Genomic DNA, 49,621 nt, shown 5'->3' with positions numbered 1-49,621 from the left:
TACAGGAAGAAACTCCCGTTGGAACGGGCGCGTCTGTACCCTAAAGGTCGCGTTTGTTCGGAACGGCCGCTTCGGCCGCTTCGGCGGCGGGGGCGGCGGGGGGGGGGGCGGGACGGCGGGGCCCTAGCTAACGCCGAAGATCGCTGCCCCATTCCCCCAGAGCACAGCGGCGAGCCATTCGTCCCCCAAGTCCCAGCGCCGTAACACTTCGACCTGGTGGGCATATGGATACGGGATGTTCGGGTAGTCCGAACCGAACAGAACCCGGCCAGACAGGCCCAGATCGCGGATTCTCGGCAAGAGGCCGACATCAAACGGGTGAATGGACTCCATGAAGTCCGTGCCAACCATGGTCGTGTCGAGCATCAGCTCGGGAAACTCGTCCAGCAGCTCAAAGAAATCGCGCTCGTCGGGCATCCCCATGTGCGCGATGATCGCGCGCAAACCGGGGTGAGCCGTGAGAACCTCACCGAACCGAGCGGCGCCCGTGAACCGACCAGGCATCGGCCCCGATCCAGCGTGCACAACCACCGGAACGCCAGCGTCCGCGAGCTGGCCCCACACGGGCACCAGCGTCGAGTCCAGCGGGTCGAAGTCACCGACCTGAAGGTGGATCTTGAACACCCGACAGCCCCGGTCGAGAGCCGAGGCAACGTAGGCGTCCACGCCCGGCTCGGGAAAGAACGTCCCGCTAGCGATCGCCCCTGGGGGCACCTCTTCCCCGTGGGGGAGGGTCTCAGCGGCGAACTCAAGACCCCAGTCGGTCAGCCATTCGGCCATTCCGGGCCGATGAGCGTAGGACAAACACGTGAACCCGACGACGCCCATATCCCGCAGGTGAGCCACCCGGGCTTCCTGAGTCCACTTGTACCGGATCGGCCATTGGCGGCCCAGCAGCGGGCCAGCCTGATCGAAGTACGTCCAGATCCGCTTCAGCAAGGCGTCGGGCATGAAGTGCGCGTGGGCGTCTACTATCCCGGGTATCCCGAGCTGCTCGATGTAGCCGGGAACGTCCTGGTCACGCACGGGCGTTGAGGCGGCGGTAGGTGCCCTTCAGCGTGCCGTACAGGCGCCGGTACTCGCGGTACTTCTCAGCGTAGACGAGGCGGTCGTGCGGATCCGGCTCGAAGACTCCCTCCACCGGAACGAGGTCAGCCGCCTCCCGCAGTGTCAGTTCGCCCAGACAAACGCGGGCCCACAGCGCCACACCGCGAAGCTGAGCGTTCAAAGGATCCGCGACCTTCTCCACCCGACAGTCCAGGGTCGAGGAAATGATCGCGTTCCACAGATCTGACTGCGCCCCCCCGCCCATGATCCGCACGCTTGGAACCTCGCGGCCAATGAACTTCTGGTAGTACTCCATCAGCCACCGGACGTTCAGCGCAACGCCCTCCAGGACCGAACGGACCAGGATCGCTCTGCTGGTTCGCAGCGATAAGTTCAGCCAAGTGCCCCGCAGCGCCTTGTCCTCGATCGGGCTTCGTTCGCCAGCCAGCCACGGCGCGAAGATGACGCCCTCACTGCCCGCCGGAGCGGTTCCAGCCAGATCCATCAATGCTTCGTACGAGGGCTCAACGCGCGGAGGAGCGGCACCTTCAGCCCCAATTCCCGCGCCGCCGCCAATCAGACCGTCGTTGGGGGCGATGACTTGCTCGCGCAGCCAGGCCAGAGCGGCGCCGCCGGTCTCGATGTTGTTCGCCACCAGGGGCAATTCCGGGTCGAGCCCCGGCACCGTCGCGATCGAGTGAAACACGTCAGTCTTCTTGAACGGAACGCGGCTGGACAGCCACGCCGTCGTCGAAATCGCCAAGTGAGTAGCGAACGGGTCCACCGTCCCACTGCCAACGATGGCCGCGTGCACATCAGGGATCCCGCATACCACGGGTACGCCAGACCGCAGGCCCAGCCGCTCGGCGATCTCCGGCTGGAGCTCGCCCTGCACTGATCCAGTGGGCAGTAGCTCCGGCAACGCACGGGGGTCGCGCCGGGACCGCCGCACCAGATCGGGATCGTAGCCAAACTTCGCGCCCGGCCTGTTGTCGGTGAGCCAGGACAGAATCATCGACGCGGGCGTCGCGGCCGCGTGCCCGGTCAGCCGGAAGGCCAGGTAGTCCACCGGCTCCATCAACCAACGACTGCGGCGCCCCACGTCCGCCAGCTCGTTCTGCAGCAGCAGCGAGTGACCGGTCGGGTCGGCGCCGCTCGGAGTGGGAGCACCCCCTGTGACCCGGACCCACGGCAAGACCTTGTGCGGAGCGAAACCCGACACGGACAAGGGTCCGCCCACGAGGTCACGCATGAGCGGCTTCGCTCGGGTGTCGGCCCACAGCAGCACCGGTCCCACCGGCTCACCGTCAGCTCCAACTGGCACCGTCGAACCCCACTGTCCAGTAATGCCGATCGCGTGCAGCGAATCTCCTGACACCCCAGCCGAATCGAGGGCCTGCGCAACCGCGTCAGCCAGAGCCCGGGTCCACTCTTCAGCGTCCTGGGTCGCCGAGCCATCCAGCCCGAAGTGGACGCTTACTCCGGTGAAGCCGGTGCCCAGGATCGTGCCGTCCGGGGCTACGGCGGCGACCTTCGGCCCACCGTTACCAAGATCGATGCCAAGGATCCACGACGTGGCCTGGTTCATGTCAGGACTCCTCCACGGCCGGGGCCACCTCATGCATCGCATCGAGCACGCCCGACATCAGCTGCATCATCGTCTGACGGCCTTGCGGTGTCGCACCGAAGCCGTACATCGCCCCACTTTCCGCCGGCGTGCCGACATGCTCGCGGGCGTAGTCCACAGCCCGGCCCAGGCTCGCCACGAACTCCTGCGCGACCCCCGGCTTGGTGTTCGGTCTAGTCACGCAGAAGTGCAACGCCGCGGGTAACTGCAGCGAGTTCAGCCGCCAACCGTCGCGCTTCAAGGCGTCATTGACAAGGTAGATGTCCAACCCCTCCTCGTCAGCGCGGAAGGCCGCGACGAACAGCGAATCACCCATCAGCGCTACGCCGTCCGTGGCTTCGACCCCCGCCCGGATCGTCGCCGCCGTCTCAAGGATCGCCTTCGCCGCGCTCAAGTACCCTGTACGACCTGTCGTAACCATCGCCGCCCACGTCGCGGCGATCAAACCGCCGGACCGCGAACCAGCCAGTCCCGGCGACAGGTACAGCCCTCCGGGCCAGGTCGCGTGCGTGAAGTACTGATGCCGACGAAGGTCTTTCGTCCGATACATCAAAGTCGATGTGCCTTTCAGCCCATACCCGTACTTGTGCGTGTCCGCTGAGATCGACGTGACTCCAGGTACTCGGAAGTCCCACGGCGGCACTGGGTAGCCGAGTTCCTCGGCCCATGGCCACACGAATCCTCCAAGGCACCCATCCACGTGCATCCCGATGCCCTTGCTCGCGGCCAACTCGGCGATCTCGGGGATCGGGTCGATCACGCCATATGGGTAGTTCCCGGCGGACCCCACAACGGCGATTGTCTGGTCGTCGACCATGTCCGCCATGGCGGCGACGTCGGCCTTGCAATCGTCCCCCACGGGGGAGTGCCGCACCTCGATGTCCATCCAGTAGGCACCCTTGTCCAACGCCACATGAGCCGTGTTCGGCATGACCAGATTGGGCTTTGTGACTCCGCGTTCGCGAGCAGCCTCCCGGTAGCTGTACAGCGCGGTGATCAGGCTCTCCGAACCTCCACCGGTGACGACACCGCAGGCATCGCCACCAGCCGCCGAGCCATGCACCAGGTCGAGCGCCATCGCAACGATCTCAGCCTCGAACTTCGTGGCCGACGGGTACATGTCACGCTGCAGGACGTTGGCGTGGGAGAACAGCGTGAACACTTCCCCCAAGTACTCGTAGTGCTCGTGGTCGCCGCTGTAGAGGCTTCCCGAAACGCGCCCGTCGTCTCCCATTGCGTCCTCGCGACCCGCCATGCCAGCGATCTCCGCAAGCACTTCCGCCCTGGGCCGCGGTTCCTCGGGGATCGACTTGTAGGACTGAGTCTCCCGGCGGTAGGGGTAGAAGCCGTCTATGAATTCGTCGAATCCTGCCATTGCTAGTTCGCCTCCCGGCCTTTCATCCTGCGCCCGATCGCGCGCTGGGTTTCGCGCTTGGACTCCCGTTCCGCTATCGCCTGACGCTTGTCGTACCGATGCCTCCCTCGCGCGAGGGCGAGTTCAACTTTCGCGTGGCCGTCGGAGAAGTACAACGAGAGCGGAATCAACGTCATACCCGACTCCTTCGTCTTGCCCATCAACCGGCTGATCTCGTGGCCATGCAGCAACAGCTTGCGCGGCCGACGCGGCTCGTGGTTCGTCCAGCTACCCATCGTGTACTCAGGGATGTGCACGCCGTAGAGCCACACTTCGCCATCCCTGATCGTGGCGTAGCCGTCAACGATCGTGGCGCGTCCTGCCCGCAGGGACTTCACTTCGGTGCCCACTAGCACGATGCCGGCCTCATACGTGGAATCCACGGCGTAGTCGTAACGTGCCTTGCGATTGGCCGCTATCAGCTTGCGGCCCGTCTCACGTGGCATCCGACAAGTGTGCCTCGCCGAGGCGTTAAACGCAGACTGGGATCTTGGGCCCCTGCCCGAACCAACCCTTGGGGCTGTACGGCTGCCCGTTTACCCGGGCCTCAAAGTGCAGGTGTGGTCCGGTCGAAAGGCCGGTCGTGCCAACGTATCCGATGACCTGCCCCCGCTTCACTCGCTGTCCGACGCCCACGCTGATCTGGCTCTGATGGGCATACCCGCTGGTCAAGCCCCCACCATGAGCGATGACCGTGAAGTTGCCATACCCGCCGCTGTAGCCCGCTGTGAGGACGACACCGTTGTCCGCAGCGCGAATGGCCACACCCGACGGCGCCCCGATATCAGCCCCCGCGTGACAGCGCATGTAATGCAGAATCGGGTGGAACCGCCAGCCGGCGTCAGATCCGATGGCGTACCCCGGCAGCGGGAAGTACCAGGCACCCGAACCGGTTCCGGTTCCTGGCTTGATGCCGGTGGAGTTCTCCAGCCGTGCGGCGGCCGCCGCGATCTCCTGGCGTATCCGCTCCTGCTCTGCGGCGAGACGCTGGTACTCGGCCTTGATGGCAGCGCCTTTGGCCCGGACGGAACGCAAGGCTGACTGCTTCTGTCTGACAAGGGCGTCGACGAGGCTCTTGGCGGCAGCCGCCCCTTCCGCAGCGGCCTTAGCCTCGGCGACCCGGGCCGCGGCCTCAGCCTTCTTGTCCTGAGCGGCCTTTCGAAGCGCCTCCAGCCGTAGCTCGGTGTAGGCCATGTCGGCGCGATCGGCGCTCATCTGGGCGAGCGTGTTGTTCTTCGATCTCCCCACAGATTGGATAGCGGCCAGCCGGTCTGTGAACTCGGCCGGATCCTCCGCATCCAACAGCATCTCGACTTCGGCGAAGGGACCCATCTGGTAGGCGCGCCGGGCGAAGTCGCCCACACTGGCCCGCAACTCCTCGAGCCGCTTCTCCAGTCTCGCGAGCTTGGCTTCAGCCGCGATCATTTCCTTCGTAGCCTGATCTAGGGCCGCAGCTGCCTTGGCGTTCGCCGCCTCTGCCGCCGCCTTGGCGTCGAGTGCCCGCTTCAGGTTGGCCTGCGCGGCTGGCAACTGGGCCTGTACGTCCACGACACGGCGCGTCGCGCGAGCGATCTTCTTGTTGACCGAGCTCACACCGTCCTGCGCGTCGTCAAGGCGCGATTCGACGCGGCGCTTGCGGTCAGTGAGGTTGTCCGCCTGGGCGCCCGGCCCAGTCACGAGCCCCAGCGACAAGGCGAAAGCCACCGCAGCCCCGACCGAGGCCTTGGCAAGACCCCGGCCCGTTGAGGACCGCGCGCCTGCTCGCCTCGAAGTATGTGCTGTCACGCCCGCCACGCTACATCGCCAATTGGCGCCAGATCGGTAACTCCGCAGCTGTATTTCCGTTTCGTAATGTGGCGTCCCCTGTTCCGAACCTCAGACGCGCAGCCACCTGCGCAACGTGAATACGGCCGACACCGCCGATAGGCCAACGCCGAGCACGAGCATCAACAGCGCCGTCTGCCACACCGTTTCCCAGCCCACGAACGGAGTGAACCGGAATTCCGGCTCAAGGAACCTGTCGACCAGAAGGAGCTTCACCCCCGCCATCGCCCCAATCGCAAGGAACGCACCCACCGCCGCGGCAATGACGGACTCCAATACGAAGGGAAGTTGAATGTAGAACTTAGACGCCCCGACCAGGCGCATGATCCCGGTCTCTCGCCGTCGGCTGAACGCAGCCAGTCTCATCGTGTTGCCGACCAGCAGCACGGTCACCAGCAGCATGGCGGCCGCGATCCCGAGCGAGATCGCCTGGAGGCCGTCGAGCAGCCTGAACAGCTTGTCGAGCACCTGCTTCTGATCATCCACGCGTTCGACGCCGGGCCTTCCGGTGAACGCTTTGGTGATCACCGCGTATCTGTCAGGGTCGGTCAGCTTGACCCGGTACGACTCCCCGAGGTCATCAGGCGTGGCGTCATCGACGATGGGCGATCCCTTGAACTGCTCCTTGAACCTGTCGTAGGCCTCCTGCGACGTCTCGTAGTAAATCTCCGAAACCAGCGGACTCAGGGCTTCGAGGTCAGCCTTGATCTGATCGCGCTGAGCGGTCGTGACCGCTCCGGTACATGAAGGCTCCTGCGAGTTCTTCGTGCACATGAAGACAGAAACCTCGACCTTGTCGAACCAGAATCCCTTCATCTGGCCAACCTGCTGGCGCACGAGCACACCGGCCCCGAACAGCGCCAGCGAAACCCCGATGGTGACGATCAGGGCGATCGTCATCGTCAGATTCCGGCGAAGCCCAGTCCAGACCTCACCCATGACGAAGCGGAATCCCATCGCGATCCTCCTGGCTAGTGGGTGTGCCCGTAGACGCCGCGAGCCTGGTCACGGATAACCGCGCCGTCTTCCAGCTCGATGACGCGCTTGCGAACCTGGTCCACGATCTGGGAGTCATGCGTGGCCATGACAACTGTGGTGCCCGTTCGGTTGATGCGGTCGAGCAGCTTCATGATTCCGATGGAAGTCGTTGGGTCGAGGTTCCCGGTTGGCTCGTCGGCGATAACAATCGCGGGTCGGTTGACGAAAGCCCTCGCGATCGCAACGCGCTGCTGCTCGCCACCGGAAAGTTCGTGCGGGAAGCGGCGTTCCTTGCCGTCCAAGCCCACGAGTTCGAGAACTTCCGGCACCACCTGACGGATGGCAGTGCGGGGCTTGCCTATGACCTCCAGGGCGAAGGCGACATTTTCCTCGACGGTCTTGTTGGGGAGTAGGCGGAAGTCCTGAAACACCGTGCCGATCTGCCGCCTCAGGTGTGGAACGCGCCAGGAAGGAAGCTTGCCCACATCCTTGCCCGCCACCCAGACGGTTCCCGAAGTCGGATCGTCTTCCTTCAAGCACAATCGCAGAAACGTCGACTTGCCCGAGCCAGACGGTCCGACGAGAAAGACGAACTCACCCTTCTCAATGTCGACGCTGACTCCCCGCAGCGCGGGGGTCTGCTGGGACTTGTACAGCTTGGTGACGTTCTCGAAGCGGATCAACGCCCTGCCTCACGCATCTGCAGCCTTCTTCCGATCCCACATGGCCCCCCGGCCCGCGCAGTCTATGTACAAGCGCGGGCATCCAGGAAGGATTACCCGCGAATGTTCCCAAACTTGAATCCGCGGCGGTCTGGCTCGGCGGTCTGGCTCGGCGGTCTGAAGCGCATCGCCACCCACCGGCCGGTCCGGGCACTGAGGGGGCCGCGGACTAGATCCGAACCGCGCCCTGTGGATAACCCGCAGCCTTTCGTTACCAAATCGTTATGACCGGGTGATGCGCGTCACGTTGCTAAACGTCATTATGGACTCACAGAAAAGGCTCATCGGATATCCCCCCAACTTCCGACAGAGCCAGCACCGTACCCCCACGGTGCAACACCCTCCAGGTGGAAGGCCCCGGGATTCCCCCCATCCCGGGGCCTTCGCAATTCTTACGATCAGGCCTGCTGCCCCGTGATGCGCCACCGGATCCCGGCCTCGATGAACATGTCCAGGTCGCCATCGAGAACCGCGGACGTATTGCCCGTCTCGGCGCCCGTGCGCAGATCCTTGACCATCTGGTACGGGTGGAGCACGTATGAACGCATCTGGTCGCCCCAAGAACCACTCGCGTCCCCCTTCAGGGCGTCCATCGCAGCCTTCTCCTGCTGGCGCTGAAGCTCCAGCAACCGAGACTGCAAGACCCGCATCGCGGCCGCGCGGTTCTGGATCTGCGACTTCTCGTTCTGGCATGACACGACGATCCCGCTCGGGACGTGGGTCAAGCGCACCGCCGAATCGGTGGTGTTCACACTCTGCCCACCCGGCCCGGATGACCGGAACACGTCCACCCTGACCTCGCTGTCCGGGATCTCAATGTGGTCGGTCTGATCCGTCACGGGGAGCACTTCCACCCGCGCGAATGACGTCTGCCTTCGTCCTTGGTTGTCGAACGGCGAAATCCGCACCAGCCGGTGAGTTCCCTGCTCCACACTCAACGTCCCGTACGCGAAAGGCGCGTCGACCTGGAAGGTCGCCGACTTGATCCCAGCCTCCTCGGCGTAGGAGATGTCGTATACCTCGTATGCCCATCCGTGCCGCTCGCAATACCTGGTGAACATCCGCAGCAGCATCGCGGCCCAATCAGCGGCATCCACTCCCCCGGCTCCGGAATGTATGTGGACCAGCGCCCCGCGCTTGTCGTACTCGCCCGACAGTAGAGTCCGCACTTCCAGCGCGGCGATCTCCGCGCGCGCTTCTTCGAGCTCCCGCTGCGCCTCGTGCCCGGCATCCAAATCCGACTCCGCCTCGGCGAGTTCGAACAGAACGGCAGCGTCATCCAGCTTGGCGCGAACGGACTCGACCCGCCGCACATCCTGCTTCACCGCCGCGAGCCGGGAGGTCACCCGCTGAGCGTTGGCCTGGTCGCTCCACAGGCCCGGATCAGCCGCCTGACGCTCAAGACGCGCGATCTCGACTCGCGCCGCCTCAATATCGATGACCGCTTCGATGCTGGCCAGGGTCGAGTCCAGGTCAGCCAGAACCTGCACCTGATCACTATCCGCCACAACGAATCAGCGTACGCCAAGTCAGGACTTGGCCTGGACGACCAGAGTCCGTACCGCCCGCAGCGCGACCGACAAGGTAGCCAAGCTCTGCGGATCAACCTGGGAGATCTCCGCCAGAGTCTCGCGAACGCGAGCTACCTCCGCCCTGTTCTCAGACTCCCACTGGTCCAGGCGGTCCATCTCAGAGCCGCTCGTGGCGCGGACTATCTGCGTCGTGACCGCCGCGATGGCCTGGTACAGATCACTGCGCAAAGCCAGCCGGGCCAGAGCCTGCCAGCGCCCCTCACGGGGCAAGTCCGAAATCCATGTCAGGAACTCATCCATGCCGTAACGCTCGCTGACGCAGAAGTACACGGTAGCGACGTCATCGGGCGTCTCGCCTGTGCGGGCCGCGATCTGAATCACGTCCAGCAGTGGGAAACGATCCAGCAGCCCGGCCACGTCCCTCGCCAGGTCCTCCGGGACACCCCGTTCCACCAGATCCGCCGCCTGCGAATCGAAGCGGTCCTTCTCCACCCCTCGCAACAGTTCGGGCAGCCGCTCGATCAGCCGCGCCATGGGCGATTCGCAGCGGCACAGCTCGCTATCAAGGTCCGCACTGGATCCCCTTGACTGCACCCACCACCTCGTCCCCCGATCCAGCAGCCGACGAGCTTCTAAGAACATTCCGTCCTGGATATCCGCCGGGACCTTGTCGTCCAGGGCCTGAATACGGCCCCAGACCTGCGGCAGGTCGAACACCGACCGCGAGAACGCGAACCCTCGGACGACCTCAAGCGGGGAGGCGGAAGTCTCCTCGGCGAGGCGCGTGGCGAACGAGATCCCGCCCCTGTTCACCATTTCGTTCACGATTTGCGCGTTCACGATCTGGGCAGCGAGTGGATGGGACTTGAGTTTGCTTCCGAACCGCTTCACCAACTCATGGGGGAAGTAGCGCTCAATGGCGAGCCCAAGGCGTGAGTCTGATGACATGTCACTGTCCGCCAACGCGGCTCGCAGCGACAGGCGCGCGTAGGCCAGCAGCACGCTCAGCTCGGGCGACAAGAGCCCTCTTCCGGTCGCCATCCGCTCCGCGAGTTCCTCGTCACTTGGCAGGAACTCCAGTTCACGGTCGAGCTCTCCGCTGGCAACCAGGTCCGACATCATTCGGGCGTGCACATTGACCATGGCACTGGCGTGGGCGCGAGCACTGCCAAGGACGCGGTTCTGCTCGTAGTTGGTCAACAGGACGCGCTCCGCGACATCCCCGGTCAGCTTCTTGAGCAGATGGTCGCGTTGCTTGTTCGTCAGATCGCCATCTCTGACGACTCCGTCCAACAGGATCTTGATGTTGACCTCGTGGTCTGAGGTATCCACACCAGCGGAGTTGTCGACGGCGTCGGTGTTCAGGTGAACTCCTGCCCGGGCGGCCTCGATCCTTCCCCTCTGTGTCAACCCCAGGTTTCCCCCTTCTCCGATCACACGGCAACGAAGGTCCCGCCCGTCGATGCGCACTAGGTCATTGGCCTTGTCCCCCACATCCGCATTGGATTCCTGAGAAGACTTCACGTAGGTGCCTATGCCGCCGTTCCAGAGCAGATCAACGTTCGCACTCAGGATCGCGCGGACGGCCTGACTCGGCGTGAGCTTGGTGACGTCATCGGCAAGTCCCAGGGCCGCGCGCACCTCCGGGCCGACCTTCACGGACTTGGCCGACCGCGAACACACTCCGCCGCCTTCGGAGAGCAACGACTTGTCGTAGTCAGCCCACGACGAGCGAGGCAGGTCGAAAAGCCTCCGGCGTTCAGCCAGCGACGTCAGCGGATCGGGGTCAGGGTCCAAGAACACGTGGCGGTGATCGAACGCCGCCACCAGCCTGATGTGGTCACTGAGCAGCATTCCGTTGCCGAAGACGTCGCCGCTCATGTCACCGATGCCGGCGCATGTGAAGTCCTTCGACAAGGTATCGAGGCCAATCTCACGGAAGTGGCGCTTGACTGACTCCCAGGCGCCCTTGGCGGTGATCCCCATGGCCTTGTGGTCGAAGCCCGCCGATCCTCCCGACGCGAACGCGTCGCCGAGCCAGAAGTCGTACTGCGCGGATACTTCGTTGGCCAGATCGGAGAACTTCGCGGTCCCCTTGTCGGCGGCCACCACTAGGTACGGATCATCTCCGTCGTACCGCACGACGTTGTCAGGTGGGATGGTCACTCCGCGCTCGCGGTTGTCGGTCAGATCCAGCAGTCCGCAGATGAACCTTCTGTAGGCGTCGCGACCTCCTGCCTGCCACGCTTCTCTATCGGTGGCGGCGTCCGGAAGCCCCTTAGCGTAGAAGCCGCCCTTGGCTCCGCACGGCACGATAACGGCGTTCTTGACTTCTTGGGCCTTTACTAGCCCCAGGATCTCGGTGCGGAAATCCTCCGGACGGTCGCTCCAGCGGATCCCCCCGCGAGCGACCGCACCGAACCGCAGGTGGACCCCCTCGACGTCTGGCGCATAGACCCAAATCTCGCGGTCCGGCCTGGGCTCCGGCAGCTCACGTATCAGCTTGGGCTGGAACTTGAATGAGATGCGCAGCGGAACGCCCTCCTCGGCGACTTGGTAGTAGCTGGTCCGCACGCAGGACGTGATCAACGTCAACAAGAACCTGAGAATCCGGTCGACGTCCAGGCTCGCGATAGCGTCCAGCGCGGCGTTGAGCTCCGCTCGCATGTGCCCTTCGCGGGCGTCCCGAACCACCGGATCTTGATCTCCTGGGCGGAACCTGGCGTGGAACAACTTCACAAGTTTGCGAACGATGTCGATGTGTCCCAGCAGCACCCGCTCGACGTACTCGCGGCTGAATGGCAGTGGAGCCTGCCTGGCGTACCTAGTGAGCGCCCGCACAAGCGCGACTTCGCGCCAGGTCAGCCCGGCGGCCACGACCAGAGCGTTCAGACCATCCACTTCCGCGCGGCCTCGCCAGGTCTGCACGAACGCTTCCTCAAAGCGCTCCTTGATCGAATCCGACTTGGGAACGTCGTCGGTGTCGAAGACCAGCCCAAGGTCATAGATCCGAAACGCCCGTCCCTGGTCATCCACTAGCCGGAAAGGCCGCTCATCTGTGACGTCAACGCCCATGTCTCTGAGAACCGGCAGTATCCGGGACAGCGACACGGCCTCTCCCGAGCGGTAGATCTTGAGCCGCCGCTGGCGGATCGGACTTCCGTAGGGCCTGTAGAGGTTGAGCTCCGTGGCACCCTCTTCGAGCGTGTCCAAGTGACGGATATCGGCTGCCGCAGTCCGTGCCGGGAAAGCTTCCTTGTATGCCTCAGGGATCGCGGGCAAGAACTTGCGGGCGAGGCGTGTGGACTCCTCCTCGCCGACACCCTCCAACACCGCGTCCGCGAACTCGTCATCCCAAAGCCGCGCGGCCGCCGCGAGATCCTGCTGGAGCTCCTCAACGTCAGGATCGGGCAGCGTGTCGCCGGGTCGGACCCGGGCAACGAAGTGCAGCCTGGCCAGGACACTCTCGCTGAGGCGGGTCCGGTAGTCCACTGACTCGGCGTTGAACGCTGTCCGAAGAATCGACTCCATGCGCAGACGCACCGTCGTGGTGTACCTGTCGCGGGGCAAGTACACCAGGCATGACGCGAACCGGCCGTAAGGATCGCGCCGCACGAAGACTCTGGTCTGATGGCGTTCCTGCATGCGGAGAACAGCCATCGCGGTCCTCAGCAACTCGTCCGCGTCAGCCTGGAACAACTCGTCCCTTGGGTATGTCTCAAGGAACTGCATCAAGTCCTTGCCGGTGTGGGACTCCCTGGTGAAACCGCTGTTAGCCAGGACTTGGCGCAGTTTCTCCCGAAGCACCGGGATACGCCGGATCGACTGGTTGTAGGCCGCGGCTGTGTAGAGGCCAAGGAACCTGTGCTCGCCGATCACCTCGCCGGCTTCGTCATAACGCATCACACCCACGTAGTCCAGATACGCGGACCGGTGGACGGTCGAGCGGCTGTTGGCCTTGGTCAGGATCAGGGGTCCCAGGCCAAGTGCCCGTCGCTGAAGCTCCTCTGGCAGCAACCTGAACGCGCCCTTGCCCCGCTCGCTGTCGCGCAAGATGCCCAGTCCAGTGCCGGGATGGGCGCGGATGCCTAGACCCTCGCGGCTGGCAACCAAGTCATACTCGCGGTACCCCAGGAAAGTGAAGTGCTCACGCATGAGCCAGCGCAAGAACTCCACGTTCTCGGACTGGAGCCCAGCGTCCAACCCCGGGACTGGCCGCGTGGTGAGATTCTCGGTGATCGTCTCAGCGACCATCTTCATGTCAGGCCAGTCCTCCACAGCCACGCGGACATCTCGCAGCACGCTCAGCAAGTGGGCCCTGAGCTGCTCGAGTTCCTTGGGGTCGGACTCACGATCGATGTCGAAATGGATCCACGACTCGATCCCAGCGTCTGGCTGATCCAGCACTGGCCTGCCGTTGGACGCCTCGACCCGCAGCAACAGTCCGTCGCTGTCCCGGGTCGCGGTCACTACCGGGTGGATCACCATGTGGATCAGGCACTGCGCGCGCGACAATCCAGCGGACACCGAATCAACCAGGAACGGCATGTCATCGGTGACGACTTCGACGACTGTGTGGCCGTTCGACCAGCCGTGCTCCTCAACCGTCGGGGTGAACACCGAGACGATCGTCTCCCCTGGATGCCTGCGCTCCGCGGCACGGCGATGTGACAGCGCCATCCCTAGCAGGTCCAGGGTGTCAACGCGCGCTAGATCCTCTACCGCCACGCCCCGGAAGTAGACGCGCAGGAAGTCGGCCAGGTCGGGGACGGTTTCCAGGTGAACCGCGTCAGCGGCGGCAAGCGCCTCATCCATCACGTCGTCGCGAGCTCGGGCCTCGGCCACGTCCCAGTCCGCAACCATATTCGGCACCTTACGCGCACCGATCCCCCGAAGCTCGTCGTTCGCGCACGGCAAGCCTGCTCCATCGCGTCCGCGACCTGCGGCATGGTGTTGCCTAGCAGCTCATGGAGGTCAAGTGTCGACTCAAATCAACGACGTCCGACGGTATGACGCCCCCGCCCCAGACGTCTTCTTGATGCTCTGCGACGTGAAGTTCATCGAACTGAAGTGCCGCAGGAGCGGGTCGATCGAAGTATCCGCCCATGTCGAAACCGACGGCGACGGAATGATCATCGTGAGCCGCCGCGTATTGCCAGCCAAGATCCCGGCGTTCGCGCGGAGCATGGTCGGGGAAACGATCACACTGATCGAGACCCAGAAGTGGGGACCGCCCGACGCTGAAGGTTCAAGAGCGGCGACATTCCATGCCGACTTCGGCAAGGCACCAATCGCCTTCAACGGCGGCTTGTCATTGACAGCGGAAGACGCTTCGACCTCGCTGACGACTACCGGAATGATCAAGGCGTCGGTGCCGCTGTTGTCCAGGAAGATCGAGTCGATCGCGCTTGATTGGACGCAGCGGTACCTGCGCAAGGAATCCGAAGTCGGTTCCGAGTGGCTGAAGGCGGGCGGTCCGCCTCCCCAAGACGACTGAGAGCCAGACGCGCGACTAGCCCATGTGGGGGTATCGATAATCCACGGGCGGCACGAACGTCTCCTTGATGGATCGAGCGCTAACCCACCGGAGCAGGTTCAGTGGGGCCCCGGCTTTGTCGTTCGTACCGGAAGCGCGCGCGCCGCCGAACGGCTGCTGCCCAACTACAGCGCCGGTGGGCTTGTCGTTGATGTAGAAGTTTCCGGCAGCGAACCTGAGTCGACTGGCGGCATCAGCGATCGCCCGCCGGTCCGACGCGATGATCGAGCCGGTCAGCGCGTAACTGGACACAGACTCCATCTGCGTCACGACGCGGTCGTAGTCACTGTCGTCGAACACGTGAACGGTCAGGATCGGGCCGAAGTACTCGTTCTTGAAGTACTCGCGTTCCGGGTCGGAGCACAACAGGACGGTGGGGCGAACGAAGTAACCAGTCGAATCGTCTGACCCACCTCCTGACACGATCCGCACCTTGTCGTCCCTGCGAACCTGGCCCTGCAAACGGCTCAGCGACTCGAACGACTTCGCGTCGATGACCGCCGATAGGAAGTTCCCGAAGTCCAGCGGCGAGCCCATCGGCAGCGAGTCGACCAGATCTGCGAACTCCGATCCCATGCGGTCCCACACGCTGCGGGGGATGTACGCGCGCGACGCCGCCGAGCACTTCTGTCCCTGGTACTCGAACGCGCCCCGGATCAAAGCGGTGGTCAGCACGCCAGGATCTGCCGAAGGATGCGCCAGTACGAAGTCCTTGCCGCCTGTTTCCCCCACGATCCGCGGGTAGGCGTGGTAGTTGGAGATGTTCTCCCCCACGGTCTGCCAAAGCGACTGGAACACTGCCGTAGAGCCGGTGAAATGAATGCCCGCCAGGCCGGGATCGGCAAGCACGGCATCCGAAACCGGGGCCCCCGCCCCAGTCACCATGTTGATCACACCAGGCGGCAATCCGGCCTCGGCCAGGACCTCCATCAGGAAGTGAGCCGCGTACAGCTGCGTGGAAGCGGGTTTCCACACCACCGTGTTTCCCATCAGCGCTGGGGCCGTGGGCAGATTGCCGGCGATCGCGGTGAAGTTGAACGGCGTGATCGCGTAGACGAATCCCTCCAGCGGGCGGTAGTCCGAGCGGTTCCAGACGCCGGGCGAGGACGTCGGCTGTTCGGCCATGATCTGCCGCGCGAAATGCACGTTGAAACGCCAGAAGTCGATCAACTCGCATGCGGCGTCGATCTCAGCCTGATAACAGGTCTTGGACTGGCCGAGCATGGTGGCGGCGTTGAGAGTGGCCCGCCGCGGACCCGCGAGCAGATCGGCTGCCTTCAAGATCACCGCAGCGCGGTCATCGAACGACATGTCCCGCCAGCCAGGCGCCGCGTCGTGGGCGCTCGAGATCGCCTTGTCGACATCAACCCGGAGAGCGGCACGAGCGACCCCAAGCACATCCGCGTGATCGTGAGGCTGGACTACGTCGAACGGCTCTCCGGAGGCCTCGGTCCATTCGCCGTTGATGAACGAAGGCAGATCGATCGGAGTTTGACTGGCTAGCTCGTCAAGGCGGGACCGCAGTGTGTCTCGCTGCGCCGAGCCGGGCTCGTAGTCCCCGATAGGCTCATTGACCGGCTTCGGTGTGTTGGTGACAGCGTCCACTTCACTCCTCGCAATTCGCAACTACGGGCTACCCAAGTTCGGAAACGTGATCAGGACCGACATTCTCCGGATCCCGAAGCGTCTGGATGCTGGAGTGCAGCGAAGTCTCCAGAACCTCTGTACGCCTCGGCATGTCCATGACGTTGCCGCCCATTACCTTCAGGTCATCCGGGCCCGGCCCCAAGATCGTGACCGACGCACCGTTGGCCCTAACCTCCTCAGCTTCCCTCAGGCATCTCTTGGTGACCTGTCGGCGCCACCGACGTTCGAGCCTTGTGAGTAGCGCCTTGGGATGATCAAGATGGAACGACACAAGCGGGGCGACCACATAAACCTCGTCCAGCGCCTGGCCGGCGACCAGGTCCAAGTTGGTCGATGACCACGTCCCACCATCAACGTATTGCCGTCCCCCGATGTCCACGGGCGCGAACCACCCCGGAATCGCGCAGGACGCCATCACGGCTTGCGCCAGGGGTGCGGCGACTTCCCCGGGCTTGCCGAAGGCGACGCGGCGGCCGTCCTGGTAATCCATGGTGATCACCCACAAGTTGGGATGAGGTGACCACTCGTCCATGGGCGTGATGGCGTCAATCAAGTGGCCCACGCGCACCAACGACCCAGTACCGGCAGGCATGAAGCCGCTGAGGATAGCGGTTGGTGGCATGTGCCAGGCGTTCCGCAGGCTAGCTCCGAGCAAGGCCGCCGAGCCCAGCCGTGTCATCTTGGGACGCTGGGGGCGACCACCGCCCGCGGCCTTCTCGTAGTCAAATGAGTAGCCAGCCAAGGGCCCCGTCGTGATTGGCAGCCCACGCTGGTGATCGATCATCTGATCCACGGAGATTCCCGCGCCAAGCAAGGACCCGATTACTGACCCAACAGACGTCCCGGTTATCACCTCGGAGTCGCGCGGGTCGAATCCGTGAACCTTCTGCAGAGCCGCTAGAGCGCCGACCATCCACGCGGCGCCCAGGACGCCTCCTCCCCCGAGTACCAGACCGCGTCTTGCATCGCGCGCGGGACTCATGCCACCTCCAAGGCACTCAGGCCCGCGGCAGGGCGCGAGCCACTATGCCTTTACGGTACGCCGCCGACCGCTCGGTGTGGTGGTGTCGAGCAACTCCGCGACAGCCTGCACGATGCACTGGCAGAGCACGTCCACGTCGGGCATGGCATCGCGGTCGGCATTCAGCCCGTAGTAGACGCCGCCGTCATATGACGTCAGGCCGATGCTCACGGCTTGGTTCTTCGCCAGCGGCACGACGGGATACGCGGCCAGCATCCGGCATCCACCCGCGTAGAGGGGGAACTGAGGCCCGGGGACGTTCGTAACGACGAGATTCCAAACCCTGCTCGTCAGGTCGTTGGCCGCTCGGGCGCCAATGGCATGCAGCGTTGGCGCCGCGAAACCTGCCAGGCCGACAATGGCCTGCGCCCCGAGCATCTGCCCACTGGCCTTGTACTGCCCCATCTCGAAAGCGACTCTCTGGAGCCTGACGACCGGGTCGGGCTCGCCGACCGGAAGGTCGCACAGGAACGCCGCGACCTGGTTTCCCGATGCGGTGTTGCCCTCAGGACGGAGGCTCACCGGGACCAGCGCCCGGATCTCGCTGCGGTTCGACAGGCTCTCCCCTCTAGTCATGAGCCACTCGCGCAGGGCCCCAGCGACAACTGCCAGCACGACGTCGTTGATCGTGCCGCCGTGGGCCTTGCGGATGCGTTTGTAGTCCGCAAGCTGTGTGTCGGCGGTTCCGTAGCGGCGCTGTTCACCGATCTCGACATTCAAGGGACTGGCGATGGGCGGGCGCACGACAGTGGCTGCCGCGCTCAGCACTCCGGCGACGCTGCGCCCCACGCCCCCCGCCGTCTCGCGAAGGTCACCCATGGCTGACTTCAAGTTGTCGACGATGGCCGCGGGCGAACGGAAAGCGTCGGCGACGCCACCGGCGAACAACTCCATCGAGGTTGGCTCCCTGGCAGGGCGCCACACATCAGTACCCATCTGCCTGGGCTCAGGAGTCACGTCCAAGATCACCTGGCCGATGTCCACCGCTGCGAGCCCGTCCACCATGGCGTGATGAGTCTTGGTCAAGATGGCGAAGCGTCCTCCTTCAAGGCCCTCGATCAGGTACATCTCCCACAGCGGACGACTCCGGTCGAGCGGTCGGCTCATGATCCGCGCGACGAGTTCGTGAAGCTGGAACTCCGTTCCTGGCCGGGGAAGGGCGGAGCGACGAACATGGTAGGTCACGTCGAAGGACTCGTCATCGACCCAGACGGGGTTGGCTACGCGGCCCGGCACCCAGCGGATCCGGTGACGGTAGCGGGGGACGAACGCGATCCGCGTCTTGATCAGCTGGACCAGATGGTCATGATCGAAGCCTTCAGCCGGGGCCTCGAACACTCCCAAGCCCCCAACGTGCATCGGAGTAGTCGGCTCCTCCAGATACAGGAACGACACGTCCAACGGACTCAATCGATCCGCCACGCTGAGACCTCCTCGTCGGCCGACGAAGTCACGTACGCCGACATCGCTACCTGCGCAATATCGTGCCATGGCTCAGCCCTGTGTCGGCGAGCAGGCTGCCAGTCGTCGGAACGGGTGAATCCTGCGGATCAGGCCCTCTCCGCGTTGCATCGGCTACGTAGACAGCGAACAGTGAGAACGTCCCAACATAGTTCTGGGCGAGTGAGTCTGGAATCAGCTGGGATGAAAAGGTTCAAAGTGAAGTCACGCCCATAGCGGGAAGAACGAGTCGGCAGGACTCAATCTTGGTCCGGGGAGAATGCGGGGCAGCAGCCTTGGCGGTCATCGGAGATCAGTGTCCAGATCCCTGATTCGCAGGCGCATCCGAAGATCGGATTACCCGTCCCTTCTAGGAGATCGAGAAAGGCACAGTACCGCGCCGGCGGGGGCTGACCGGAGAACCGCACAGCCTGCGTTCGTGGTCGAGGCAGGTGACGTGCGCGGGGCTCTTCGACACGCTGTGCCGAAGGGCCCCGTTTTTCATGCGGAGCAGTATGACGATAACCACAACCGGCCAAATCGAGCTTGACATTAGCCGCCGCGTCGGATCGGATGCTTCCAGGCATTGAGCCTGATCAACGGGGGGTCGTTGTGCATCGATATCTGCTGACCGGATGTCAGTCCAATCTGAACTTGAGCCAGCGCGCTAGCGGACAGCGCGCGCAGGCAGGCGGTGACCAGTGACCGCCGCAACCCTTCCGACACGGCAGCAGGCGCTCCCCCTGTCGTGGCCGAGCGATCCTGACGTGCCACTGCCAGCGTCAACCAAGCGGTGTGGCACGACCCGGAGCCTTGAGAACTGGATCGGACGACTGTCCGGAATCGTCGCCGAGGTCGCCGCCGGAGATCGCCCGGCCGCCCAGCTGTTCCGGTGCGTAGAGCCGGGTGCCCTGGAGCGACTGCGGCTGCGCACTACGTACTCGCGCTCTGGCAACTCACCAATCAACAAGGTGCTAAGCGTCCGCGTAGTGCGGGTCAGCGACACGGTCTACGAAGGATGCTCGATCGTGCAAGGTTCGCGGCACTGCCAAGCCGTCGCGGTCAGGGTCAGGCGAAGCGGCAACCGTTGGATGGCCACCGCGGTTGAGATTCGCTAGCCGTCAGCCGCGACCACGCTTGCGGCGAGAACGCTGCGCGCGCCTGCGCTGAGCGCGCGTCGCACCGGACGGCAGCTCCTGCTCCGGCTCATCGTCAAACTCGTCTGAACTGCGCACCGAGACTCCGGGCCCATCCTCGGACGGAGCGAGATACTCCATGTGCTTGGGTCGCGACGGGCCTAGCCCGCGAGCCCTGACATGCGGGCCAGACGCAGCAGCGACGGCCCCAGCCGCGGCCTGAGCGGCGATCGCAGCCGACAGAGTCTCCGCGGTCACGCTCTCCTCGTCCACGAGCTCAGCCGGGCCCACGTCCTGATCGTCATCGGCGCCCTCAACCTGCACTTCGGCGTTGAACAGGTAGCCGACCGACTCTTCCTTGATCGACTCCATCATCCCCATGAACAGGTCGTAGCCCTCGCGCTGATACTCCACGAGCGGGTCGCGCTGGGCCATGGCACGAAGGCCAACGCCGTGGCGCAGATGATCCATCTCATGCAGATGCTCGCGCCACTTACGGTCCAACACCGATAGGACGACCCGACGCTCGAATTCCCTCATGGCCTCTTCGCCGAGACTGTCCTCGCGCTTGGAGTAGGCCTCTCGGATGTCGTCCAGCAGGGTCTCGATCAGGTACTCAACACTTAGCCCCGCGACGTCCCCCCCACTGTCTTCGATGACATCGTCTACTGAAACCCCTACCGGGTACAACTGGCGCAGAGCGGTCCACAGCTGGTCCAGATCCCAGTCCTCGGCGTAGCCATCACCAGTGGCCACTCTCACGTAGCCGCGAATCGTGTCCTCGGCGAAAGCCAGGATCTCCGCGGAGATGTCCTCGCCTTCAAGGACGCGGCGCCTCTCGTCGTAGATGACCATGCGCTGGCGATTCAGAACGTCGTCGTACTTCAGTACGTCCTTGCGTATCTCGAAGTTCTGGGCCTCGCGCTGAGTCTGTGCGCTGGCTATCGCCTTCGTGACCATCCCGGCCTCGATGGGCACGTCGTCGGGGACGTTGAACCGCCGCAGGAAGGAATCGACGATGTCAGCCTTGAACAGCCGCATCAGGTCGTCCTGCAGCGACAGGTAGAAGCGCGATCCACCGGGGTCACCTTGACGTCCGGAGCGACCACGCAACTGGTTGTCGATCCGGCGCGACTCGTGGCGCTCAGTCCCGAGCACGAACAAGCCGCCAGCTGCGGTGACCTCATCGTGCTCTGCCGCGACAGCGCCTTGCGCTTCAGCTAGAGCTTCCGGCCATGCTTTCTCGTATTCGTCGGGACTCTCAACCGCGTTCAGCCCGCCCTGTGACAGGGCCGTTGCCGCCAGGAACTCCGAGTTCCCTCCCAGCATGATGTCGGTTCCGCGTCCGGCCATGTTCGTTGCGACAGTGACCGCGCCCTTTCGCCCCGCCTGAGCGACGATCGTTGCCTCACGCTCATGCTGCTTGGCGTTCAGGACCTCATGGGGAACGCCGCGCTTTCGCAACAGGTCCGCCAGGTACTCGCTCTTCTCGACGCTCACGGTGCCGACGAGGACTGGCTGACCTTCGGCATTGCGCGCCGCGATGTCATCGACGACAGCCTCGAACTTGGCTTCCTCCGTGCGGTACACCAGATCGGCCATGTCGTCGCGGATCATCGGCTGATTTGTTGGGACCGCGACGACGCCCAGGTTGTAGATCTTGGAGAACTCGCTGGCCTCGGTCATCGCTGTGCCCGTCATTCCGGACAGCTTGTCGTAGAGGCGGAAGTAGTTCTGCAGAGTAATCGTGGCCAGGGTCTGGTTCTCAGCCATGATCTCGACGTTCTCTTTGGCCTCGAGGGCTTGATGTAGTCCCTCGCTGTACCGGCGTCCCGAGAGGATTCGCCCGGTGTGCTCGTCGACTATGAGGATCTCGCCCTTGATAACGACATAGTCGCGGTCCCGCTTGTAAAGCTCCTTCGCGCGCACCGCGTTGTTCAAGAACGACACCAACGGAGAGTTGACGGTATCGTAAAGATTGTCGATCCCGAGTTGGTCTTCCACCTTGTCGATGGCGGGTTCGCCGACCGCGACTGTCTTCTTCTTCTCATCGACTTCGTAGTCGTCCCCGCGCTTCATCACCAATACCAGCCGCGCGAACTCCGTGTACCACTGCGGAGCGTCATCCGAGGGACCGCTGATGATCAAAGGCGTGCGCGCTTCGTCGATCAGGATCGAGTCGACCTCGTCGACGATCGCGAACGCGTGCCCGCGTTGGACCATCTCGTCCTTGCTCCACGCCATGTTGTCGCGCAGATAGTCGAAACCGAACTCGTTGTTCGTGCCATAGGTAATGTCCGCCGCGTAAGCCGCTCTACGCTCGGTCGCAGACATGCTAGCCAGGATCGAACCGACTGTCAGTCCCAAGAAGCGGTGGATGCGGCCCATCCACTCCGAGTCACGTTCGGCCAAGTAGTCGTTGACCGTGACGATGTGTACGCCTCGTCCGGACAGCGCGTTCAGGTAGGCCGGCAGGGTGGCGACCAGCGTCTTGCCCTCACCGGTCTTCATCTCCGCGATGTTGCCCATGTGCAGCGCGGCGCCGCCGGTGATCTGGACGTCGAAGTGCCGCTGGCCCAATGTCCTCTTGGCGGCCTCCCGAACCGTGGCGAATGCCTCGACCATCACTTCGTCAAGCGACTCCCCCTGGGCCACACGCTCCTTGTATTGCGGCGTGAGCGCTCGCAGTTCCTTGTCCGACAGCGACACGAATTCGTCTTCGATCGCGTTCACCTGCCTGGTGATCGACTCCAGACTGCGCAGGATCCTCTTCTCACCCATGCGGAGGACCCGTTCCATCAGCGCCACGTCGTCGCCCTCCTCATCCCCAACCCTCGAGCGCATTCGGGCTCAACTGGGTTTGGGCCATCGTAATAGCCTCGACGATCCGACCGGCACGTCCGACCCCGGCCCCAGCCCGGCCCCAGCCCGGCCCCGGTTCCGGGGGATGGGGTAGGGCCTGCGGCTTCAAGCCTCACGCCGCATGTCCCTACCCCATCCCCCGGAACCGTTACCGCGCTACTTCGCCTGCGGCTTCAAGCCTCACGCCGCATGTCCCTACCCCATCCCCCGGAACCGTTACCGCGCTACTTCGCGTGCGGCTTCAAGCCTCACGCCGCATGTCCCTACCCCATCCCCCGGAACCGTTACCGCGCTACTTCAGCTGGATCAGTCCGCCTCTGGCGGCACGGACGACCGCCTCGGTCCTGGTGCTGGCCCGTAGCTTGTCCAGCACGTTTCGCACATGGTTGCGAACGGTGTTCTCGCTGATGAATAGCACTTCCGCGATCCCCCGGTTGCTCGCCCCACCCGCCATGAGTGCCAGAACTTCCATCTCACGCCGGGTCAACTGGTCCGCGGCCGTGCCGCGAAGAGCGTCGCTTGAGGCCGCCATCTGGTCCACCAGAGCTGCCCCAGCCGCCGCCGAGACCGCCGCCCGACCGTCCAGGGCTGATGCGAGGGTGCGCAGGAGATCCTCGGCCTCACCCTCCCGGTCCCAAAGTCCGATTGCCCCGTCGCTAACGGCCGCCGCCAAGTCCTGGGGAGAGTTCTTCGACAAAGTTAGTACTACTGATGCGCCCATTTCCCGCGCGCTACGGCACAGGCCCGCGTCCATGGTCAGCATCCGCGAGTCGAGCACGAGCAGATCTGGGGACTTGGCCAGCTCATCGCGAACTACGGCCACATGACTGGCCGCCGACACGCCCGCTGCCCGGGGCCAGCCATCCAACACCGCCACCAAACCCCGTAAGAACACCGGGGACAGGTCAGCGGCAACAACTGAAACGGTGGTCCTGGTGGAGGCCGACCGCCCTTCAGCCACGCGACTCAGCCGGCAGCCTGGGCACTAGCGAGCTCAAGACGCACCAGCCCGTAGTCAAAGCCCCGGCGCCGGTAGACCACGCTCGGCTGATCGGTCTCGGAGTCCAGGAAGAAGTAGAAGTCGTGTCCGATCATCTCCAGGGAATCAAGCGCTTCGGCAACCGACATCGGACTAGTGACGTGGACCTTCTCCCGAACCGTCACAGGCCCATCTGCGAAAACGACGTCTGAAGCCAGATCGACCTCTTCAGAAGCGGAAGGCTCATCCGCCCCGACGTGTACTTGCAGCGGCATCGCTTCATCTGCCGCGATCAGCCGCGTGCGCCTACGACGCACGGACCGCCGCTTGTCCGCCGCTCTGCGGAAGCGCTCGGTGATTGTGTCGCAAGCGTCGTTGAGCGCGGCGAACTTGTCCTCCGCGTGGGCCTCGGCCCGCAGAAGCTGACCCCTACCGATGCACGTCAGTTCGACTTCGACCGCGCGGTCCGCGTTGCGCGGGTTGCCGTCCTTCGACACCTCCACGTCGACGCGGGCGATGTCGAGCCCGAACCTGTCCAGGCGACCGAGCTTGTCTATGGCCAGTTCCCGGAACTTGTCCGAGATTTCCATGTGTCGGCCGCGCACGACAATGTCCACATCAGCCTCCCTCATTCACTTGGCCAGCTACCGCCAGCCGCCCAGTACCCAAACTATCCGTCCGCGGGCATCGTTGCCGACAAGAGGTAACACGTTCGGCTCATCCGCAAATTGCTGCGGCGCCTTCCACGTCCCAACCGGCCAGGCGCAGCGCCCTGGCGGCTTCGAGTACCGTCGCTCCAGTAGTGACCACATCGTCGGCCACGATCACGCGACCGGGGCCGGTCCATCCGGGCTTGACTGTGAGCTGACCACGAACATTCCTGCCGCGTGCGTCTTTGTCCAAGGTCTTCTGCGGCTGGACCCAGCCCGCCCAGCGCAGAGCGGGGGAAACATCGCCGACCCCAGCACAGGGAAAGGCCTGGCGGCACACCCGCAACCACGTGTCACCGCCTCGTCGCAACCGTGCTTGCCACGTCGCGGGTACTGGAACCACACAAGGTGGGTCACAGCCGAACTCCCCTCCGGAACCCCGCGCCGCCCGGACGGCCAGAGCCGCTAGCACGTCAGCGATGCTGCGCAACCCTCGCTCCTTGTAGGCCAATACCGCAGCGGCAGCGACACCCTCATACGGCGCGGCATAGGTCAGACGAATCCGCTCCCCGGCACCTCCCAGCCACCTGCTCTCGGGAGTTCGGTTCAGTGAATCCAGGCACGACCTGCACAGCCAGAGCTCACCGCCACCACACCCGACGCATTCGCGTGGAAGCAGCAGATCCCTCACATCTCGCACAACCAGGTGAAGCGACCGCATGGCACAACACTGGCTGCGTAGCGGACACCTGCGGCAGGAACATCGCCCCTGTGGGCATCTCGCCTGGCGCTCAACGCGGTGGATATCGCAGCGCGGCGTCGGTTCAGCGCCGCATCCACCCGGGTGGGCCGCCGACCAGGCCAGCCAGGGCTCCGCCCAGAGCAGCTCCAATACCAGTGGACAGGCCATTCACCCAGGGAAGCATCCACAGAAGTGAGCCAACTACGAACCCCGCTCCGCCACTTCCGACGGCGGCGATCAACGCCCACCTGACACGCGGGCTCCGGCTCTCCGCGGCCGGTTGGACGTCGCGGCTGCTCGCAGCGGGTTCCATGCCCTTGCTCGGACTCGACCCCTGCGCGTCCATGGCGGCGATCTCCCGCAACAACTTCTCGATGTCGTCGTCAGCCATTCCGCTATCGTGGCCGACCGCACGCTCGGTGTCCATGTACTTCCGCTGGCGCCCCCGCGCGGGGCCGATTCCACCCGCGAAGACAGCTGCTGGTCCGTCAGGCTCTAACCTGTCCGGAATGTCTGACTCGTCGCGCGAATAGGCCCCAGAATGTTGCGGAAGAGCCCGAACTTCTCTGTTTACCAGGCAAAGCCGTCCATGTCTCGCAACACTAGAGCGCGTGTCCACAAGGATTTCGACTCTGCGTATCGGCGCCGTTGCGGTAAGTATCGCGATCGCGCTACCTGTCGGTATTGAGACCGCAGGCCAGGCGTCCACCAACATCCCTAGCCCGCCAACTTCGTACCCACTCCCGGTGAAGTCACTGCCGAGCCACTTGAAGCCACGCGCTCAGCTCCGGCTGCCACGGGTGAAGCGTCAAGCCACAAAGATCATCGCTGACAAGATGGATCAGCCCGCTGGGTTGATGGACGTCCAGGTAGTCTCGGCCCTCCACATCAGGCGCGCGTTCAAGCGCCCACTCGGCGAGGCCGCGTGGCAGAAAGCTCTGCGCATCTCTTGGCGCGAGTCACGACTAATCCCCAACGCCGTCGGCGTGCCGAACAGCAACAAGACGCAAGACTGGGGGCTGTTCCAACTCAACGACGGCGGAACTCTTCAGTACGCGGGAGGCGCGCCAGGAGCATCCGCCCTCGTCCCGCGATGGAACGCCAAGGCAGCCGCACGGATCGTGGCGTCTGTCGGTTGGTGGCCGTGGAAGCTCAACCCCTAACGCTGAATCCACCGCGGACTGAGGTGGCTGGGTCGGCGAGCTCAGGTCAAGACAGACAGATGGTGCAAATCTTCTGCTGATCATGGAGGTCGACGATCACCCAGGAAGGGAAGATCGCTGACGAGCTTGATCAGCAGAGGATTTGCATCAGCGGGGCCTCCGCGGAGGCGAGTGACGGCGGTGGACTCAGGATGGAGCGCCGGAGCGATCCAGCGACTTGATCCGAAACGCGTTCACGATTTGGAACACGCCAAGAACAACGAGCCATATTCCCGAGATCCAGGCGAGCGCCAACAGCGACATCCCCGGCCAAACGAGAACAACGATCCCCGCCACGATGCTCAGGACCGCAAGGAGGATTGTCAGCCCGCGACCTGCTTGCTCGCGATCCTGAAGGCTGGAGATCAACTCGAAGATCCCGCGCATCAGCCAACCCAGTCCCACGAACAGCGCGAGGATCTCGATCGCCTGGAAGATCCCACGGAAGCACAGCACTCCGAGCAGAATCGATAGTGCGCCAACGACGCCCGCCAGCACGCGAGCCGACGGGACCTCACCCGTTGCCGCGAGGCTGGCCACCAGCGAGAAGACTCCGCTAACCAGCAGCCAGGCGCCAAGCAGGATCGCCACCACCTCAACGCTCACCGCTGGCCAGACGACGACGGCGACACCTACGCCCAGGCTGACTAGCCCGAACGCCAAGAACAGCCACCAGTGCTTCCCCACGCGCTCAAGGAGATCCTCCGCATCGCTGGGGGCCTGAGCTACTTCCGGCGGAACAAAGTCAGACATCTCATCGACTCCCAAGTCTCGCCGGGGCCTTCTTCGCCGGGGCCTTCTTCGCCGGGGCCTTCTTCGCCGGGGCCGGAGTAACCTCCGCCTGGTCGGCCTCTTCAAGCACCTGCGGTTCTTCTTCCAAGTCGCCCACACCCATGTCCACGCGGGTGATCACATCCCCGGTGTCAGCCGAGCCCAGCTCAACATTGTTGATAACAACGTTGACGATGATGAACGGTCCAGCTCGCCGGACTCGCACATGAGCGCCCCTCAACATTGAGTAGCCAGCGGTCACGTGTCTTGCAACGACATCGGAAACCCCGTCAAGTCCCAACATGGCCGGAGTCTAGGGCCTGAGGCGAGGGCGTGCAGGTCTTCGGCCACTTCGCGGACCTGGCGAACCACGCCTCCCCGTTTCCTGGGCGAAAGGCCCCCCACTAGCCGCTGGATTGAGGTTAGGCTGCGCCTGAGGATTCATGGGAACTAGCTACGCAGCGCTGCGCGCGGCGGCCTTCATCTTCGGCTGCCTGCTGCTCGCGAGTACCTTCGCCAGTTTGATCAGAACCTTCCTCATCCCAAGGGCACTGGCCTCAACCATCGCCCACCTGTCCACGCGCATAGTTCACGCGCCTTTCCGGCTCCTGGCTCGTCAAAGGCGCAGCTACTTTTCGCGGGACGCGATCCTCGCCTGGGTCGGCCCCCTGATCGTTCTCGCCGATCTGACCATTCTGATCACGTTCTTCATCATCGCTTTCGGGCTGATCATCTTCGGGATGAGCGACCTATCGCTGATGAACTCCATCTATCAGGCTGGGTCGAACCTTCTAACTCTCGGGATCGTGGAACCGACCGGGTACTCCCAGGATGTGATCGTCTTCCTCTCCGCCTTCACAGGCCTGACCGTGATCGCCCTGTTGATCGGCACGCTGACCACGATCTACTCGGTTTACTTACGGCGCGAAGCCCCAGTCTCGAGGCTCGCGCTCGAAGCTGGTGCCCCCGCCTGGGGCCCGGAGCTGCTGTGCAGGGCCGCCCTAGCCGACAACCTGCCATCTCTGGGCGACACCTACTCGGCATGGGCGGAATGGGCTGCGCAGGTCCGCCTAACCCAGACCGTGTATCCCCAGCTGAACCTCTTTCGCTCCCCGAGCGGACGCCAGCATTGGGTAGTGGCGCTAATCGCGGTCATGGATGCCGCGGCGCTTCACGTAGCCATATGCCGGGATGCTCCCCGGATGGAGGCGGTTTCCCTAGTGATGGAGGGCTCCCGGGCGCTGACCGTTCTACAGCCTCCGCACCTCGTGGATCCGTCACGCCGCAAGAGCCCGCGGGCCGCCGCGGAGCGAGTTCACGGCCAGGAGGACGGTCCGACCCGAGTGCTTCGGGCAATAGTGTCGGATGCCGCGCGAACGGAGGCGGACGTTCCCAAGAAGCTGGTCGCTGAACTGGACCGGCGACCTAGCACCATGCACCGGGATGAGTTCGACCATGCCTGGGACCTGATGGAGCGAGCGAGCTTCCCCATGGACGAGCACCCGAACCGCGCGTGGCTCACTTTTCAACGCATGCGTGAGTCGTATGAGCACCCAGCGTACGCTCTCGCGAACAACCTGCAAGCAGTTAGGGCGCCATGGACCGGTGACAGAACACCGCCAACCGACGTCGTGTGGCCGACCCTGTCAGCGGCCCTGCGGGTCGTACCCCCCGAGCACTGAGGCCCATTCGCGGGCAGACGACACTCAACCTCGCGCGGACAGCCTCCACAGTCCTGCGCAAGCGACATGGTAGACACCAGGCATGCGGCGCGCTGTGCGCTGATTAATCCTGAAAGGTCCAACCATGAACAACCGTTCGTCTCGCGGAAGACGAGTAGCGCTGTTAGCGGTCGCGGGCGCAGCAGCCCTTGTGATCGCGGGTTGCTCGTCCACCCCTTCGCCGAGTCCAACCCCGAGTCCGACCCCAAGTCCGTCCAACACGACAGTTGAGTTCAACAAAGCCATCCAGGGCGAGCTGGCGGATGTCGGCTGCTACCCCGGTGGCATCGACGGGGTCATAGGCCCCGAGACCGACAAGGCGATACGCGACTTCCAACAGGCAGCCGGGTTGCCCGTCACCGGTGAACTCGACGCGCAGACCGACAAGGCGCTGAAGAACGCCGCGACGAAGGGCGAGCGAGTCTGCAAGGCCAAGCCGAGCCCATCGCCAACGGCCTCTCCAGCGGCAGCTACCTGCACAGCGACTTCCATCAACACGGTGCTGAAGAAGAACGAGACTCTCGTCAGCTACTCGTGCGCCGAAGGCTGGGCCGGAATCAAGGCCGAGAAGGATGGCGCGGGCAAGGTCTTCTTCGCCCAGGTTGAGAACGACAAATGGGTGAGAGTCCCCAAGGGTGAGATCTGCGGAACGGCCAGCGCCGGATTGCCGCCGAGCATCCTGGACTACTGCGAGGCCTGACGCATGATGGGGGGAGTCCGTTACCGGCTCCCCCCATTCCCAGTCAAGCGATGAACGCCGGTCGCTCCGCGGCCCCGTCCGGTGCCCTGTGGCGCTGGGAAGGCACCCACTCCGCCGCCAAGGCCACAGCTTGGCTAGGCGGGAGTGGCCTGCCAAGCAAGAACCCCTGGGCCACATCGCAGCCCATATCCATCAGCTCGGCCATCTGCTCTTCTTCCTCGACTCCCTCCGCGACTACTTCGTAGCCCAACGAGTGGCCCAGGCCGATTATGGCCTCCACGATTGCGCGACTGCTGCGATCTGTCGTGACTCCCGCGACGAAACTGCGGTCGATCTTGATGCTGTCGAGCGGGAACTCATGGAGCAGGGACATCGATGACTGGCCCGTTCCGAAGTCATCGAGCGAGATCCGCACTCCAAGGCCCCTGATCTCCTCCAACTGCCTTCGCGCTTCTAGCTTGTTCTCCAGCAGCACCGATTCGGTCAGCTCAAGGCGCAGCTCCGACCCGCTAACGCCCGAGCGCGCCAAGGCTGACCGAATCAGGTCTGGCAGGTCTCCACCAGACAGCTGCATCCCTGACAGATTGACGGCGACATACAGACCTCGTTCATGCGAGGCGTGCAGCCGCCTCACCAAGCCCAAGGAGTCAAGCAGCACGCGCCGACCAAGTTCGCCAATCAATCCCGACTCCTCGGCGACGGGGATGAACCGCATGGGCTCCACGTAGCCGGACGAGTCGGGCCAACGCACTAGAGCCTCGAAGCCGACGAGCTGCGGTGTGGCTATCGAGAACAGCGGCTGATACGCGACCTGCAACTCGCCGCGTGCCATAGCTCCGCGCAGCCTGGTCTCCAGGGCGGCACGCTTGGAAGCGTCGACCCGCAACTGCTCATCAAACACCGCGAACCTGTCGCGGCCCGACCCCTTCGCGCTGTACATAGCCAAGTCGGCGTCACGCAGAATCGCGTTCGCGTCGCCGGTCGCGCGGCTGCTCACCACGCCGATACTCGCCGAGGAGTAGACCCGCTCACCACCCACTTCGTACGGGCGACGCAGCGCGGACAGTATCCGCTCGGCCATACGCTTCGCCTGGGGCTGCGTCAGACCTGGCAGGGCGACCACGAACTCGTCACCGCCAAGCCGCGCTATGACGTCACCCGGCCTGGTGACCTGTCTGAGCCTCGCCCCGGCCGCGACCAGGAGCTGGTCCCCGACTGAGTGGCCCAGCGTGTCATTGACCGTCTTGAAGTGGTCAAGATCAATGAACAGCAATGTGAATGGCCTGGGACGCTCGCCGGCTCGCGCGGACAAGTACTTCGTAATCGATGCCCTGTTCCGCAATCCCGTCAGCGAGTCGTGGCTGGCTTGCCAAGCCATTCGCTCCTGCTGCGTCATGTCACTTATCGCCAAGACCCCTCCAGCGAATCCACGCGCACAGGATCCGGACAACGGCGTGAAGGCCAAACTCGCGGGAAGTACACCGCCCTGGCCGGTTCGCAGCGAAACCATCGGCGCGCGCCATTCGCTGGACTCGGCGACGGCGGCGACGAGCTGGGAGCAGGATCTCGCGTCGGCTGGCGACCGCGCATCCGGACGGATCAGATCGGCCAGCGGCCCGCCCGTGGCCTCGTCAGCGTCGACTTCCAGCATCAGGGCCGCGGCGGCATTCATCTGCGAAACCCTCTGCTCCGCGTCAATAACGCACAGCCCGGTGGCTGTCGTGTTGAAGACGGCCTCCAGTCTGTTCTTCTCCACAGCCAGCGCCGACAGCGCGCTGGAGGAAGTGCCTCCTGTGCGGTCGTCCGGATCGAATTCCTGGTAGGTCGCACTTACGAGCGCGAGGAACTTCACGAAGCGCGACCCCGGCTTGAGCGCGCGCGGCACTGGCAGCCCGCTGCAGCTAAGCTGCCGCATCAACTCGCCATGCAGCCCATCGGTCATGGCCGGTGTCTCCATCTCCGCCGTGCCTGTGCCTCGACTTCCAGAATGACGCAGATAGTCCGACGTTGCTCACTGCGCGTGTTGTCGCTGCTGGCCTGGTGGCGTCGTGGACGGCCCATCAAAGGCCCGCGAATGGATCGGTCACTGACCACTCGCGCGGGATCTCCAGATCCACGCCGTCCCGGGCGCCACGCTCGGCGAGGAACCTCAGGGATTCGCCCATATCGTCGGCGACGTAGGGCATCGGAACCAGCGGGCTGGACAGTGGCTTGGTGAAGTCATCCCAATGGATCGGTATGACCCTGCGGACTCCGGTGGCCAGGACGGTTTCGCGCCAGTAGGCGTCTCTGAATTCAGCGCTTTGCTTGCCCAGGGTTCCTATGCCCAGGTAGGCCACGTCGGCACTCAACCCGTTGAGCATCCCGGGCCGGAATCCGGCGCTGGCGTTGATCATCAAGCTATGACTCAGCCCCGAGGCATCCGTGTGCTCGATGAGCATCGCGTAGCACTCGGCCATCTTGAACTCGCTGGTTTTCGCTGGGAGTCGCAGCGGCGCGTCAATCGACCCCCGGAACTTCCCGTGCGGGGAATGCTCGGAGAGCACCATCGTGACGGTGAACCTCCCGAACTTCAGGGGCTCGCCAGCCACAACCTCGACCATCTGCTCCGGAGGCAAGCCGAAGCCCAGTCCGACTTGCACCGTCGACCGCGATCCAACGAGTTGCGCGCCCGTCCGCTGTGCCACTAGGGGCGAGTCGAGCGCGTGATCGAAGTGGGAATGGGCGACGAGGACGGCGGCAGCTTCGTGGACTCCGGCCCGATCCAAGCACTCATCCACCACATCCGCGTCCGGCGCGATCTTGCCGAAAAGCATCTGCCTCACGCTCGGACGCGTGAAGAACCCGTCGGTGATCAGATTCGTCTCGCCATCGGAAATCACCAGCGTGCTCACCCCGAGGAACGTCACCCTGATCCCGGAATCTGAGATGATCGACGCGGCTTCCGGCGTGAACGGTCCGTCCGGCAGCTCGGGCCGACGCACCAGCGCCGCCACTCCCGCAGCCACCACCGCGGAGCCGACCGCTACGCAGAGGGCCAGATTCCGAAGTCGCACAACCGCATACTGTCAGCGCGCGCCACGAATCGCGCGGCGAGATCACCGGTAGCGCCGGATGGGCCATCCATGCTCCAGCGCGTGCTGCCGCAAGCGCTTGTCGGGGTTGACGGCGACGGGGTTTCCAACCACCGACAACATGGCGATGTCGTTGGCCGAGTCCGCGTAGGCGAAGCACTGGCGCAGGTCAAGGCCCTGGCTCTCAGCGAGTTCGGTGATGGCGACAGCCTTCTGAGGACCGTGCATCGCCGGCCCTGCCATACGTCCGGTGTAGACGCCGCCCGACGTCTCGGACCTGGTTCCAAGAGCCCCAGTCAGGCCCAATCGTCTGGCGAACATGTCCGCGATCTCCTGACCGGTCGCGGACACTAGCCAAACTCCGCGTCCGGCGGCGAGGTGATCCCGGGCCAGATCGAGCACTTCCGGACGCACCTTGTCGATGATTCGTTCGGCGAAGATCTCCTCGCCGACGGCCACTAGATCAGTGACATCGCGTCCCTTGGCCATCATCTGCGCCTGCTCAAGGATCACCGAGATGTCGCGCAGGTCCTCGCCACCCGCCGCGAACCTCAACTGCTTCACAACGAAGCCGCCGACCTGCGCCGGTGTGAAGAATCCGCGCATGGCGAATCCGCACGCCATGTGAAACATGCTCGATCCACGGATCAGCGTCTTGTCGACATCGAAGAACGCGGCAGCCGCACCGGCATCCGTCACTGGCACCCCTAGCATTGCCCCCGGAACTTGTCCCGAGCGTTACTTGACGCCTGAGTATTACTCAACTACCGTTCCTGAACAAGTGGGGCGGAGGGACAGCCATGGGTGGCGGCTTCAGCGAGGACCATGAGAGGTTCCGCTCGGCAGTCCGGGCGTTCGTGGACAGCGAGATCACGCCGAACGTGACTGCCTGGGAGAAATCCGGCCAAGTCCCCCGGGCACTGTTCAATCAGCTTGGCGAACTCGGCTACCTGGGCGTTCGCATCTCTGAGGAGTGCGGGGGCGGCGGGTGCGACTTCAGGTTCACGACGGTCCTGGTCCAGGAACTCGTTCGCTGCGGCTCTGTGGGCGTGGCAGTCAGCGTCATGGTCCACGCGGAATTCGCGACGAAAGTGATCGACCGTGTTGGGTCGGATGACCTGAAGAATCGCTTCGTGCGGCCAGCGGTCTCCGGCTCGTTGGTCGGGGCGCTTGGGATCACTGAACCCGAAGCCGGCAGCGACGTGGGGGCGATCCGCACCCGAGCGGTCCGCGTGGGCGACGAGTACGTGATCAACGGCTCCAAGATCTTCATCACAAACGGCACGATCGCCGACTACGTCACTCTCGCGGTGAGAACCGGTGAACCCGGACCCCGAGGGATCTCCCTGATCATCGTGCCCAGCGACACCCCTGGCCTCAAGGTCGGCCGCAGGCTTCGCAAGATCGGCGTGCCGTCGTCGGACACCGCGGAACTGTTCTTCCAGGACTGTCATGTGCCGGTGGCCAACCTCATCGGCGAGGAGAACCGCGGATTCCAATACATCATGAGCGGGTTCGAGGGCGAACGTCTCGTCCTGGCGATCATCGCCTGTGCTCAGATGCGCCTGATGTTCGACGAGGCGCGCGAGTACGGACTGCAGCGCCAGGCATTCGGACACCCGCTGCTCGGATTTCAGGTCTGGCGTCACCGCCTGGCCGACGCGCTCACCAAGATCGAAGCGGCCGAGGCGCTCACCTACCGGGCGATCGACATGCATGTGCGCGGCGACGCGGCGAACGCCGAGATCTCAATGGCCAAGCTGTTCGCCGCCGAAACCTGTGTGGGCGTCGCGCACGACTGCGCGCAGATCTTCGGCGGCAACGCGTTCATGGAGGAACAACTCATCGCACGCCTCCACCGCGACTCAAGCGCGTTCTCCATCGGGGCTGGCACCAGCGAAGTCATGCGCGAGATCATCGCCGCCACCAAGGGCCTAACGCCGTGACAAGACCTTTGGCGGGCATCGTCGGCCTGGGCGCCTCGGGGCCGGTCGCACAGGATCCGCGCTCGATCCCGGAGATGGTTCTGACTGCCGTAGAAGACGCCATCGGTGACGCCGGAATCGGATTCGCCGACATCGACGCCGTCGTATCCGCCTCGGTGGACCTGTATGACGGCCTGACCGCGTCGAACATCGCGATCACCGAGGTCGTCGGCGCGGTGATGAAGCCAGAGACCCGTATCGCCGGGGACGGACTCGCCGCCCTGGCCCACGCGGCCTGCCTGGTTTGGGCAGGCGCGTACGACACAGTTCTGGTCGTCGCACACGGCAAGGCGTCGATGGCACCGCAGGATCTTCTCAGCGAATGGGTCATGGACCCGGTTCTCCTGCAACCACTGGGCGCCAGCTTCATGGTCTGTTCCGGGCTCCAGGCTCAGCTCCTTGCCACCGAGGGAGCCGAGCGGCGCTGGGCGCGGCGAGCGGCCGAGCTGCGCGGGTGCGACATCACCGACGTGCTGGATTCGCCGATCAGCGCCGCGCCGCTGCGAGCGCTCATGAAAGCACCCGACGCGGACGCCGCCTTCGCGGTCGTGCTGCGCGCGAACCAGCCCGGAGTCACGGTCAAGTCAGTCGGATTCGACCTCGACGCACATGCTCCCGGCGACCGCGACTTGCGCTCATGGCCGGGGCTCAGACGGGCGTTCAAACGCGCTGGCGGTCACGGCAACGGCGCCTTCGACGTCGTGGCTGACTCGTGCCGCTTCCCGCATGAGGAGGAGCTGTTCCGGACAGCCACTGGCCTCGCGCCGACCGGCGGCCTGTTCGCCGGGGCAGCCCCCGTCGCCGCCGGGCTGGGGCAACTGGTCGCGGCCACCCGAGCACTTCGAGCCGCTCCCGGCAGGGCTCTCGCCCACGGCACATGGGGGCCAGCCGGACAAGCTCACGCCGTCGCGGTTCTGGAGCGCGCCGCATGAGGCCCGTCGCCGTGATTGGCACCGGCCAGACCAACCACGCCAGCCGCCGGGATGACGTGTCTCAGCCCGAGCTCGTGCACGAGGCGGTTACCGCCGCCCTGATGGACGCCGACATGTCACCGTCCGACATCGACGCGGTGCTGATCTCGAACATGGAGCTGTTCGAAGGCCGGGCAATGCCGGAAATGTGGCTAGGCGCCGGGGCGTTCGCCTACGGCAAGCCATGCCTGAAGATCGCGACCGGGGGCACATCCGGCACAAGCGCCTGCATCGCCGCCTTCAATCAGGTGGCATCCGGACTGTTCGACTCGGTGCTTGTCGTGGGGGTCGAGAAGCACTCCGAAGGCCACACTCAGACGGGGATGGCGCTGACCGACCCCTTCTGGGACCGGGCCGTCGCCTCGGGAGCCGTGGGTAACTTCGCGCTGTCGATATCGCAGTACGTGGCAGAGCGCGGAGTGACACAGGAGCAGGCCGCGAAGGTCGCTGTCAAGGCCAGGCACAACGCCGCCCGCAATCCCCACGCGCATCTGCAACTCCCGGACCTCACCGTTGACCAAGTCCTGGATTCGAGGGTTCTGGCGCACCCGTTGCACCTTCTGGACATGTGCCCCCAATCCGACGGAGCAGCCGCGATCGTCGTCGCCTCGCAGGACCTCGCCGATCGGCACAATCCCCAGCCCGCCTGGGTCAGGTCAGCCGTCACGCGACACGACCAGTGCTACATCGGTGACCTGGACCGCCGCTTGCTGACTATGCCGACGCTGCGCGACGCGGCCAAAGCCGCATACGCCCGCGCCGGGATACGGGATCCCCGCCGGGACCTGGACGTGGCCGAGATCTACGAGCCGGTCACATACGCCGAGCTGGCGTGGTACGAGGCACTCGGGTTCTGCGACGACGGCGAGGCGGGGTCGCTGATCGACAAGGGGATCACCGACATGGACGGCGAGCTGCCGGTCAACCCCTCCGGCGGCGTCCTGTCGACCAATCCTGTCGGGGCGTCGGGAGTGATCCGCGTCGCCGAGGCCGCTTTGCAGATCCACGGGCGAGGCGGCGACCGGCAGGTCCCAAACGCGAAGACAGCCCTGGCGACCGGATACGGCGTGTATGCCTGGGCCGACGCGATCGTCCTGGGGGGGCGGCCATGACCGGCGATCTAGTCACCGTGCCGCTGACGATGGACATCACTTGGCGCTACGCCGCGAGTGAACCGATGGCCCGCTTCCTCGGCGGATTGCGCGAACGACGGATCGAAGCACTGGCATGTGACGCGTGCGGCCGCCGATACCTACCGCCGCGTCCGTTCTGCGGCCGGTGCTACATGCGGATGAGCCGCTGGGTGCCAGTCGCCGACACCGGGCAACTTGTCGCGTGGACCGTGCTTCACATTCCCGTCCTGGACAGCCGCACCGGCGAAGCGCGGCCGGTGCCGTGCGGCATGGGACTGATCCGCCTCGACGGCGCTGACACGACGCTGAACCACTTCGTGACGATCGCGGACGAGTTGGCTCTGGGCACCCGCTTGCGGGCGGTTTGGCGCGATGAGCTGGTAGGCGCGATGCACGACATCTCCCACTTCGAGGTGATCGGATGATCAAGTCGGAAGCGATCAACCTGCCGTTCCGGTACGCGGCTGGCCGTGTAGGCAGCGCGTATCTGACAGCCCTGCGCGATGAGCGACGGTTCAGCGCCACGTCTTGCGCGTCGTGCTTGAAAGTGCTCAGCCCCGCCCGCTCGCTGTGCCCCTTCTGCGGCTCACCGGCGGACGAGGCACCGGACGTCGGCCCGAACGGCCAGATCGCATCGTGGACAGACGTATCGCACCGGGGTCGGTATGCCCTTGTCCGGCTTGACGGCGCGGACACGGCGATGCTTCACCGACTCCTCGGTCAGGCCGAGATCGGGGCCCGCGTCCGCCCACGCTTCGCCAACGGGGAGCTTGAAGGCTTCGAGGTGATCGCGTGACTATTCGCACCCAGACCGACGACGCCGTGCTGGTCGTGACGATCGACCGCCCCGAGGCCAGGAATGCCCTGAATCGGGCGATGAGTCGCGAGCTCTGCGAGGCGTGGACCCGGCTCCGGGATGACCCGGATCTGCGAGCCGCCGTTATCACCGGCGCCGGTGAACAGGCGTTCTGCGCTGGAGCTGACCTGAAGGAAATGGGGGCCCACTACGCGTCCATGACGCCGACTGAACGCCGGGACCGAGGTGAACACGAACCCGGACTGGGTGGCATCACCCGCAACCTCGACGTTGGCAAGCCGGTGATCGCAGCGGTCAACGGCCACTGCCTGGCAGGCGGTTTCGAGGTCGCACTTGCCTGCGATCTGCGCATCGCCGCGGAGCACGCCACTTTCGGACTGCCCGAAGTTCGCCGCGGGATAATCCCGGGCGCCGGGGGAACCCAGCGGCTGCCACGGATGACCCATCCCGCCATGGCGCTGGAGATGCTCCTGACCGGCGCTCCGATCGACGCCGCCAAGGCACTTCGGCTCGGACTGGTGAACCGGGTTGTGCCTTCCGCCGACTTACTCGGCGCGGCGATGGATCTGGCCCAGCGGATCGCGTCCAACGCACCGCTTGCCGTTCGGGCGATCCGCGCCTCGGTCCTCAACGGAGCGCATCTTCCCCTCGGCGACGCGCTGCGCCTCGAGCAATTCTACGCCGAGCCGGTCAGGGCAAGCGCCGACGCCCAGGAGGGCATACGCGCGTTCATCGAGAAACGGGAGGCCCGATTCCATGGCAAGTAGGATGCCGAAGCTCGACACGATCGCCCTTGCGAGACAAGACGCCATTCTTCGGCTGACCCTGAATCGGCCAGAGGTGCTCAACGCCATCGACGCACGTCTGCTTCGCGAAGTGCGCGACGCCCTGGCCTTCGCCCAAGCTGACGCTCAGACGCGAGTCATTCTCGTGGATCACGCCGGGCAGCGCGCCTTCTCCGCAGGCATCGACGTGGCATACGTCAAGGAGATGGAGGGACCGCAGGCGCGCGAGATCGGCCGGGAGTTGCACCGCACGTTCCTAGCACTGCGCACGACGGAGATCCCGATCGTGTGCCAGATCGATGGACTGTGCCTTGGTGCCGGTCTGGAGTTCGCGCTGTCGTGCGACTTAATGGTCGCCAGTGACCGATCGCGGTTCGGGCTACCAAACATCCATCGGGGAATCCCGGCGATCGTAGAAGCGGCCATCCTCCCGGGCGCCATCGGCATCCAGGGAGCACGGGAGATGGCATACCTCGGCGAACTCTGGGACGCGGCGAAGGCCGAGCGTCGCGGCCTTCTCCACTCGGTGCTGAAGCCCGCCGAACTGGCGTCCAGCGTCACCGCACTGTGCGAACGCCTCGGTGAGAAGAGTCCCCTGGCGCTAGCCACGCAGAAGGAGATCATCAACAAGTGGATGACGACCGATCTTGAGACCGCGATCGACTTCTCGATCAACACTGTCATGTTGAACTTCTCCAGCCGCGATCAGAAGGAGGGCATGCGGGCCTTCATCGAGAAGCGACCAGCCAGGTTCACAGGCCAATGAGCAAGACGATCATCACCTGTGCTCTGACCGGCGCCCAGCAGGGCAAGGACTCCAATCCGAACTTGCCCGAGCAGCCGGACGAGATCGTGGCTCAAGGCTTGGCCGCTTGGAGGGCGGGTGCGGCAGTGCTGCACATCCACGCCCGCGACGCCGACGGCCGGGCCTGCGCTGATGTCGGCCTGTTCGCGCGGATCGTCGACGGGCTGCGGTCAGCCGGGTGTGACGCCCTGCTGAACCTGACAACCGGCGGCGCAGTCGCGGGCCTACCGGCAGCCGAACGCACCCGGGTCGTACCCGAGTTGAGACCCGACATCGCGTCCTTCAGCGTTGGCGGTGGCTGTCTGCTCGGCCGCTGGGATGAGCGAACGAACTCTTGGGTCGGTGACCGCTTCGTGCCCCTGTTCAGCTCGCACGCCGAACTCGAAGCCGTCGCCCGGACATTCGCCCAAGCGGAAGTCAAACCGGAGCTTGAGGTCTATCACTCAGGGATGCTGAACAACATCCACGCCCTGCTAGGCCGGGGGGTGCTGGCCGAACCACTGCTCGTCAACTTCGTGATGGGCATCCCCGGCGAATGCACGCAGGCCACCGTGAGAAACCTGGCGTTCCTCACCGAGAGCCTGCCCCCCGGGACCAACTGGCTAGTCAGCGCGATCGGCGCCCGCAACCACTTCCGAATGCTCGGGGCGATAGTCGCGATGGGCGGCCACGTGCGCGTCGGCCTGGAGGACAACATCTACCTCGAGCCCGGCAAGCTGGCGAGCTCCAACGCCGAGCTGGTCGACAAGGCCGTTCGGATCCTGAGCGAACTCGGCGTCAGTCCCGCAAGTCCACAAGAAGCCCGCGAAACCTTCAAGACAAGGAGAACGAGATGACCCGCGACCGCATCGCCATTGACGCCTGGGCGAGCTGGATCAGCCCGGAGGGGGCCACCCGCTGGCCAACGGAGTACCTGCACATCTTCCGCAAGTACCGCTCACCTCAGACGATCTTCGAAGGCATGCCCATCGAAGACGTCCTGGCCGATATGGATAACGCCGGAGTGGACCGCTGCCTGCTGTCCGCCTTCTACCACAAGGACACGGCCGTGGTTTCCAACGAGGAGGTCGCCGAAGCCGTCGCGAAGTTCCCCGACAGGTTCGTCGGGTCGGGCACGGTGAACGTCCTGCGCAAGCCCCTGGACGTCGGCCGCGAAGTCGAGTACCTGATCACCGAGCTGGGGATGCGCGCGATCCGGCTCGAGCCGTACATGTACGGCGACGGCATGACGGGCATGGCCCCCAACGACAAGCACTACTGGCCGGTGTATCTGAAGTGCGCCGAACTTGGGGTTCCGGTGTGCATCCAGGTCGGGCACACCGGTCCGCTACTGCCATCAGAATGCGGGCGTCCGATCTATCTCGATGAGGTCGCCCTGGCCTTCCCGGATCTGACCATCATCGGCTGCCATCTGGGCCAGCCCTGGCACGACGAGATGATGACGCTCGCCTGGAAACACCCCAACGTCTACGTCGAGACGTCCGCGCGCACTCCGAAGCACTGGCCGGCGTCGTTCACCGAGTTCGTGCGTGGTTGGGGCCAGGACAAGGTGCTGTGGGCGACGGACTATCCACTGCTGTCGTTCGACCGGACTCTCTCAGAGCTGGAGGACCTGGGGCTGGGAGAGACCATCTACACCAAGGTCGTCCGCGACAACGCGCTGCGCGCCTTCCGGCTCACTAGCTGACCTATGCGGAACACGCTGCAGGAGATGCTCGACGGCATCCCGTATGTTCGCAGCCATGGCCTGGTCATCGAGCACGTCGGCCCCCAGGTCCGCGTCCGAATGCCCGACGACCCGGGGAATGCCAACATCGCCGGTGGCCTGCACGCGTCCGCTCTGTACTGCGCGGCCGAGACGGCCGCCGGTGTGGCAGCGTGGTGTATCAGATCGGATCCGGCCATCATTGTCCTTGTCCGGGACGTCCAGATCCGGTATCCGCGACGCGCGACCGGTGAAGTCCATGCCACGGCGACAGTCACCTCCGTCGCGGGCACGGACGCGACCGTCGAGGCTAAAGTCACGGACGAAGATGGACTAGCCGTGCTCGAAGCAACGTTCTCGTACGCGATGAGGAGTGCCAATGGGAGTTCAGGAACGCCGTCAGCGTGAACGTGACGCCAGGCGCAAGGCCGTCCTGGACGCCACGCGCACGCTAGTCCGGCAACACGGGTACAACGGCACGACGACCAAGGAGATCGCGGCGCACTGCGAGTTGTCGGAGGCGACGCTGTTCTGGTACTTCCAAAGCAAGGAGGAGATCTTCAGTTCGCTGCTGTTCGAGGCGATCGAATTCATGGAGTCGCGAATCGCGGCCCTGGCCGGGGCGGGTGAGCCAAGGCCGCCCGCGCAGCTCGTGCGGGAACTGTGGAGCATGTTCTCCGAACTGCGCTCCCAGTACCCCGAGTACTTCCACGTCTTCACTTCGCTGGCCAATCCCGACGCGACGACCGGAGTGTCCCCTGAAGTCAAGGCGGAACTGGCACGGCGCTCGGGCGACAACTTCCGCCGCGTCGCCGAACTCATGGACAAGGCAGACGAGAGACTGGCTCGGGTCGCTGTGGACGTTCTGTGGGCCACCTTCGTTGGTCTGGGCGTGCTGCATGACTCGCGGGTGAACCTCGGCGCCCCGGCGCACCCGAGTGACCACGAACTGGGCGAAGCCCTGGACCTGCTTCTCGACGGGCTGGCCTCCGCCAAGGCCGTCGCTGGCAGCGGAGCCGCCCGATGACGACTATGCTCGCGGCCCAGCTCGTGGCGCCCGGGAAGCCGTTGGCGATCACGCGAGTTCCGGTGCCGACTCCAGGGCGCGATGAGGTCCTCGTGGCTGTTCGCGCGTGCGGCTTGTGCGGGACGGACCTTCATCTGGCCGTCGTCGGTGACCTCCCCGTGGCGCGCACGCCGATCACGCTCGGGCACGAGGCTGCGGGTGTCATCGCCCGGCTCGGCGCTGACGTGGACGGCCTATCTGTCGGGCAGCGCGTCGCTATGTTCCCCGCCGATTGGTGCGGCAGGTGCCGATTCTGTCTCGCTGGCCGACCATCGCTGTGCGACAACTCCAAGGTCTACGGGATGAGCCGCGATGGCGCACTGGCCGAATTCGTGAGCGTGCCCGCGAGAACCCTCGTGCCGCTGCCCGACGTCATCGATTTCCCCGTCGCGGCCGTAGTCACCGACGGCGTGGCGACTCCGTTCCACGCGCTGCGCACCCGGGGTCAATTGCGGGCCGGCGAGACCGTGGGCGTGTTTGGCTGCGGAGGACTCGGAACCCACGCCATCATGCTCGCTCGACTCATGGGTGCCGCGCGCATCGTCGCTGTTGACCCCGACGAGCATGCGCGCGATCGAGCGCTGCGACTCGGAGCCGACGTCGCGCTGGACCCGGGTGAAACCGACGTGCCCCGCGAGGTGCGCGCGTTCGGGGGTTTGGATCTGGCGCTGGAGTTCGTCGGCAGGCCCGCGACGTCCGAACAGGCTATGCGCTCGTTGGGGAAGATGGGCCGAGCTGTGCTGGTCGGAGTCGGCCCTGGAGGCCCGGCTCTCCCATCGCTGGCGGCGTTCGTCGGGCGCGAACAGCAGGTCATGGGTTCGTTCGGGATGGACCCAGCCGACATCGTCGACCTGTACTCACTGATCGCGGCGGGCAGGCTCGATCTCAGCGGCTCAGTTTCGGCACGCTATCCCCTCAGCGCCGCGGATGAGGCCCTGCGGCATCTGGCCAGCCGGGACGGCGGAGTCGTGCGCGTCGTAGTCGAGCCGTGAGGCTTCTACCAACCGCCGCTGAAGCCACCGCTACGGCCTGAAGCCACCCGCGACGGACTTGAAGATCATCTCGCGCTGGACTTCGTTTGCTCCCTCTCCGTACTCCAGGATCTTGCAGTCGCGGTAGAAGCGCTGGACGGGGGAATCCATCATGAACCCCTGGGCGCCGTGCAAATGCATGGCCCGCTCGGCAAGCCAGGTTGTCGTCTGGGAAGCGAACAGTTTCGCGATCGAGGCCTCGGCGTCATACGCCTGGCCCGAGTCCAGCTTGGCCGCCGCGGAATAGACGAGCGAACGGGCGGCGCGCAGCCGCGTCGCCATGTCAGCGATCGTGAACCTGACGCCCTGTAGATCCGTCAGCGGACCGCCGAACTGCTCTCGGGTGCTCACATGGCGCACGGCCTGTTCCAACGCAGCGCTGCCCAAGCCAACGGCCAGCGCTCCGCCGAATACCCGGCCTTGGGAAAGCACCGGCAGGCATTGTCGAAATCCGTTGTCCGGTTGCCCGACGAGGTGATCCCGGGGCACAAGGCAGTCGGTGAAGTGCAGTTCGCCGAGCTCGGAGGCCCTCATCCCAACCTTGCGCATCGGCCGGCGCTCCATCCCGGCGGAATCACCCGGGACAACGAACACGGAAATGCCTTTGAGGCTTCCGGGCTCACCGCTGGTGCGTGCGACGACGACGAGCACGTCAGCGAACGTGGCGTTCGTGATGTATAGCTTGCTGCCGTTCAATACGTAGTGGTCGCCGTCTTCGCGCGCGCTGAGTCGGACCCGGGTGACGTCTGCTCCTGAGTCGGGTTCGGCGTATGCCCAGGCTCCGGTCGCCTCGCCGGCGAGCATCGCGGGCACGTACTTCTCGGCCAGCTCTCCGGATCCGACGATGGCGATCGCCGATGCCGCGAGCGCGAAGTGCACGTAGATCCCCAGCGCCACACCCGCCGATGCTCTAGCCAGCTCCTCGATCAGGACGCAACGATCAGTCGCACCGCCACCCGATCCCCCGGCCTCGGGCGGCAGGCCGACTCCGAGCCAGCCGAGTTCCCCGAGCTTCCCGAACAGATGTTTCGGGAACTCCCCCGTCTCGTCCCACTCCTGCGCGTGGGGCGCGATCTCCGTGGCGGCGAATCGGGCCACCTCCGCGCGGAACCGCACCTGGGTTTCGGTGAGGTCAGGCACCTCGGAACTCCGGACGCCTCTTTTCCCGGAATGCCGTGATTCCCTCGCGGTGATCGGCGCTTTGGAGGCATTGCACCTGCGCGAAAATCTCCAGCTCGAATTCAGCATCCATGTCCGATCCGATGGAGCGATGGATCGCGCGCTTTGTCCACTGATGGGCGATCGGGGGTCCAGCGGCGAACCGCCGCGCCCACTGGTCAACCTCAGCCTGAAGTTCTTCGGCGGGAACCACACCATGCACCAGGTCCAGCGCGGCGGCTTCCTCCGCCTCGATCAACCGACCAGTCAGCATCAGCTCCGTCGCCTTGCCCAGACCGACGTACCGGGGCAAGAACCAGCCCGCCGACATGTCGCACCCCGCGAGGCCGAGGCGCGTGAACGGCGCACCCATCCGTATCCCGGCCGCCGCGATTCGAATGTCGCACGCCAGCGCTAGGCCGAACCCTCCTCCGACGGCATCTCCGTGCAGCGCGGCGATGACCGGCTGCGGCATGGCGACTATTGCCCTGATCGGGTCCAAGTACCTGCGGACGATCGGCTCCCAGTCCCCAGCTGTCCGTTCGACCATCTCAGCCTGGTCGGCACCGGCGCAGAACACACGTCCCGTCCCCGCCAGAACTACTACGCGGGCGTCCGATGCCGCCACTCGCGATAATGCGTCGCACAGCAGGTCGACGGTATCGACGGCCAGCGTGTTCAGCCGTTCGGGGCGGTTGAGCGTGACCGTGGCCACGTCGCCCTCCACTCTGAGCAACACCTCGTCCGCCACGCCACGCCTCCTCGCCTGCACACCGATCCACCCTTGGTGAACACTGACTGGCCTAGCCTACTGGTCACTCGTTGCCGCAATGGCTACCGGGTTCGAGCGCCAAACAGCACGCCCGTTCTGCGTTTGCGGCCGTTCCTGATAGACGCACCCGTTCCGCAAGGAAACACTCGTTGAAACGGGCGCGTCTGTACCCAAACAGGCGCGTTTGGCGGGAACGGCCGTTTCCGCGGTGAGGGGGTTGAGCGGGCGGCGGGTCGAGGCCTGGGGCCGCCCCGAGGCGGCTTACGCCCTGCCCAGGAAGCGTCGACGGGAAGCGGGCTTGACGTCCCCTGGGGTCTCGCGCGGCTGCAGACCGAGTCCGATCATGTCGTTGAGCGCATCGAGCGCCGCGCCGAGCGAGATCTGAGAGGCTCCCTCCAACTCGGTCCGCACCACGGCCCAGCCGACTTCGAAGAGGATCGCGGCGGTGGCGTCAACATCGAGTTCGGCTCGGATCGTTCCCTCGGACTGGCCACCCGCGAGCGTCTCGCCGAGCAGGCCGCGGATTCGTCCTCGCTGAATCTCGGCGGCGCGTCGCGCGACCTCACCGTCCACGAGTTTGCCCCCGCCGAACATCGATGAGCGAAGGAACTCATCATCGCCGTAGTGCTCCGCGGTCACTGCGACGAGTGCCCGGAGGCGCTCCGGCGCCGTTCCCTCGCCGCGCAGAGCTTCAGCGGCGCGCTCCAAGAATCGCTCCATCGATGCCTCGACGACGGCGAGGTAGGCCTGCTCCTTGGAGTCGAAGTGCAAGTAGAAGCTGCCCTTGCCGGTCGCGGCCTCACCCGTGATGTCATCGACGGTTGTGCCCTTGTACCCGAAGCGCCGGAAGTGGTCCTCCGCCGCCTTGATCAGTCGAGCCCTGGGAGCCTGTGCCGGTGCGCTCACGCTCGCATCGTACCAACGCTCGACTACCACTGACCGGCGTCGCCATCGAGTCAGTGGACGGGCATCCGGGGCTCGCAGCCCACTAGCGTCAAGGACAACTTAGGAGGGATCCATGAATCTGCCCCAACCAACCCCCGCCGACAAGTTCACGTTCGGGCTGTGGACCGTCGCCTGGCCAGCGCGTGACCCTTTCGGGGAACCTACGCGCCCGCCCCTGGATCCGGTCGAGTCCGTCTACCGCTTGGCCGAGCTGGGGACCTACGGGGTCAACTTCCACGACGATGACTTGGTCCCGTTCGGGTCCGACGGCGCCACCCGAGACCGGATCATCGCCAACTTCAAGCAGGCCATAGCTGACACGGGGCTCGCGGTTCCGATGTTGACCACGAACCTGTTCACGCATCCTGTATTCAAGGACGGAGCATTCACGAGCCCGGACCGCTCAGTTCGCCGATTCGCGCTGCGCAAGGTCATGCGCAACCTGGACCTCGCGGCTGAACTGGGCGCCGGAGTCTACGTCTTCTGGGGAGGCCGTGAGGGAGCCGAGACAGACGGCATCAAAGACGTGCGGACCGCGCTGGACCGGTACCGGGATGGTCTGGACACACTGGCCCAGTACTGCATCGACAACGGCTACGACATCCGGTTCGCTGTCGAGCCCAAGCCGAACGAGCCGCGTGGGGACATCTTCCTGCCGACGATCGGGCACGCGCTGGCTTTCATCAACACCCTCGAGCATTCCGACATGGTGGGAGTCAACCCGGAGGTCGGTCACGAGCAGATGGCGGGGCTCAACGTCGCTCACGGCGTGGCGCAGGCACTCTGGCACGGCAAGCTGTTCCACATTGACCTCAACGGCCAGCACGGCCCCCGCTTCGACCAGGACCTAGTGTTCGGACACGGGGACCTGATCAACGCCTTCTTCCTCGTTGACCTGCTGGAGAACGGCGCGATCGGAGGCGGACCGGCATACGAAGGGTCGCGGCACTTCGACTTCAAGCCTCTGCGGACTGAGGACATGGCAGGCGTTTGGGAGGCCGCTGCCGCCAACATGACGACGTATCTACTCCTGAAGGAGCGCGCGCTCGCCTTCCGCTCCGATCCGGCCGTTGCCGAGGCCCTGGCGGAGTCGGGTCTGTCAGGACTCGCCGAGCCCACTCTCAGCGAAGGCGAGAGCATCGCCGACTTCCGGGCCGATAAGTCCGCGTTCGAGGACTTCGACGCGGACGCCGCCGCTGTCAAGGGCAGTGGATACGTCAAGCTGAATCAGCTCGCCGTGAATCACCTCCTGGGAGTCAGGCGGCCGTGACGCTGGTTGCCGGGGTCGACAGCTCGACCCAGTCATGCAAGGTAGTCATCCGCGAAGCTTCCACTGGTGAGCTAGTCCGCCAGGGCCGCGCGGCCCACCCGGAGGGAACCGAGGTCGAGCCGCAGGCGTGGTGGCGGGCGTTCAAGGAGGCTGCCCAAGCGGCGGGAGGCCTGAACGACGTGGCCGCGATCGCGGTCGGCGGTCAACAGCACGGCATGGTCGCGCTCGACAACGCGGGCGACAGCGTGCGGCCAGCGCTGTCGTGGAACGACACGCGTTCGGCGCCTCAGGCCGAGCGGCTAGTCGGCGAGTTCGGTGGGCCCCGCTTCTGGGCCGACGAGACCGGGTCGGTCCCAGTAGCCTCGTTCACGATCACGAAGCTGGCGTGGATGGCGGAGCACGAGCCAGCTAACGCCAGTCGCACTTCCGCGGTGTGTCTTCCACATGACTGGCTGACGTGGATGCTGATGGGCGGCCCGAAGCTTCTCGAAATCAAAGACCTGGTCACGGATCGAGGCGACGCGTCCGGTACCGGCTACTTCAACCCCGAAGCCGGAACGTACTGCCCGGATCTGCTGCGGGCGGCCTTGGGCCACGACGTCCAGCTCCCGCGAGTCCTCGGTCCAGGCCAACGGGCAGGGTCGACGGCAGTTCCCGGCCTCAGCGAATCTGCCGTGGTTGGTCCCGGTACCGGGGACAACATGGCCGCGGCGCTGGGTGTCGGAGCTAGCGTCGGAGACGTGATCTTGTCCATCGGCACCTCGGGCGTTGTTTGCGCGGTGTCTGAATCGCCTACACACGACTCATCCGGGGAGGTTGCGGGATTCGCCGACGCCACAGGAAACTACCTTCCCTTGGTCTGCACGCTCAACGCCGCGCGCGTACTCGATGCCACAGCGAAGGTTCTTGGCGTTGGCCTTGACCAGCTTTCGGCCATGGCTCTGCGAGCCCCAGCCGGATGCGACGGGATGGCATTCGTGCCCTACCTGGAAGGGGAACGCACGCCAAACCGCCCCAATGCGACAGGCACGCTACATGGGCTCACACTGTCCAACATGAGCCCGACCCACGTTGCCCGGGCGGCCGTTGAGGGCGTGCTCTGCGGGCTAGCTGACGGATTGGACGCCCTCGTGGCTCAGGGGATCGTCGTGCGTCGAGTGATACTCATCGGCGGGGGCGCTAGGTCGGCGGCGGTCCGCGATATCGCACCACAGGTCTTCGCAGCTCCGGTGGTAGTCCCCGAACCCGGTGAGTACGTCGCGGATGGCGCCGCCCGACAGGCAGCGTGGGTGCTTTCCGGCGAAGCGCAGCCTCCGCGGTGGGAACTTGGCGGCAGCGACGACTACCGCGCGGATCCGGAGCCCACGATTCGAGACCAATACGCATCGGCGCGCGGAACCCAGTGAAGGGCAGCTAGATGACACCCGAAACTCCACGCCACAACCACCCGCCCGGCGCCGAGCGACACCTAGTGGAACGGCTGGCATTGAGGCGCATTGACCGGGACATCTTCACCGGCTGGTGCCATGCTGGCGCCCCGCTTCGTGCCTTCGGAGGGCAGGTCGCGGCTCAGGCCCTCGTCGCGGCGGGTAGCACCGTCGAAGATCGCGAGAGATCCGTCCATTCGTTGCACGGATACTTCCTGCGTCCCGGAAGGACCACGGACCACATCGTCTACATCGTGGACCGACCGCGAGACGGACGCTCCTATTCAACGAGGCGCGTGCGAGCGGTCCAGTACGGAGAAACGATATTCATGATGTCGGCGTCGTTCGCGTTGCACAGGCCAGGGCCGTCGCATCAGAAGCCTCCTGCCGTGGGCGCCGACGGCGGCTGGATGGGGTCGATCCCCAGTCCTGAGGATCTCAACGGCGAAGACATACTCTCCCGCGTCGACGTCGGCCACCCGACTGACTCGGCCCATCGAGGCAGCGAGATGCACGACGCTGGTTTCCCGGATCGTCAACTGCTTGAGCTGTGCTTCATCGACCCTGCTGTCGTCCGCCGAATCACGCCGTTTGGCGCCGATCAGATGACTTGGGTCCGCTCTCGGGAGACCCTGCCGGACGGACCATTGATCCATGTCTGCACAGTCACTTACGTGTCGGACTTGACCCTCGTCGAAACCGTCCTCGGGCCGCACGGAGGCAGTTCCCAGACACAGAATCTGGACAAGGCGTCCATCGATCACGCCATGTGGTTCCACGCGCCATTCAGGGCCGATGAGTGGCTGTTGCTCGTCACCGACAGCCCAGTCGCCCGTGACGGACGCGGATTCGCTCGCGGGCAGTTCTTCAAACAGGACGGAATCCTAGTAGCGTCCGTGGCTCAAGAGGCTCTGGTTCGAGAACGATCGACGCCAAGACAGAGCGGGTAAGTCTCGTCAGGCGGAAACGCTATGACGGCACTTCGGATTCCAGTGGGGACCTGCGGGTTGTGGGTGATTTCTTGCTTCTGGCCGTGTCGTTGGGTGGGGTTGTCGGGGGGGTCGATTAGTATCGGACACATGTTCGATGGTGTTGGTTCCTCGCCTCTTGACCCGGCAGCCGGGTC

General features: G+C 64.8%; 45 protein-coding genes. 20 read left to right on the top strand and 25 right to left on the bottom strand.

Annotated features, from left to right (window positions below):
- Positions 1 to 123: 123 nt before the first annotated feature.
- The 9 genes from Q8P38_10400 to Q8P38_10360 form a co-directional block, all read right to left on the bottom strand.
- Entirely contained in the window at positions 124 to 1,026 is a 903-nt protein-coding gene (locus tag Q8P38_10400) for an amidohydrolase family protein (GenBank protein MDP4015013.1), read from the bottom strand.
- Complete coding sequence (locus tag Q8P38_10395; protein ID MDP4015012.1) at positions 1,019 to 2,635, bottom strand: FGGY-family carbohydrate kinase; 1,617 nt, start codon at positions 2,633 to 2,635, stop codon at positions 1,019 to 1,021. The genes Q8P38_10400 and Q8P38_10395 overlap by 8 nt, the downstream gene beginning before the upstream one ends.
- Position 2,636: 1 nt before the next feature.
- Positions 2,637 to 4,049, bottom strand: a complete 1,413-nt coding sequence (locus Q8P38_10390; protein MDP4015011.1) for an aminotransferase class V-fold PLP-dependent enzyme — start codon at positions 4,047 to 4,049, stop codon at positions 2,637 to 2,639.
- A 2-nt stretch (positions 4,050 to 4,051) separates the two neighbouring features.
- Positions 4,052 to 4,534: an SsrA-binding protein SmpB gene (gene smpB, locus Q8P38_10385; protein MDP4015010.1), complete on the bottom strand. Its 483-nt coding sequence runs from the start codon at positions 4,532 to 4,534 to the stop codon at positions 4,052 to 4,054.
- 25 nt (positions 4,535 to 4,559) lie between these two features.
- Positions 4,560 to 5,873 carry a peptidoglycan DD-metalloendopeptidase family protein gene (locus Q8P38_10380; GenBank protein MDP4015009.1) on the bottom strand — a complete coding sequence of 438 codons (1,314 nt, stop codon included), beginning with the start codon at positions 5,871 to 5,873 and terminating at the stop codon, positions 4,560 to 4,562.
- A gap of 90 nt (positions 5,874 to 5,963) precedes the next feature.
- Positions 5,964 to 6,869, bottom strand: coding sequence for a permease-like cell division protein FtsX (ftsX, locus tag Q8P38_10375; GenBank protein MDP4015008.1), 906 nt, complete (start codon positions 6,867 to 6,869; stop codon positions 5,964 to 5,966).
- A gap of 14 nt (positions 6,870 to 6,883) precedes the next feature.
- Complete coding sequence (gene ftsE, locus Q8P38_10370; protein ID MDP4015007.1) at positions 6,884 to 7,573, bottom strand: cell division ATP-binding protein FtsE; 690 nt, start codon at positions 7,571 to 7,573, stop codon at positions 6,884 to 6,886.
- Positions 7,574 to 8,010: 437 nt separating this feature from the next.
- Positions 8,011 to 9,120 carry a peptide chain release factor 2 gene (prfB, locus tag Q8P38_10365; protein ID MDP4015006.1) on the bottom strand — a complete coding sequence of 370 codons (1,110 nt, stop codon included), beginning with the start codon at positions 9,118 to 9,120 and terminating at the stop codon, positions 8,011 to 8,013.
- A gap of 21 nt (positions 9,121 to 9,141) precedes the next feature.
- The gene (locus Q8P38_10360) at positions 9,142 to 14,007 is read right to left on the bottom strand and encodes an NAD-glutamate dehydrogenase (protein ID MDP4015005.1); all 4,866 of its coding nucleotides are present in this window, start codon (positions 14,005 to 14,007) and stop codon (positions 9,142 to 9,144) included.
- A gap of 115 nt (positions 14,008 to 14,122) precedes the next feature.
- On the opposite strand from Q8P38_10360, the gene Q8P38_10355 reads away from it, so the two are divergent.
- Entirely contained in the window at positions 14,123 to 14,641 is a 519-nt protein-coding gene (locus tag Q8P38_10355; protein ID MDP4015004.1) for a DUF2505 domain-containing protein, read from the top strand.
- Positions 14,642 to 14,656: 15 nt separating this feature from the next.
- Here Q8P38_10355 and pruA read toward each other — a convergent pair whose 3' ends face one another.
- The 3 genes from pruA to Q8P38_10340 are packed head-to-tail and all read right to left on the bottom strand — an operon-like array spanning position 14,657 to position 18,770.
- Positions 14,657 to 16,285, bottom strand: coding sequence for an L-glutamate gamma-semialdehyde dehydrogenase (pruA, locus tag Q8P38_10350; GenBank protein ID MDP4015003.1), 1,629 nt, complete (start codon positions 16,283 to 16,285; stop codon positions 14,657 to 14,659).
- A 28-nt stretch (positions 16,286 to 16,313) separates the two neighbouring features.
- Positions 16,314 to 17,309: a patatin-like phospholipase family protein gene (locus tag Q8P38_10345; GenBank protein ID MDP4015002.1), complete on the bottom strand. Its 996-nt coding sequence runs from the start codon at positions 17,307 to 17,309 to the stop codon at positions 16,314 to 16,316.
- Between the two features lie 42 nt (positions 17,310 to 17,351).
- Positions 17,352 to 18,770: a wax ester/triacylglycerol synthase family O-acyltransferase gene (locus tag Q8P38_10340; GenBank protein ID MDP4015001.1), complete on the bottom strand. Its 1,419-nt coding sequence runs from the start codon at positions 18,768 to 18,770 to the stop codon at positions 17,352 to 17,354.
- Between the two features lie 719 nt (positions 18,771 to 19,489).
- On the opposite strand from Q8P38_10340, the gene Q8P38_10335 reads away from it, so the two are divergent.
- Positions 19,490 to 19,906 (top strand): Rv3235 family protein, encoded by a 417-nt coding sequence (locus Q8P38_10335; protein MDP4015000.1) that lies wholly within the window; start codon positions 19,490 to 19,492, stop codon positions 19,904 to 19,906.
- Positions 19,907 to 19,909: 3 nt separating this feature from the next.
- Here the strand turns inward: Q8P38_10335 and secA are convergent, their stop codons facing one another.
- The 5 genes from secA to Q8P38_10310 form a co-directional block, all read right to left on the bottom strand.
- On the bottom strand, positions 19,910 to 22,768 hold the full coding sequence (gene secA, locus Q8P38_10330; GenBank protein MDP4014999.1) for a preprotein translocase subunit SecA: 2,859 nt from the start codon (positions 22,766 to 22,768) through the stop codon (positions 19,910 to 19,912).
- Positions 22,769 to 23,078: 310 nt separating this feature from the next.
- On the bottom strand, positions 23,079 to 23,747 hold the full coding sequence (locus Q8P38_10325; protein ID MDP4014998.1) for a response regulator transcription factor: 669 nt from the start codon (positions 23,745 to 23,747) through the stop codon (positions 23,079 to 23,081).
- A 5-nt stretch (positions 23,748 to 23,752) separates the two neighbouring features.
- On the bottom strand, positions 23,753 to 24,397 hold the full coding sequence (gene raiA / locus Q8P38_10320; protein MDP4014997.1) for a ribosome-associated translation inhibitor RaiA: 645 nt from the start codon (positions 24,395 to 24,397) through the stop codon (positions 23,753 to 23,755).
- Positions 24,398 to 24,482: 85 nt separating this feature from the next.
- Positions 24,483 to 25,136 (bottom strand): hypothetical protein, encoded by a 654-nt coding sequence (locus Q8P38_10315; GenBank protein MDP4014996.1) that lies wholly within the window; start codon positions 25,134 to 25,136, stop codon positions 24,483 to 24,485.
- Positions 25,137 to 25,239: 103 nt separating this feature from the next.
- Positions 25,240 to 25,548, bottom strand: coding sequence for a hypothetical protein (locus Q8P38_10310; GenBank protein ID MDP4014995.1), 309 nt, complete (start codon positions 25,546 to 25,548; stop codon positions 25,240 to 25,242).
- Between the two features lie 355 nt (positions 25,549 to 25,903).
- Here Q8P38_10310 and Q8P38_10305 point away from each other — a divergent pair, with 355 nt between their 5' ends.
- Positions 25,904 to 26,320, top strand: a complete 417-nt coding sequence (locus Q8P38_10305) for a hypothetical protein (protein ID MDP4014994.1) — start codon at positions 25,904 to 25,906, stop codon at positions 26,318 to 26,320.
- Between the two features lie 186 nt (positions 26,321 to 26,506).
- On the opposite strand, the gene Q8P38_10300 is transcribed toward Q8P38_10305, so the two are convergent.
- Together Q8P38_10300 and Q8P38_10295 are read right to left on the bottom strand one after the other, a co-directional pair.
- Positions 26,507 to 27,112 carry an HdeD family acid-resistance protein gene (locus Q8P38_10300; GenBank protein ID MDP4014993.1) on the bottom strand — a complete coding sequence of 202 codons (606 nt, stop codon included), beginning with the start codon at positions 27,110 to 27,112 and terminating at the stop codon, positions 26,507 to 26,509.
- A gap of 1 nt (position 27,113) precedes the next feature.
- Positions 27,114 to 27,434, bottom strand: a complete 321-nt coding sequence (locus Q8P38_10295) for a hypothetical protein (protein ID MDP4014992.1) — start codon at positions 27,432 to 27,434, stop codon at positions 27,114 to 27,116.
- Between the two features lie 139 nt (positions 27,435 to 27,573).
- On the opposite strand from Q8P38_10295, the gene Q8P38_10290 reads away from it, so the two are divergent.
- Both Q8P38_10290 and Q8P38_10285 read left to right on the top strand, forming a co-directional pair.
- Positions 27,574 to 28,812, top strand: coding sequence for a hypothetical protein (locus tag Q8P38_10290; protein ID MDP4014991.1), 1,239 nt, complete (start codon positions 27,574 to 27,576; stop codon positions 28,810 to 28,812).
- 124 nt (positions 28,813 to 28,936) lie between these two features.
- Entirely contained in the window at positions 28,937 to 29,551 is a 615-nt protein-coding gene (locus Q8P38_10285) for a peptidoglycan-binding domain-containing protein (GenBank protein ID MDP4014990.1), read from the top strand.
- Between the two features lie 43 nt (positions 29,552 to 29,594).
- On the opposite strand, the gene Q8P38_10280 is transcribed toward Q8P38_10285, so the two are convergent.
- The 3 genes from Q8P38_10280 to Q8P38_10270 all read right to left on the bottom strand — a co-directional run bounded on the left by Q8P38_10280 (position 29,595) and on the right by Q8P38_10270 (position 33,324).
- Positions 29,595 to 31,493: an EAL domain-containing protein gene (locus Q8P38_10280; protein ID MDP4014989.1), complete on the bottom strand. Its 1,899-nt coding sequence runs from the start codon at positions 31,491 to 31,493 to the stop codon at positions 29,595 to 29,597.
- 118 nt (positions 31,494 to 31,611) lie between these two features.
- Positions 31,612 to 32,607: a hypothetical protein gene (locus tag Q8P38_10275; protein MDP4014988.1), complete on the bottom strand. Its 996-nt coding sequence runs from the start codon at positions 32,605 to 32,607 to the stop codon at positions 31,612 to 31,614.
- Positions 32,608 to 32,649: 42 nt separating this feature from the next.
- A complete protein-coding gene (locus Q8P38_10270; GenBank protein MDP4014987.1) occupies positions 32,650 to 33,324 on the bottom strand; it encodes an HAD-IB family hydrolase in 675 nt (224 codons plus the stop codon).
- A 101-nt stretch (positions 33,325 to 33,425) separates the two neighbouring features.
- Between Q8P38_10270 and Q8P38_10265 the strand changes: the two genes are divergently transcribed.
- From Q8P38_10265 to Q8P38_10210, 12 genes are read left to right on the top strand one after another with little or no spacing between them, the layout of a single operon-like run.
- Positions 33,426 to 34,571: an acyl-CoA dehydrogenase family protein gene (locus tag Q8P38_10265; GenBank protein ID MDP4014986.1), complete on the top strand. Its 1,146-nt coding sequence runs from the start codon at positions 33,426 to 33,428 to the stop codon at positions 34,569 to 34,571.
- Complete coding sequence (locus Q8P38_10260; protein MDP4014985.1) at positions 34,568 to 35,542, top strand: hypothetical protein; 975 nt, start codon at positions 34,568 to 34,570, stop codon at positions 35,540 to 35,542. The genes Q8P38_10265 and Q8P38_10260 overlap by 4 nt, the downstream gene beginning before the upstream one ends.
- Complete coding sequence (locus tag Q8P38_10255; protein ID MDP4014984.1) at positions 35,539 to 36,693, top strand: thiolase domain-containing protein; 1,155 nt, start codon at positions 35,539 to 35,541, stop codon at positions 36,691 to 36,693. Before Q8P38_10260 ends, Q8P38_10255 begins: the two co-directional genes overlap by 4 nt.
- Positions 36,690 to 37,139, top strand: a complete 450-nt coding sequence (locus Q8P38_10250) for an OB-fold domain-containing protein (protein MDP4014983.1) — start codon at positions 36,690 to 36,692, stop codon at positions 37,137 to 37,139. Before Q8P38_10255 ends, Q8P38_10250 begins: the two co-directional genes overlap by 4 nt.
- Positions 37,136 to 37,510 carry a hypothetical protein gene (locus Q8P38_10245; GenBank protein ID MDP4014982.1) on the top strand — a complete coding sequence of 125 codons (375 nt, stop codon included), beginning with the start codon at positions 37,136 to 37,138 and terminating at the stop codon, positions 37,508 to 37,510. Before Q8P38_10250 ends, Q8P38_10245 begins: the two co-directional genes overlap by 4 nt.
- Positions 37,507 to 38,298, top strand: coding sequence for an enoyl-CoA hydratase-related protein (locus Q8P38_10240; protein MDP4014981.1), 792 nt, complete (start codon positions 37,507 to 37,509; stop codon positions 38,296 to 38,298). The genes Q8P38_10245 and Q8P38_10240 overlap by 4 nt, the downstream gene beginning before the upstream one ends.
- A complete protein-coding gene (locus tag Q8P38_10235) occupies positions 38,288 to 39,082 on the top strand; it encodes an enoyl-CoA hydratase/isomerase family protein (GenBank protein MDP4014980.1) in 795 nt (264 codons plus the stop codon). The genes Q8P38_10240 and Q8P38_10235 overlap by 11 nt, the downstream gene beginning before the upstream one ends.
- Positions 39,079 to 39,957 carry a 3-keto-5-aminohexanoate cleavage protein gene (locus Q8P38_10230; GenBank protein ID MDP4014979.1) on the top strand — a complete coding sequence of 293 codons (879 nt, stop codon included), beginning with the start codon at positions 39,079 to 39,081 and terminating at the stop codon, positions 39,955 to 39,957. The genes Q8P38_10235 and Q8P38_10230 overlap by 4 nt, the downstream gene beginning before the upstream one ends.
- Positions 39,954 to 40,808, top strand: coding sequence for an amidohydrolase family protein (locus Q8P38_10225; GenBank protein MDP4014978.1), 855 nt, complete (start codon positions 39,954 to 39,956; stop codon positions 40,806 to 40,808). Before Q8P38_10230 ends, Q8P38_10225 begins: the two co-directional genes overlap by 4 nt.
- A gap of 3 nt (positions 40,809 to 40,811) precedes the next feature.
- A complete protein-coding gene (locus Q8P38_10220) occupies positions 40,812 to 41,234 on the top strand; it encodes a DUF4442 domain-containing protein (protein ID MDP4014977.1) in 423 nt (140 codons plus the stop codon).
- Positions 41,206 to 41,853 (top strand): TetR/AcrR family transcriptional regulator, encoded by a 648-nt coding sequence (locus tag Q8P38_10215; protein MDP4014976.1) that lies wholly within the window; start codon positions 41,206 to 41,208, stop codon positions 41,851 to 41,853. Before Q8P38_10220 ends, Q8P38_10215 begins: the two co-directional genes overlap by 29 nt.
- Positions 41,850 to 42,884 carry a zinc-binding dehydrogenase gene (locus tag Q8P38_10210; GenBank protein ID MDP4014975.1) on the top strand — a complete coding sequence of 345 codons (1,035 nt, stop codon included), beginning with the start codon at positions 41,850 to 41,852 and terminating at the stop codon, positions 42,882 to 42,884. Before Q8P38_10215 ends, Q8P38_10210 begins: the two co-directional genes overlap by 4 nt.
- Before the next feature lie 30 nt (positions 42,885 to 42,914).
- Here Q8P38_10210 and Q8P38_10205 read toward each other — a convergent pair whose 3' ends face one another.
- From Q8P38_10205 to Q8P38_10195, 3 genes are all read right to left on the bottom strand, one after another.
- Positions 42,915 to 44,063 carry an acyl-CoA dehydrogenase family protein gene (locus tag Q8P38_10205; protein MDP4014974.1) on the bottom strand — a complete coding sequence of 383 codons (1,149 nt, stop codon included), beginning with the start codon at positions 44,061 to 44,063 and terminating at the stop codon, positions 42,915 to 42,917.
- Positions 44,056 to 44,832: an enoyl-CoA hydratase-related protein gene (locus Q8P38_10200; GenBank protein ID MDP4014973.1), complete on the bottom strand. Its 777-nt coding sequence runs from the start codon at positions 44,830 to 44,832 to the stop codon at positions 44,056 to 44,058. Before Q8P38_10200 ends, Q8P38_10205 begins: the two co-directional genes overlap by 8 nt.
- Before the next feature lie 282 nt (positions 44,833 to 45,114).
- Positions 45,115 to 45,759 (bottom strand): TetR/AcrR family transcriptional regulator, encoded by a 645-nt coding sequence (locus Q8P38_10195; GenBank protein ID MDP4014972.1) that lies wholly within the window; start codon positions 45,757 to 45,759, stop codon positions 45,115 to 45,117.
- Positions 45,760 to 45,871: 112 nt separating this feature from the next.
- Between Q8P38_10195 and xylA the strand changes: the two genes are divergently transcribed.
- Genes xylA through Q8P38_10180 form a run of 3 tightly spaced genes read left to right on the top strand, consistent with a single transcriptional unit; the run spans position 45,872 to position 49,445 of the window.
- Positions 45,872 to 47,068, top strand: a complete 1,197-nt coding sequence (gene xylA, locus Q8P38_10190) for a xylose isomerase (protein MDP4014971.1) — start codon at positions 45,872 to 45,874, stop codon at positions 47,066 to 47,068.
- Positions 47,065 to 48,474: a xylulokinase gene (gene xylB, locus Q8P38_10185; GenBank protein ID MDP4014970.1), complete on the top strand. Its 1,410-nt coding sequence runs from the start codon at positions 47,065 to 47,067 to the stop codon at positions 48,472 to 48,474. Before xylA ends, xylB begins: the two co-directional genes overlap by 4 nt.
- 11 nt (positions 48,475 to 48,485) lie before the next feature.
- A complete protein-coding gene (locus Q8P38_10180) occupies positions 48,486 to 49,445 on the top strand; it encodes a thioesterase family protein (protein ID MDP4014969.1) in 960 nt (319 codons plus the stop codon).
- The last annotated feature ends 176 nt before the right edge of the window (positions 49,446 to 49,621 follow it).

The organism is Candidatus Nanopelagicales bacterium (assembly GCA_030700225.1).
Lineage (GTDB): Bacteria > Actinomycetota > Actinomycetes > S36-B12.
The sequence above is the reverse complement of the archived record's forward strand: the minus strand, read 5'-3'. Positions and strand labels throughout refer to the sequence as shown.

Bases quoted from the DNA above. Each gene is read 5' to 3' on its own strand.
- Q8P38_10395 (MDP4015012.1), bottom strand. From the start codon at position 2,635: ATGAACCAGGCCACGTCGTGGATCCTTGGCATCGATCTTGGTAACGGT.
- Q8P38_10390 (MDP4015011.1), bottom strand. From the start codon at position 4,049: ATGGCAGGATTCGACGAATTCATAGACGGCTTCTACCCCTACCGCCGG.
- smpB (MDP4015010.1), bottom strand. From the start codon at position 4,534: ATGCCACGTGAGACGGGCCGCAAGCTGATAGCGGCCAATCGCAAGGCA.
- ftsX (MDP4015008.1), bottom strand. From the start codon at position 6,869: ATGGGATTCCGCTTCGTCATGGGTGAGGTCTGGACTGGGCTTCGCCGG.
- Q8P38_10360 (MDP4015005.1), bottom strand. From the start codon at position 14,007: ATGGTTGCGGACTGGGACGTGGCCGAGGCCCGAGCTCGCGACGACGTG.
- Q8P38_10345 (MDP4015002.1), bottom strand. From the start codon at position 17,309: ATGAGTCCCGCGCGCGATGCAAGACGCGGTCTGGTACTCGGGGGAGGA.
- secA (MDP4014999.1), bottom strand. From the start codon at position 22,768: ATGCGCTCGAGGGTTGGGGATGAGGAGGGCGACGACGTGGCGCTGATG.
- raiA (MDP4014997.1), bottom strand. From the start codon at position 24,397: ATGAGGGAGGCTGATGTGGACATTGTCGTGCGCGGCCGACACATGGAA.
- Q8P38_10315 (MDP4014996.1), bottom strand. From the start codon at position 25,136: ATGCGGTCGCTTCACCTGGTTGTGCGAGATGTGAGGGATCTGCTGCTT.
- Q8P38_10310 (MDP4014995.1), bottom strand. From the start codon at position 25,548: ATGGCTGACGACGACATCGAGAAGTTGTTGCGGGAGATCGCCGCCATG.
- Q8P38_10300 (MDP4014993.1), bottom strand. From the start codon at position 27,112: ATGTCTGACTTTGTTCCGCCGGAAGTAGCTCAGGCCCCCAGCGATGCG.
- Q8P38_10295 (MDP4014992.1), bottom strand. From the start codon at position 27,434: ATGTTGGGACTTGACGGGGTTTCCGATGTCGTTGCAAGACACGTGACC.
- Q8P38_10290 (MDP4014991.1), top strand. From the start codon at position 27,574: ATGGGAACTAGCTACGCAGCGCTGCGCGCGGCGGCCTTCATCTTCGGC.
- Q8P38_10285 (MDP4014990.1), top strand. From the start codon at position 28,937: ATGAACAACCGTTCGTCTCGCGGAAGACGAGTAGCGCTGTTAGCGGTC.
- Q8P38_10280 (MDP4014989.1), bottom strand. From the start codon at position 31,493: ATGACCGATGGGCTGCATGGCGAGTTGATGCGGCAGCTTAGCTGCAGC.
- Q8P38_10265 (MDP4014986.1), top strand. From the start codon at position 33,426: ATGGGTGGCGGCTTCAGCGAGGACCATGAGAGGTTCCGCTCGGCAGTC.
- Q8P38_10255 (MDP4014984.1), top strand. From the start codon at position 35,539: ATGAGGCCCGTCGCCGTGATTGGCACCGGCCAGACCAACCACGCCAGC.
- Q8P38_10250 (MDP4014983.1), top strand. From the start codon at position 36,690: ATGACCGGCGATCTAGTCACCGTGCCGCTGACGATGGACATCACTTGG.
- Q8P38_10245 (MDP4014982.1), top strand. From the start codon at position 37,136: ATGATCAAGTCGGAAGCGATCAACCTGCCGTTCCGGTACGCGGCTGGC.
- Q8P38_10235 (MDP4014980.1), top strand. From the start codon at position 38,288: ATGGCAAGTAGGATGCCGAAGCTCGACACGATCGCCCTTGCGAGACAA.
- Q8P38_10230 (MDP4014979.1), top strand. From the start codon at position 39,079: ATGAGCAAGACGATCATCACCTGTGCTCTGACCGGCGCCCAGCAGGGC.
- Q8P38_10225 (MDP4014978.1), top strand. From the start codon at position 39,954: ATGACCCGCGACCGCATCGCCATTGACGCCTGGGCGAGCTGGATCAGC.
- Q8P38_10220 (MDP4014977.1), top strand. From the start codon at position 40,812: ATGCGGAACACGCTGCAGGAGATGCTCGACGGCATCCCGTATGTTCGC.
- Q8P38_10215 (MDP4014976.1), top strand. From the start codon at position 41,206: ATGGGAGTTCAGGAACGCCGTCAGCGTGAACGTGACGCCAGGCGCAAG.
- Q8P38_10210 (MDP4014975.1), top strand. From the start codon at position 41,850: ATGACGACTATGCTCGCGGCCCAGCTCGTGGCGCCCGGGAAGCCGTTG.
- xylA (MDP4014971.1), top strand. From the start codon at position 45,872: ATGAATCTGCCCCAACCAACCCCCGCCGACAAGTTCACGTTCGGGCTG.
- Q8P38_10180 (MDP4014969.1), top strand. From the start codon at position 48,486: ATGACACCCGAAACTCCACGCCACAACCACCCGCCCGGCGCCGAGCGA.